Source organism: Microbacterium sp. MEJ108Y (assembly GCF_000834175.1).
Classification (GTDB): Bacteria; Actinomycetota; Actinomycetes; order Actinomycetales; family Microbacteriaceae; genus Microbacterium; species Microbacterium forte.
In genome coordinates this window covers 1-43,452 of record NZ_JXQX01000026.1, presented here as the reverse complement: position 1 = coordinate 43,452, position 43,452 = coordinate 1, and the positions used below count along the sequence as shown (strand labels likewise).

The window sequence follows — 43,452 nt, the reverse complement described above, 5'->3', positions numbered from 1 at the left end:
GGGTAGTTCGACGGGTCCGCGAGGCATGTCGATGCGTCGCTGCGCTGCACCGATGCCAACAGGAAGGTCACGCCGAGAGCGACGGCAAGGATGCCGCCGAGCACCGCCAGGCCGAACGACTTCATTACTGCACCTTGCGGGCGTCGCCGCGCATCCCCTCGTCGGTGTCGGTCAGGGTGACCTCGATGTCAGATCGGACGTGCTGCACGTGCGTCTCGGGCACAGATCCGTACTTGAAGACGAAGTGACCGGGCTGGAGCGTCTGCAAGACCTCAGCGGTGCTGGGATCGAAACCGAACGTGCGCACGGCCCAATCGGCGTCGTCTTTCCGGTCCTGCCGGAAAACGTAGATCGACTGCGCTTCACTGATCACGGTCTGTCCGGGTGAGTCCTTCGGGATATCGGTTCCCTTGTGGAACACGAAGACGTTGTTCAGCCCGAGCCCGCGCGAGAGCTTCTGATTCGATTTCAGAAGGTGGGCGGCCGGTCCCTCGACCATGTCCCAGCCTTCCTCGTTGATGCATGTCGTCTGCCAGCCCGGATCGCTGCGCAGTCGGCCCAGCATCCACTGGTTACCGATCGCGCGGATGACGTTCGATGACGGCCCTTCGGCGGGCAGCTGCGAGATATCGAACGATGTGAGCTTGCCTGTCAGGTCGACGCCCTTGCTCGTCTCGCCGTCAAGCAGCCCGCCGTACTCGTCCAACAGTCCTTCGAGAGTGAAGCGGATGCCGAGGCCGGCCTGGTGCAGCCGATCGCGGGAGGCTGGCGACATGTCGTCGTCGCCTGCGTCGACGCGGCCGAGCCACGGGAGGATATCGCCCAGTGTGGCGATGCGGCCGGCGTCAAACGTCGCGAGCGTCTTGGACAGGGCTGCGCGAGCTGCCTTCTCATCCCAGACGTCGAGCTGCGCCCCGTCACGGGCAATACGGATGATCGCGTGCAGCAGACGGTAGGTGCCGGCGTCCCCGATCTGGCTCACGATGAGCGGATCGAGCAGATTCAGGCGGGAGCCTGAACCGTCCTGGGTGAACCGGATCGGTTCGCCCTGTCCCCACTCGCGCACCAGCTCGGCGTACTCACCCTCGCCGCCGCGGTTCTTCTTGTCGAAGATGACGGCGCGACGGTAGCGGATCACGAGAGGCCGGATCACGCAGACCGTTTTGACGAAGCTCGACTTACCGCCACCCACTCCCCCAACCACAACCGTGTTGGGGGAGGAAATCAGCCTCGGCACTGAGTTGTAGGCGGTCACCGGGTCGTGTGTGACCAGGTTGTGCGACAGGACGTCGCGACCGTTCGCAACGCCCTGCGTGCCCGTGGAGGGGCCGATGAGAGCGGTGTTCAGAACGGTGGCCTGTCGTGTCGTCGACGGCGCTCCGGGCAGTTTCGGGGCGTAGTAGCCGCGCCGTGCTTTTCGTACGTTCGTGCGCCGTGCTGGCCCTGGCAGTTCGTACGGCGAGATTTCGCCGGCTACGTTCTCGACGGGCTGCGTTTCCTCGACGTCGACGGCCTGTGCCTGTCGACGTGAGCGCCGCCCGGATGCTGTGGTGTCGCTCACGAGATCGCCTCCTTCTCTCCCTTGCCTGCGAGCATGCGCATGGTGCGCGCAGCCCATGTGGGCTCGTCGGGCTTGATTCCGCGACCGATCGGCCAGGTGAGCCCGCTCGCTGCGGACTGGTAGCTGTCGAGCCATTCGAGCCGGTGAATGCCGGCGTCGGTGTCGCACAGCTCTTCCAGCTCGCGGCTGTCCAAGGCCAGCTGCTCTTTGCTGTCCGACGTGATCGTGACGTACCCGATCCAGTTGGTGCCGTGGTGGCCGCCGCCTTCTGCGAGGTCGTTACGGCGACGCTGCGCCGCGAGAACGCGCACGCTGCCCTCGTCGAGCGGAATGCGCCCGCCTGCGGTCTGCGCGTGCTCAGTAGCCATGTCGGCCACCAGGTCTTTGCGAGCTGCGCGCCGAGCCTCGGATGCCGGGATCAGCTCGATGTGGAAGCTCACGGTGCGGATCACATCGAGCTTGCTTCCGGTGAGCAGCGGCAGCAGCCACAGCGGGGTGCGCTGCGCCACGGAAAGGTGATCGGCGCGGATCGCCGCGGTGCGGTGCCACCACTCGACCGGTGCGCCCGTCTCAGGGTCGATGCCCTCGACGACGTGTGCGGAGAACTCGCCCCCGCGGGCGCGCTCTCCGAGGTCGGTCGGTGCGAGGTCGCGTACCAGGTCGAGCGGTCGGCTGGGGTTCTGCATGTGCCGGATCACCGCCGTGGTGCCACGTGCCGTAAGTGCCACGGCTTCACCGAAGTAGGCGTCGTGCAGACCACGCTGCGCGGACTCAATCTCGGCGGCCATGAGCCGCCGCCAGCCGTCGCGGCCCTCTCCGAACTTGCGTGCCTTCTCGGCAAAGCGGGCATTGAGGGGCCAGCTCGCGACCACGTAGTGGCGCTGCACCATCGCCCCGGTGCCCGACAGCATCAGCACTTCCTCGTATGACTTCTTGGCCCACTCGGGCGCTTCATCGTCGATGTTGGTCATGACCCACCATTCCTGCAGCGCCGTGTCGGCGGGCAGAATGCGGGTCACCGGCTGGACGAAGCGCAGCAGCGAACCCGGCGCCGCACGGCCGGCGAGCAGTGCGCCGAATCCCTCCGCTTTGCGGAGGGTGGAGTCTGGCGATTCCATCCCGCGCAGCTGACCGCTGACCGCGAATGCGACCGAGAGGTACGGGTCTTCGCCTACGGGGCCGTGCCAGGCGATACCCGGGATTCCCCGAGCTGATTGCAGCCAGCCCATGCCGTCTGCACCGTCCGGGGTTGCCCGCATAGCGGCCAGTTCGCGGGCCCACTCGACCCGCGCCGCACGCTCGGCTTTGTCCTTGGTCTTCGCCGTCTGTTCCAGTGCGGCCGTGAGCATCGTGACGCGCTGCTGGTCGTACGGGTGGTAGTCGCCGCTGCGGGTCTTCACAGACTCGCGGTGACGCTTCCGCCGCACCCGTCGCTCGAGAATCGATCCGTTGTGCGTGGCGCTGGTGATCAGCACGAGCACGCCTGCGGCGAGGACGCCTAGGACGATCGGCGGCCAGCCGAAGGACGGCACGAAGATGAAAGCAATGACGAGGATGATGACGACGCCCCATCCGCGGCCCTTCGCCTTCTCTCCCCAGAATCCGCGGTGGCTGCCCTCTCCCCCGAGGATAAAGACGCCGCGCTGCTGCTCAGCCTGTTCCTGCTCATTCATTCGGGGCGATCCTTTCCAAGCGTCGGCGGGGCTCCCACCGGAGTGTGCGCAGTTTCGTTGACCTTGCGGCCCACGGTGTTCGCGCCCTGGAGGGCGACCGCGCCTGCGGCGACGGCTGGCCCAGCTGCCTTACTGGCGGTTGCAGCTGCACCGCGGCCTGCGGTTGCTGTACCTGCTTGGGCTGCACCGCGGCCGGCAGCTGCGCCGCCGCCCGATACGCCCTTTGCCCCGATACTCGCCGTCGCCCCTTGGGCGTTGGCCGGCGTGGCGTTCGCTCGAACGGCTTGGGTCGAGCGCGGGGCGACGGTCGAGCCGCCGCTGTTGCGTGCCGACGCAAGGGATTGCGCCCCGATCGGCATTGAGGGGGATGCGCTGCCGGACGACGATTGGCCGGCTAGATGTTTGGTGGCCCACGAAACGAGAACGAATGGGGCGATTTCGGCCAGGAAGATTGCGATCATCGCCACGAGCAGCATGACCAGGTTCTTGAAGCCGTCGTCGCCCCATTGCCCGATCGAGTCGATGGTGAGACGGAAAGCGAACCCGAGCATGAAAAACAGCGTCGGGTGGATGAGCAGCAGCCCGATCCAGATCTTCACCGCGGCCATGCCGCCGCTACGGCGTTGCTGGTCGACGATGTAGACCACGGCAAGCGGGATGAGCACGCCCGAGAAGTAGAGGATGACGAGCTGGAAGACGAACAGACACACGACGATCAGCAGACCGATCGCCATAGCCCAGATGATCAGGAACCCGATGTACGCGCCTCCCGCGATCAGAGACGGGTCTTCAAGTGCCACCTTGCCGAAGGTGTCGACCATTTCGAGGACGGTGCCGCCATATGTCCACTCGATGATGCTGCGCGAGAGCGCCCGGATCAGCTCGACGAACATAACGCCGATCGCGGGGCCGAAGCTGATGCCGACGAGGAATCCGGGGAAGTACATGGCGACGGACTCGAACAGCTCTTCGCCGCTCATCCGACCCCTGGCGGTGCGGACGAACTGGCCCACCAGCAGCAGAATCGCAACCAGGATCGACAGCGCGAACGACACCGCGTATGCGCTGAGGAAGCTCGGCAGCGTGAGGTCGGGCAGCGTCGATTCGGTGATCGCGGGAATGACCGTGCCGGCAAGACTCATGACGGCCTCGCGGCCGGCAGCGTACATGTTGCCCCACGGGTCGGACCAGAAGTTGACGACACCGCCGATCACATCGGGAAGGTTCCCGATGTCGTCGATGATGTTCAGAGAACGCATGGGTCAGCACCCTCCTGTGAACGCCACACCCGTTGTGCCAAGTGACGTCTTATCCGGGGTGTCGACGTTCTCGACGATGACCCATCCGCGGTCAGTCCACTCGACCGCGACAGACGGCATGTAGCGCAGCGTCGGATCGACGGCCTCGTTAATCACGAGAGGGAGCATCAGCGTCACGACAACGCGCGTGTCACTGACGCTCTCGATCCGGTAGTACCCGTTCAGCGTCGTAACGCGGAACTGAGCGGCTTCGAACTCATCTGCCGATGCGACGTCGCCGGCAAGGTCAGGAAGCGTTGTCACCACGCCGTCGAGCTGCGCGACCTCATCGGCCGGCACCACAGGCTTCTGAGCGGCCCAGCGCGAGAACGTGGCGACGAATGACACCGCGCCCTCTGGCGTCTGCGGTGCCTGCTCCTGAGCGTCGAGCACGGTCTGTGGTGCCCGTGCGTCGCCGGCTAGACAACCGTCGACACCCTCCACGGCAGGGGGTGCCGACGTGGAGGGCGTCGCCGGGGCTGTGGGGCGCGGCGTGGCCTCGGGGCTGCCGCCGCGCGTGGTGAAGAACACGAGCCCGACGACGGCCACGATCACGAAGACCACTGCGCCCAAGATGTACCAGGGCCAGCGGCGGCGGGCGGCGGGCTGCGTGCTCATGATGCGATCGCGATAACCGCGCCGACGATGACGCCGAGAGCCACCAGGCCGCCGAGAGCGACGGCGGAACGGATGATCTGCTTCTTGGCCTCCGCGACGCCCTGCGGGTTCGTCTCGCCGCTCGATCCGAGCTTGAACAGGCCCATGATGAGGAAGACGATTGCAGCGATGATCGCGAGGCCCCATAGGCCGGCGAAAAGCTTCTGCCAGATGTTGGTGAACTCGGCACCGAAGATGGTGAAGTCCGGGATGATCCCGTCAATCGGGTTGTTCATGGTCATTCTGCCTTTCGGAGTGCTGCGTTGAGCTGGGAGACGATCACCGCGGTGAGCTGGGTAATCGCGGCTGTAGTGGCCGGCTTGAGCTGGCCGAAGCTGAGCGTGGTCCTCTGCGCGATGTGCGGATCGAACGGCACATGCACGACGGCTCCGACGCCGGCTGTTTCCACGAGCTGATCGGCGTACGAACGAACCTCGGGATCCTCGGTACGGCCGTCGTGCATCCGCACGATGATTGCCGACCGGGCAAGGTCGGCCGCGCGGCCGCCGAGCTTGTGCAGGTGACGAAGCAGCTGCATCGCCCCGTTGAGCTCGGGCAGCGCGTCGAGCACAGGGATCACGAGAACGTCGGTGACCTCTAGCGCGCCGTGGAAGGCATCGCTTGACGGCTGGTTACCGGAGTCCATCACACGCACCGGGTAGTACGTATCCGTGAGCGCTGCCATGCGCTTCACGTCCTCCCCCGACAGTGCTTCGCGATCGCCTGCCGTGCCGATGACGGCCGCGTATGACGTCTGCTGCGCGACGTAGCCGGCGAGCTGGCCGGCCCCTCGAATCTCGTCCATGTCCCGCAGCAGCTCCGCGACGCCGGCAACGGCCGGCCCCTCGGCTCGCACTGCGAGCGCGCCGGGATCGTCCGAGACTTCGAGAACGATCGTCCCGCCTCCGCGGATGTTCGCGAGCACGCCCGCCGTCAGAAGGGAAAGCGGGGTCTTACCGACGCCGCCTTTCGGATTCGCGACCAGGATGCCGACGCTACGCGGCCATGTCGAAAGCCGGATCAGCGACCGCGCACGGCCCAGATCGGATGCCGCCAGCTCAGCGGCATTCGGCTTGGGCTTGAGGCCCAGAGTCCGAAGGAACTTGTTCCAGCCGAGCGACGGCACATCGGCCGGCCGCTCACGGTTACGCAACCGCAGATCGCCGGGGCCGGCAGCTGGTGCGGCGGCGTCCTCTTCACGCTCCGCAGCCTGCGAGCCGCGGACGATCATGGCGAGTTCTTCGTCCTCTCCCCCGCCACTCAGTCGTGCGAGCAACTGCTCGGATGATGGGACTTGCGCGTTATTCGCGTTGTCCCCCATTTGGGGGACAAGTTCCGTTTCGGCAGCGGGGCGAGATACCGAAGTATCGGCATCCTCCGCTCCGATCGCTTCGCTGTATCCCTGGACTCTTTCAGCCCCGCGGAATCCCGCGGATCCGTTGGCGTTCTCAGCCATGCGCACCCCCTGCGTTTTTCAACATGATAACCCGAACCTATGACAGTCCGGATCGGCCGCCTGGCTGGCTGCCGTACAATCAGCCTAACGAATAATCCGTAAGCTGGGAAGAGCTTAGTGATGAGTGACAGTGATGACAGCACGGCTGGCAGAATGGAGCGCATGCCCCGTCGCCCCCTGATCCCCGGTCTTACGGGCGAGCCTGCGGCGGCGCATCGGGCGGTGCAGAACGAATCGCGACTGAGCTGCTTGCGGTTCCTGCTCAGCGAGGGGCCGGCGACGCGGGCGCGCATCTCCGCTGCTACCGGCCTATCCGTGAGCACGACGATCGACGCACTGCGCGAGCTGGAAGCGCTCGGCTACGTGGTCGGCAGCTTGGAGGAATCCGAACGCTCCGGACGGCACCCGGTCTACGTCGCGCAGCGCGAGAAGGTGACAACCGAGCTGCTGGCGTTCGTCAGCTGGGTTCTGCGCTGAGACACACGAAAGGGCGGGGCTGCCGTGGCTGCCCCGCCCTTGTGTTGTCCTCCTGGCGCCGTGGTTGACACGTACGTGTCAACTCCCCCACACCTGGGCGATTGCTTCTTCGACGAGCGCCCTGCGCGTCTTGCCTGTGCGGGCTTTCGCTGCCCTGATCGTGTTCTCCGTGTCGGGTGACCAGCGGATGCCGCTCTGCACGGTGATATCCAGCTCGGGAACGACGGCGGCCGGGGCTGCTGCTGCCGGCGCTTCCACCTTCGGTGCTGCCGCGGGCGGCTGCGCGCCCTTGCCCTCGTCAGGCGCGCTCGGGGCTGTGGTCGTCGACGGGGCCGGCGCTGCGGGCCGGTAGTCGATGGGATCAACGCCGGCATCTGCGGGCGGGCGGGGCTTCGTTCGTGCCGGTCGCTCGGGTCGGTCTTGCATGCTCATCGGATCACCTTTCCCACGATTGCGGCGTACGCGTCTCGCACCGCCTGGCCCTTGCGATATCCGCCGTACCACTCCCCCGCCATACGGACTTCGGGAACGATCGACAGGTGCGGCACGATCGGCTCGATGACGGGTGCCAGCTCGCGAATCTGCTCGATCGCATCTGTCTCGCTGAAGCTCAGGAAGCCTGTTCCGTCTCGGGTGACGGCCACTCCTGCTTCCTCGATACCGGATGCTGCCCCCAGAGCGGCCATATGCCGCCTGTAGGCCTCTACGGTGCGCTGCGCGCCTGTGACACCGTCCACGCCCGAATCGCTCGCCGTGGCGGCATACAGCACCGCCTCGGAGGCGTGCAGCGCCGAGAGGGTCAGCGGGCCGCCCTGGCGGTTCGCACAGTCGATGACAACAAGATCCGCCTCGAGTCCTGATAGCGCCTGCTTGAGTCGCAACTCCGCGTAGTCGTCGCGCTCGCTCTCGCGGTTGCTGAGGTCGCGAGCTGCGGGGATCACGCGAAGATTCGCGTTCCAGCCGCTCTGTACGGCGAGGTCTTCGGCCCAGCCTGTGGCGTCGTCCTTCTCCCCCAGAATCGCGCCGACGTGCTGCCACGCTTCGGCGGGCTCGGTACGTGTCCACTTCGTGGTTGCAGCTCGGGGGTCGAGGTCGATGAGCACGACGCGACGGGGCTCGACGGGTGCGATCGCGAACAGCCCCTTATCTGGGTCTGCTGCTCTCCCCTCGTGGCCCTCGGCGGCGATCATCGCCACGCTTACCGCGGTCGTCGTCTTCTTGACGCCGCCCGCCTCGCTGTAAACCATCAGGGTCTGCATGGTGCTCATTCTATCTACCTGCCTATCTACCTGTCTAGGTATCTCGTTACCTAGACAGCTATATGGATATCTACCTAGCTAGATTTATGAAACGACAGCCAGCTATCTAGATAGCTGGCTACGCGGTTGAGATTACGAAGCGACCTTCTGGCCGGCGACCTTCTGGCCGGCGACCTTCTTGCCCTCGTCGGCGGTCTTCTCAATCTGATAGACGCGCTGCTTGCTGATCCCAAGCACGCGGCCCACGTCGGGGGCGCTGAGCTGCCCGCGGAGTTCGCGCACGACAGAGCGGCGACGCTCGGCAGCTCGCGCCTGTGCGATTCGCGCTTCCTGCTCGTCGCGCTCAGCCGCCGCCCACTCGCTGAGGGCGTGCTCTGGGCCCTTCACGGTGACGTTGACGGCGACCGTCTCGGGGGAGACATTGAGCCACATCGCGGCGACGCCCTGAGCCTCGTAGTCGACTTCTGCAAGGTTGCGCGCCTGGCCGCCGGTGCCGAGTTCGGGAATCTCGAACACCCACCAGGTGCCCTCGCGCTCGACGGTGACCTCGAACGTTCGTGCGCTCATCGCGCCTCCTTCCTCATCGCCACTCACGCGGCAACTCGACTCCTGCATTCTGGATCTGGCGCAGCACCCCGGGGGAGACCTCGCGGTGTCCGGTCGGGATCGACGCCTTCACAGATTCATCGGGCAATCCCCAAAGCTCGTGGCTTCCCTGGCCGTCCCGGAGGTAGACCCAGCCGAGCCCTTTCAGGTACTTGAGGACGTCCCGCGTCTTCTGTGCTTTCATAACTCTAGTCTAGTCCCCCCTTGCCGTCAATGTCAAGGGGGGGATTGCCTTTCAGTCTTCGGCGGTGAACTCGTCGCCGCAGAGGCCGCACACGATGGGGCCAGCGTCGAGCACCGCGAGGGACGCCCTGATCTTACGGCCGCAGCTGCACACGGCCGCAGCGCCGTTGTTGTTGCTCTTGCGGCCGCCCTCTGCTCCGTGAAGCTCTGCGCGGCGGTGCGCGGTGATCGCAGCGTCAAGACTGCTGATCGTGGCGGCGTAGTGGGCTGCCGCGCCCGCGGGGAGCGCCGTAACGCTCCATCCGATCTTCGCGTCATGCTCGATCGCGAGTCCGAAGCTCTCGGCAATCTCCTTGAATTTCTGATTGTGGTAGCGGCCCTGACGGCTCGTGTCTTGGACGCCGCGCGCCTGTGCGGCCGCATGCGCCGCCTCGTGGAGCAGAGTACCCATGACGTCTGCACCGCCTCGGGAGAGCCCTTCACCGCCCACGAAAAGCTCGTGCACGGCATCCTCTCCACGCACCCACCTGTCAGCGGCGAAGTGGCCGAGCCTGAGCCCCTTTGCGCTACTCCCGCTGCCGATGGTCACGACACAACCTCGGGCACGTCCTCGTGTGTGGTCTGAATGGCCGTCCAGGCGGCCTCGATCGCTGCGACGAGGGGAGCGGTGACGGTTGCCCCGCTCATCGCGCGACCCCCTCGGGGAAACAGTGCTCATACGCGGCTGCGTCGGCGTCGTCGGGGTCGCTCCCTGCGAACTCATCGCCGCAGCTGCAACGGGTCCAGAACATGCCGTCCCTGTAGCTCTGCGACACGTCACGGTGAATGCCGCCGATCTTGTCGGGGCGGAATCCCGCCCAGTATCCGACGCGCGGAGCCCACACGATGGGGAACCGCATGAACCCGAGTTCGCGGAGCATCCCGCGCGTCTCGTCATCATCCTCGGGAACGGTGATCGTGCGGTACTTGATGCCCTTAGCGTCGAGCGCCCGATAGGTCGCGTTGCACTGAACGCATGATTCCTCGGGGCTGAACACGACGACGATTCCGTCTGCCTGTGCCTTCTCTGCCTTGTTCATACCTAAAGTCTAGTCCCCCCTTGCCATGCGCGTCAAGGGGGGACTTGCCTTTTAGTGTGGATTCTCGAAGGTGACGGCTGGAGCATCGTCAACGGCGGTAGGGCTGTGGGTTCCCCTTGCTTGTCAACTCGGGCGGCTGGGTATGCTGCGCATCCTCGAAACGTGGGGGAGTGGGGGAGCGCGTACGCTGCTCGCGCGGCTGGAATCGCCACGGGCTGCGAGACGCTCCCCCCTCTGAAATCCACCCTGTCGTCATTAGCCAAGAAACCGGCACCGAGTGGGGCGTGGGCCGCCAGCTGGAAAAAAGTGCCCGGGATCTTGCCCACCTTTTTGTGACGCGGGCTGCGTCCCCGTCCCCACTGTGTGCAGGTCAGCCCCGCGATAGCTGGGCTGTGCACATTGGGGGCGGAGCGCTAGTCGTCGGCTCGATGGTCGTCAGTCTCCCGCTCTTCACCGACGTTGCCAACCGTCAGAACTGGGGGTTCCTCGAGTTCTGTTCCCGTTGCGGTCACCTCGTCGACGCGCTGCAGCTCGTCGACGGCGGCCGGTGCGGTTGCGCCGGCCTTCTGTGGCGGCAGCGCGCGGCCGCGGATCAGTGATCCGCCCTGGATGAGCCAGAACTCGCCCATCGTCGCAAGACGGACGTCTTGCGGCGGGATCACGAAGGTGTGCTGCGCGCGTGCACCGCGCAGCTCTTCCCCGGTCGCTGCGCCCGACGATTCGAGACGCATGATCGTGCCGGCGTAGCTCACGGCATCTTCGGGTGCCTTGCTTCGGCCCAGGATGAGCGCCGCGCCGCTCGACAGGGCGCGCTCGCGCCTCGTCTCGTCGTTGGAGATTCCAGCGACAGACTGCACGGCGAGCCACAGGCCAAGTCCTGCGGATCGCGCCGTCTCAAACAGCGTCCCGGCCGTGTCGCCGGGGTCGCTGTCTTCGGTGACCAGCTGCGCGAACTCGTCGACGAAGACGACGCCCGGGCTCTTGTCCCGGCCGCGCAGCCTGGTCGTCATCCACTGACGTAGGTCGACGAGCATCAGATCACCTAGGCGAGCTTCGGCCTCATCGGTGGGGGAGAGGGGCGCGATCGTCAGATCGGCCTTTCCGTCTCCGTACGACCAGCCAGACGCCGCGAGGTAGGGCTCCAACGGTTCGAGGGCCGTCAGCAACGTGTCGCGCACGCGCTCGTGTCGGCGCGTGCCGATCTTGTCGACGGCCGCTATGAGGCTGTTGAGCTGCGTCTGATCGCGCACGTGCTCCCGCGGGTCGTCGAGCCGTGTGAACAGATCGCGCATTCCGGTCAGTGCTGCGTGCGACTGGATCGCGCGCAGCGCCTGCTCGGCCTCGCGCCGATAGAACGCACCGTCTCCGGTGCTCAGCGGGATCATTCGAAGAATCTTCGTCGTGATCTGCGACGCGGTGCCGCTGTAGAGGTTCCACGGCTCCGAGACGCGCACACGATAGCCACGGCTGCGGGCGATCGCCGCGAGCTTGTCGGCGTCCTCGGGATCGCCCTTCGCGTCGATGAACGTTACAGGCCAGCCGCGATCGAGCACTTCCAAGATCGCGTTGTGCATGACCACGGTCTTACCCGCGCCGCTCTCTGCGAGCTGCATGACACGCAGCCCTCCCGCTGCGGCCGGCAGCGTGACGAACTGGCCGGTCTGATCCGTCCAGTCGGGCACTTCGCGCCGATCGGTGAACCTCTCCGCGAGCGTGGAAACGGTCGCGCGGGTGACGATGCCGATTGCTCCGGGCGGGGTCTTGATGCCGCTGCCCTTACCTGCGGTGACGAGTCCCGTTTTCAGGTCGAGCTGCTGGCCGAGCCGGCGCGCGCTCATCATGTCGGCAGCGCGCTTGCGCGCGCTCTCGATGTGCTCCTGGGTGAGCACATCGGGGATGAGCCGGCGCCGAACAAGTTCGGCGATCCGGCGACGTCGGATCGACCAGGCGAGCGGCAGCAGCAGCACGCCCAGCAAGAAGTTCAGCAGCAGCCACGGCCACACCGCGGCTGCGAGCTCAGCGCCCCACTCGGGGCGCTGTAGAAACGCCTCGGCGTCTCCTGACGCGATCCATCGCGTGATCAGCGTCGCCTCGACGGCGAGCACGGCCGCGACGATCGCGACCGCGGCGACGTTCACCCAGACGTGCCACCGGTACGTCATCCAGAAAGCGTGTCGCTTCGCGATCCGGTTGCCGGTGAGCGCGGATGCCGCGAACGGCACCGCGAGCGGCAGCACGATCAAGAAGACCGCGATGCCGGCAACTACTTTCACGATGCCCCACAGCATCATTTCCCAACCGCCGTCTGACGCCTGCGGCATCTGCTCCTGGTTGCTCATCAGTCCCGCCCTCCCCACACCGGCAGCGCCGATCCCGCGACGGGATCGGCGGCGGCCGTTTCCTCCGGTACGGCCGGTGCGTCGACGTCGCTCCAAAGCGAGTCGAGCGCTCCGACGATGTGCCCGCGCTCGTCGAGCACGGGCAATGTGATGATCCGATCGCGCAGCGACGGATGCACCCACTTGTTCGCTTCGCGGTCGACCGCGCGCATAGCGCCGGCCGTCCCGACGTACACCACACGCTCGACGCCTTCGGTCAGTCGACGGGTGTGGTCAGTGAAGATGCCGCGGTAGCGATCGAGCGTCTTCGCTGTCAGCTCGACCTCGATCAGCTCGATGCTGCCGGGTCGCTCAGCGACCCCATCGGCGGCGTGCTCCTGCCGAGTGGCCGGCTGTCGATCGCGCCGCCAGCTGTAGCCGGCGGCGAGGAATCGAGAGCTGATGGATGACACGGCGACCTCGTGTCGCGTGGTCGCTCGATAGAGGTTTGGGGCTGCCCGATTGCTCATCATTCGGCTCAGCCAGATGATCGCTCCATCGCGGAAAACGGGCCGCGCTTTCTCGATCAGATCGGCGTCGACCGCACGCGCGATCCACTGCTGCGCGCGTCTCGTCGACACGGGTTCGTTGCGGCCGTCGAGGGCGGCGAGAACCCACCTGATTGCCTCCGTGTCTGTGAGCTTCACCACTCGCAGCCATTCGAAAATTCGTTCATCCCGCGCCGTGATCTGCACGTCTCACCCTCCTTGCCGCGGTGACCCACTGCGGCGATCCGTCTTCGCTTTCCAGCTACAGGATCAGCTCGTGCAAAGCACGAACATCTACCGTCTCCACAACATCAGTGACCCCCTCAAGTGACCGCTTCTCAGTCTGTCTACCCATCGCATCCGGGCCTCTGAAAACCAACCACCTCCCCAACTTTCCCCCCTCTTTCCTTTCTCTCTCCACTCTCTCTTTCTCTCTCTGTCCTTGTCCTGCCTACCCCACCATTTACTTGCCAACCTCCATTACTCATAAGGTACGTTGAGTGGTGGAGGTTGGCAAGCGCGTCAGCGTGGCGGGGTAGGCAGGACAAGGACAAACGAAGCAGAATGCTTCGTTTGTCTATTCGCTCTCGGTGAATACTCAAACGTAGGGGCGACGCACCTTCGGACGTCGCGGGAACTGCTCATGCATCGCCGCGATCGCCGCCTGAATCTCGTCCTGCTGCTCGTCCAGTCGAGCGCGCAGCTCGTCGGCTGCTGCTCGTCGAGCTGCTGCCTCAGCCGCGCGCTCGGCGGCTTCGATCGCTGCCTGCATCTGGGGTGCCCGATCGGTCTTACCGATCGCCCGCTGCACGAGCCAGAAGAACCAATCGAGCGCGTCGCGCAGCTCGCCTGGTTCGGGTTCGGTAATCCTCGATTCGACGCGGAACGCGGAGAGTCGATCGAGGATCCTCTGCACGGTCCAGCCGCGCTCGATCAGCTGGTGCCGCTCGATCGCTTCGCACACATGTCCGATGTGGCGGCCGCCCGTCCAGACGACCTCGACGCCGTGACCGGGCACGTTCACGGCCGTTCGATGTGGCTGCTTGGTCGAGGTCCACAGCAGCCGGGGGAGTGCGTTCACCAGCTGGCCGGCGAACCGTGCGACCTCGGGTCGAAAGCGGCGCTGGGAGCTACCCGATCCGACACTTTCATTCAAAGCTGGACGGGGCGAAGCCCCGGCCTTCCGAGCGCGCAGCGCGCGCGTTGGTGAGTTCTTCTTAACTGGAGTAGACCCGTTAACTTTCCCGGTGAGGGGTAGGGGGGTGCCATACACAGAATGAGGAATCGTGAGCGCTCTCGTCGATGCCACCGCTCGCTGCTGAGTCGCGCCGAGCTGCCGCGCCTGGTGCAGCTCGTCCATACTCAGCCGGTTGCGGCCGCGGGCGCATTCGACCATGAGCCCCAGCCGCGACAGGAAGCGCACAATGCGCTTCACCGTGGCCTCGGCATAGCCGATCGCAGCGGCGACCGTCTGGTGACTCACAGCGACGTCGCGGCCGGTGCGGCGGTCGGCGGCCGCCGCCCAGACACGGCACGCGCGCAGCACGGTCGAGCGGCCGGCGACGCGCAGCCGGCGACGCAGCGTCTCGACCTCGGGCACGCTCAGCGCTGCCTCGACGGCGTGCAGCCAATGATCGGGCCGGCACGTCGGGATGCGCGCGTAGACGCCCTCCACTGGCTCTAGGACGAGCCCCCGGCCGCGTGGGCGTCGACTACCCGGCTGTGCCGGGGGACGGTCAGCGGCGGTCGACACGCGGGGGTCGAAAACTCCGCGCTTATGGATAAGCACGGGGGACTGCTGTACTCTGTGCATACGTGCTCCTGTGGGCACAACGAATCCCCGGTTACCCACCGGTTCTTCGAAACTCGATCCGTACCAGTCGCCAAACTCAGCGGATCGAAAGACTTGGGAGAAGCCCGCCGCACTCGCGGCGGGCTCTTTCTTTTAAGCGACGACGATAGGCAGCTCCCCGTCGTGAGGTTCGGGCTGCGGGAGCCAGGACGGCACGCCGCGGTCGGTAAGCTCGGTTTCCAGGTGGTCGACGAGTGCTTCGAAGAGCGCGGCCCCTGAGAGGCCCGACTGCTTTGCGATCACCGCGAAGCGATCCTTCTTCTCTTCCTCGACCACGAGCGACACCCGCGCGGACGCGGTGCGCGTACCCCTGGGAATCTGTCTCCGAGTCATACCCGTGAGCGTATTGGTGTTAACACCGCGACGGCCAGATTGACACGCCGAGTTGGTGTTAACACCGCGATGCGGTGCTGTGCCAGCTGGGGAGTTGCACGGCGTTCCGATCGCATCAAGGGCGCTACGCGATTCCTGCGGAATCCAGCCAGGGCTGGCCCTTGACCCGCTCTCCACGCCGCGCAGAGGCGGCAAGTACCAACCGATGCCGAGGCATCGGCTGGGAGCCGACAAGGCGGAGAGGATGACGAACGATGAGCGCACAGGTGACGGTCTATGGAGCTGAGGGCTGCTGGAAGTGCACGAACACGGCGAGAGCATTGGAGCTGGCCGGCGTCGTGCACCAGGTCGTCGACGTCGACGCTGCCGGCCTCCGAGACGAGCTGCGCGATCGAGGCATCCGAGAACTGCCGTACGTCATCGTCGACGGCGGCGATAGCTGGACCGGGCTACGGCTCGACAAGATCGTGGAGCTGCGGCAGCTGACGCTCGCAGCGGTCGGCTAAGCGTCTCTGCGTGTGACGGCGCTGGCCCATACCCATGTGTGGTGCGGGTGCCCGCTGTAGTGCGACCGCCAGCGCACGAGGACGGCATCACGCGTCCATGCAATCGCTTCTGCTTCGACGAGCTGCGGCTCGGTCCACAGCACTTGGTGAGGAATCCACGCGGTCACCGGGATCGGTTCGCGGGCGTCCTGGCGCATCCCTGAGCTACTTAGCTCGGGCTCTGAGAGCCCCACAGGCCGCGCCTGGCGATCGATCTTGTCGCTCGCTCGCGCGATATCCCCTTCGAGCAATTCGGGGTAGCGCTTGTTCTGGCCCATGCGGATAATGGTAGTTCAGATGTTCGAATCTCAGTGATCAGATTTAAGCCGATAATAGTAATTATGTCAGTCACCGCTCCTCCTCTTCTCCGTTTGCCGCCCTCGAAACGATCAAGATAGAACGCCGAACGAGTGAAGCTGTGTGAAGCTCGCGTACGAACAGATACGTTTCGAGAGTGAATAGGCATCATCTCTTGGGCTCCCACGCTCGCCGACTGAGACCTGGGTTGGCAGTGCTATGACAGATATTGGGCCCGTTTCCCCTCGGGAGAGTCGAGACCTCGGCGAGAGAGAGAAATATCGCCAACGACGGCGAAGGGGGTCTCCGCGCGAAGAAATTGGCCGGGATGACAAGATCTCGACGAACATCGATGAAGCGTACGAGCTAGTCCCAGAGCTTGGCGCCGGACGTCGGTGGTACGACCCTCCATACAGGCTCTTACGCTGGATGTCCTCTGGTTGGCGCCGCAAAATCCAACCCAGGGCGCTCCTCACTCTCTGGAATAGGGGGACCAATTTTCTGATTCCCTTCAACGAACATCACAGGGACTTCACGTGGCCGCTCGACGACTGGATGCACAACGTCCGCGTTCCCGCCGACGAACACGTAACGGTCGCCGGTCTCTGGCTCGTTGAACTTTTCCCGCCGACCGAGCTGCCGGCCCTCGAGCGAGCGATTGCCCGGAACGGCTGGGATAAGCGTCGACCATTCACGCTCGAGGAGGAAGGTAACCGCGAAGCTCTCACCCGCGCACGCTCCGGAGGGGGAAGCACGTGGTGGCGTGTGGCTTCCCTTGTTCGTAAAGGATCATCGTGGTTTGTGCCGGACGGGATCCACACCGACCTGCCTCCCATGTTCGAAGCGGTGGAGCTGAAAGCGATTCAGGTGGGAGACGGACTCACAGCCGTTGTCAGCGAGTTTCATCTCAGCGCCGCGGCCGCTAGCTCGCTCGACAAGGAGTGGCATGCGCCGCACGAGCCATTCATGCGGTTTCCCCGCGGGACTAGGCCTCAGAACTATGATCGCCATTGGGGTGCCTTTTGGAAGGTACAGACAGCCAGAAGTAGTCTCCACGGCGAAGCTCGTAGTTGGCTCGCTTCACGGGTGCCGGGCTACTTCGGCAGACGTCATGTGCCTCAGCCTTTACTTGATCTTTTGCTCCTCGACAAACTGGATCCGACCAGAGCAGAACCCGCCAACATCTCGCGGGACACATCCGTACACCGGAGTAACGCGCTTCGAGCTCTAGCGCTCGACAGCCATTCACCGTACCTCTTGATTTCCGATGCGTTGCCGAAGATGCTTCTGGCGACGACGAGCCCCGCACTCCATAAGGCCATGGGCGAGGTCCCCACCTGGACCTTGTGGGGCAAACGCGATGCCATTGTGAAGGCGATGGGCAAAGACCCACTCGCAGGCTACGGTGGCGAGGCGGACCGTGCGATCGCCGATCGCCTCGTCGGCCGCATGCAGAACCTCTTCGTGATGCTAGCCGCGTCGGAGTTGCTCACGATTGCTGCCCGCGAGCAAGCCGAGGTTCGAGATCGCGCGGCGAGCATTCACGGGAAGTTCCGCCCGAAGGCCTTGAGAGAACTACGTCGGAGTTTCCTGACGCTTAGTCTCGATCTGGCGAGCATGCAACGAGACGTCAAGAGGTTCTGGCAGCGTCCTTGGTACTGGGAGGGTGATGCGAAGTTCTTCTATACCCTTACGGCTCGGGAACAACGGGCCGATCGAGAGGTGGGCCGCAAAGCCAAGGATCCCATCGAGTTCAACAGTTCGGTCCGGGAGCGCCAGGAGGAACTGTTCTCCAGCCTGATTGACTCCGATCGCGATCTCCGAGACATCCTGTCCACAGTCGCCTCGCTCGGTGCATCCGCGGATAGCTTCAAGCTCGGCCGAAGCGCGCTAGTAGTGGCCATCGTCTCATTGATCGTTGCTGTCGGGACCATACTCATGGCCGACATCAGTGATACGAGCATCCTGGGATCGCTACTCGACGCGGTGCGGGCCCTGTGGTGATGGCCCGTCTACGGTGTACACATGAGTGATCTCGTCCCAGACGATTATGCATCCACTCTCGAGGATCTGAAGCGGCATGTACGTACCGCCAGACTGAGCGTGCAGCGGAAGGCCAACAACGAACTTCTACGGCTGTGGTGGCAGATCGGCCGCACGATCCTTGAGCGACAGGAACAAGCGTCCTGGGGTGACGGCGTGCTCCCCCGCCTGGCCTCGGATCTGCGTGCTGAGTTTCCGACGATGAAGGGTTTCTCTGTCACCAACCTCAAGTACATGCGTCGTTTTGCAGAGAGTTGGACGAAGCCCGACTCAATTGGTCAACGACCCGTTGACCAATTGCCGTGGGGTCAGGTGATCGACTTGATCACGAAGCTCGACGATCGGTCGCTCCGGGACTGGTACGCCGGCAAATCCGCCTTCCACGGCTGGAGCCGACCGGTACTCGCGCACCAAATCGCTACCAGATTGCACGAGCGAGAGGCCGCAGCGCCAAGCAACTTCGCGAGCGCACTCGAGCGAACAGACTCAGACCAAGCTCAGGAGCTCACCAAAGATCCGTACGCGTTGCAGTTCCTCGCCATCGACGGCGACGCGACAGAGCGCGAGCTCGAGCAACGGATGGTCGACCGAATCCTCGACACGATGCACGAACTCGGCCCGGGGTTCGCGTTCGTCGGTCGCCAAGTCCACCTGGACATCGACGGCGATGACTTCTACATCGACCTGCTGTTCTTCCACGTCGAGCAACTCCGATACATCGTCATCGAGTTGAAGACCACGAAGTTCGATCCACGAGACGCCGGCCAACTCGGCTTCTACGTCGCCGCCGTCGACGACCGATTCCGGATTCCGCACAAGCACGAACCCACGGTCGGCATTCTGCTCGTCGCAGGTAAGAACGACACAGTGGTGCGCTATGCACTCGCGTCGACGACACAGCCAGTAGCCGTCAGTCGCTACGAGCTCACTGAGGACGCGCAGAGGGCACTTCCCGACGAGACCACGATCGCGAGAGCGTTCGCCGATGAGTTAGCTCGGGACGAGAGCAGCTGAGATCGGTCAACGTGTCGTTGACCGATCTCAGCCGCGGAGCGCTGAATGGAACTATTGGCGCTAACAGTTCTGTTCAGCGACCCTTGCCCTTTTGGCTGAGGGCGCTGGCGGCGGCGGTCTTGGCTGCCTTCGAGTAATTTCCTCGTAGGACCTTGCTGGCGGCCTTGGCGGCCTTGGAACCGGTTTGTCGACTGTTTCGAGCCACGATGATCTCCTGACGTTGGAACTGCGATACTGAACTATCTGTGGCGGAGCATCTCATCCGCGGGGCCGTCGGTAGCCTTAACAAGTACAGACGTACTATCTCCGCATCACGGCATGCAGTCGTCGCACACCCGGCTGTCGCCCGTGAATAGTTGCGCGGGCTTCATCAGGAAGCACTCCAGGCAGGTACGTTCCACAACCCTGGTTTCGCAGTCACACTTCCCGCAGTCCGGACAATAGCCTGCGCCACAGGCTGCGCATCGTTGGCCCCAGACCTGGAAAATGCGGTCGCAACGTCCGCACGTTTGCCACTTGGCAGCGATCGTTGAGCTGCTCGAAGGTAGCGATATGGCGGCCCAAGGCGCTCGGTACGCCACTGCCACCACGACCGTGTAACCGCCCATATCAGCGGCTTGCGCGTAGAGCGGCGTCCCCTCTATGCCATCCCGATAGCTGAAGCGGTTCTCGCTCACGACAGTGACCCGTGTGGCCATCTGCCGGCGGGCTCGCATAATCGCGCTGCTTGACTGGTCACTTCCTCGGCGCAGCGGTAGCTCGCCGAACGACGAAGAGAACTGAACGAAGTCGCCATCCATAAGTACGACGTGCCCGGGACTGGACAGCTGCTGCGCTGCCGCGACGCACGCTGCTGCTCGTGAGACACCTGCCTGCGCCCAGAGATCCGCGACCTTGTCTGCCGTTGGCGTGCCTGCGCCCAACGCACGCGCCACGAGATCCGACGGGAGCAATATGCGTGCTGCGAAGGCATCACTGGTGCGCTCTTCTAGATATGCACCCTGGTCTGGCTCACCGTCCAACGCATCAACCAGTTCGCCGCTGGTTTGCTGAAGATGGTGGCCCAGCTCATGCAGCGCGGTGAACATGGCCCGGGGGCGTGACATCTGCCGCCAGAGACCAATTCGCGGCGGGTTCTCGTCAGGCAAGTACACGCCCGCGATCGAGCAACTAGTGGGCGGTGCGGTGTCCAAAGGAACGAGCGTGAGATCTTTCCAGCGACTGAGTTCTTCGATGGCGTCGTACCGTAGTCGCTCGAGAACTCCTGCATCGCGCGCAGATAGCCCCGCGACGAGGTGATCGACACGCCCGCCAACAAGACCGCGGGCTCGTGCGATCGCCGCGGCCTCGCTATTCATCTGTTGTCGAGCGCGACGCGGATATAGGTGTCGAGACGTCCCGCCCAATCCTCGGCGTCGAGCTTGTCTCCGCGTGCGGCGAGCCCCCAGGCACCTTGCACCAAATCCCGGAACGCATCTGACTCAGGCTCTTGTTTTGTTCGCGCCAGCGCTCGCACTGCCGGCCCTCTGTCGAGCCTGGCCGCGAGTGCGACAAGCTGCGCCGGGGGCTTCGGGTTAGCGCTCAGCACGCGCTGCACCGGAACACCGACTAGCTCTGCCAATTTCTCCGCTTGAGCAAATCCCACGAGCGCGCGGGCCCGCTTGATGTTGCGCGCAAGAGAGAGCGATACTTCAAGTTTGCTAGCTAGCTGGGAAGAGGTAATCCCGTCGAGCATGGCAGGGAGATCTCCGTCTCCCCCAGCGATGTCTACAGCTGAGGCGAGCGCTTCCATTGCCAACTCGAGGAAGCGCCGTTCTTCCCACCGGGGGCTGGCGTCGTTGAGGATTGGGAGCCCTCGCATGACGGTGCCGGCTGCTGCTGCTTCCTCGAGCGCGCTGATGCTGGAGAAGTCGCTGACGACGGCGATCCAACGCTCGAGCACAATCTCTGAGATATCGGCGACGAGCTCTGGCCAGATGCTGAGGGGTGTTCCTAGATTGTTCGCGTCGGCGGGCAGAACAAGCGCCGAGTCGTCTGCGTCCTCGTCTCCCATCGTGACCGGTGCTACGCGCACTCGGTGCGCGAACTCGCACAGGACCGTGTCCACGAAAACCAAGGTCAACACGTCGTCCCATCGAGCTCGCCACACCTGGCCAGGCATGATGGAAGGGAGGTTGTCATGGGTAACAACGGATGACATGGGTTCGTGGCTGCTTTCCGGGTAGGTGTCGTTGTGGTTTCGGTCTGGGAGCTGGATATTTGTCATTTCATCTCCACACAGGTATGACGATCTAACTCGCATTACGAGACAGGTGAACGCTTCGGACAGAGACGAGTTCCAGCGCTCCGGGCGGTGGCGGATCGGCCTCGAGGATGGTGCGCATCTTGTAGCCCAGACGGGCCGCGAAGGCGACAGGATCAACGTAGGAGGGAACCACCCGCGCGCAGATCGCGGCCGGCTCATCCAAGAAGCCCACGACTCGTTGCTCTTCCGTGGTCAGCGCATCCCAGATGCGGTCGGCAGCTTCGACGACTTCCGTGCCGTTCTCCTTGATTCGCTGATCAAGGATGTCTTGGTCGGTGTCGCGCATCACATATAGATCGGGGTCATCGAGTTCGAAGAGCGTGACGATCGCGTTCGCGATGTCACGGTCGCGCATTGCTCCGCCCCCGGCGAGTAGAAGAGCTCGAACGCCTTCGATGATGCTCGTCACGTTCGAACGTGACGTCGGTCCGCTCCTGTTGAGCTGACTGATCGGGGGGATGCCCTTCATCCGCGGGTCTCTCAGAAGGTCCTGCCAGTCTCCCTGGTAGATCTCAGTGCCCAGCTCAGGAAGCGTCCAAGAGGGTGTGCCCGCGTAGATGGTCTTGGCGTCGATGAAGCCGTGCTGCGGGAGCATGCCAGCGAGTCGCTTCTTCATCGCGCCTGCCGTGGTGGCGCGGGCCTCATCGATGAACACTCGTTGGACAGCCTTACGAGCGAGTCTTTCTAGACTCACATCATCCGTTGCCTGCACAGCCAACCGTATGGCGATGTCAGTGCCCTTCCTCATAAGAAAGGTGTCACTTAGCCATTGCCGGGCTGCGTCCTTCGACCACTTTGAGTGGCCCTCCGGCGCGGGATACTTGGCGCTCGACTGCAGCGTCAGTTTCAACAGGAGCGCATACATCGCCGCCCCCATCGGCTCCCCAGCCTCGAGTTCTTCAAACGGCGTCATTGTCGAGATCTCCTCTACGCTCCCCAGCCGGGCGAGGTCGTCGGCATCCTCAAAGGAATGAGGAGGGGCGCACCCGTAGCGTACACGCGCACGCCCCTTCCGATCAGGCCAGCTGCGTCAGCTGCCAGGTGACCGCCTGGTTGTTGTACGGCGGCATCGTGTTCCCCCTGGCGATCGGCGCCGTGGTGCTCGGCGAGCCCACGACCTTCCAGACGCCGGACTCGGGGCAGCTCTGGCCAGTTCTTGCTGTGGTACCTACAGGCATGTTCTTCTCCTAGTGCTGAGTGTGAGGCGGGGATTCCCGTCCTCACCCCGTACAGACGTACTAGGGCGTGTCTGACAAAGGTTGACGGCTCAGGCTGAGAGTCTCGACGCGTGTCTAGGTTTCGGTTGCTCTCGGATGCTCAGTGGTCGTTGATCGAGGACATGTTGCCGCGTCCGACCGGGCGGCCGGGGCGGAAGTTCTCTGACGCGAGGCTGATGGTCGAGGCGATCATCTACCGGTACCGGTGCGGGATCGCGTGGCGGGACTTACCCGAGGTGTTCGGGCCGTGGCAGACGGTGTGGACGTGGCATCACCGGATGGCCGCCGCCGGTACCTGGGACAAGGTGCAGGCGAAGCTGACCGCCGCGGCCGACGCGGCGGGGTTGATCGATTGGTCGCTGTCGGTGGACTCGACCGTCGCCCGCGCGCATCAGCACGCGACGAACACGACTCGCACCACAGGGGGCTGGGTCGAACTACACGAATCTGCTGATCGAGCCGCCTGATCATGGCATCGGCCGCTCCCGCGGCGGGCTGTCGACGAAGATCCATCAACTCGTCGACGGCAACGGGCTGCCACTGGTCACGCTGATCACGCCGGGGCAGGCCGGCGACTCCCCGATGTTCCTGCCGCTCATGGCGCAGCTGCGCGTTGACCGGGACGTTGGCCGGCCGCGAACTCGTCCGGACGCGGTCCGCGGTGACAAGGCGTACTCATCACGCGCGATCCGCGGGCACCTCCGCTCTCGCGGGATCAAGGCGGTGATCCCCGAACCCGACGATCAGAAGGGGCATCGCAAGCGTCGCGGGTCACGCGGCGGCAGGCCGGTCGGGCTTGACGCCGCCGACTACAAGAACCGCAATGTGATCGAGCGCCGCTATTGCCACACCAAGCAATGGCGCGGCCTCGCCACCCGCTTCGACAAACACGCCGTCATCTACCGCGCTGCCGTGGTCCTCAACGCCGTCATCGCCTGGACAAAGGCAATGTCAGACACGCCCTAGTCGGTGTCGATGCAGGCGCGGGGTTCGTGGGCGTGCGGGCGGCACCGTTGGAAGACGCCGTACTCCCGGCTGGCGAGCTGTGGGAGGCGACCGTCGCTACCCCGATTGACTAGCGTTGCTGGCCGTCTTGTGCTGACGGCTGGGTGGAGTTGAGGTTCTCGTGAGATCGGACACCGCTCATCAGGGATCGGCGCCAGCTCGTGCGGTCCGAAGTCAGAGTGCGGCGGCTCCGGCCTCAGCCACAGTCTGGTCTTCCTCGATGCTACCGGTGGACACTCCGATGGCTCCGACGATGACGCCGTCGCGGACCAGCGGAATGCCCCCGGGGAACACGACGATACGGCCACCGTGAGCGTCGTTGAGTCCGTACAGGTCGCCCGTCGGGCGCGTTGCCTCGGTGAGGTCCTTGGTCTGGGTCTGGAAAGCGATGGACGTGTACGCCTTGTTGATGGCGATGTGGATGCTGCCGATGTTCGCAGTATCCATCCGCACGTGTGCCTTGAGGTTGCCTCCGGCGTCCACGACGGCGATGTCCTGGGGCTGTCCGATCTCCTCAGCGCGCGCGATGGCGGCATCGATGACGCGGCGAGCGTCCTCAAGGGTGATGGTGTCCTGGATCTTGGGGTTCGACATGGTGTCTCCTCTTCATTGAAGGTCAGGTGTTGCGGGTGTTAGGCGTCGCGTGAGCGACGACTGGGGTGGAGCCTCGGTCGGCCCCGATGAAGGCCTGACAGACATGGGCCGGCCGAGGGGTTGAAAGTTCCCGTCAGGCGACGGGAAGCAGTGCGATGGAGAGCGCGGCGGCGAGCGCGCCTCCGATGAGCGGGCCGGCCACGGGCACCCAGGAGTACGCCCAGTCGGAGGTGCCCTTGCCCTTGATGGGGAGGATGGCGTGAATGATGCGAGGCCCGAGGTCGCGCGCGGGGTTGATGGCGTAACCGGTGGGGCCGCCGAGGCTGATACCGATAGCGATGACCAGGAAGGCGACGGGCAGGGCGCCGAGTTCCGCGGGGGTGCCTCCATTGGTGAAGGCGAGGATGCCGAACACGAGGACGAACGTTCCGATGACCTCCGTGACGAGGTTGGAGCCGTAGGCACGGATGGCAGGACCGGTCGAGAAGACGCCGAGCTTCGTGGCGGGGTCGGGCTCTTCGTCGAAGTGGCGCCGGTATGTGATCCAGACCAGGAGCGCTCCGAGCATGGCACCGACGAGCTGAGCGGCAATGTAGACGAGGAACTGCACGAATGTGATGTTTCCGAGGATCAGCAGGGCGATGCTGACGGCCGGGTTGAGGTGCGAGCCCGAGGAGTACGATGCCGTGACTCCAGCGAAGACGGCGAGACCCCAACCGATGCTGACCGCGAGGAATCCTGATCCGAGACCCTTGCTCTTGATGAGGGAGACGTTGGCGACGACTCCGCAACCCAGCAGAAGTAGCAGGGCCGTTCCGACCGTTTCGGAGAGGAAGATCAATCCGAGGTCCATGGTGTTTCCTTTCCGCGGACGTCTGCGTCCGCGCAGGTCAAACCACGCGCTCGGGTGCGCGTGGTCACAGATGGTGGTGCGAGGGGGCGGCGCCCGGGTAGAAGGTGGAAGGTCAATCGCGGTCTACCCGGGCGCGCTCGGTACGGGACTGTGCGGCGCAGCGTGACCTACGCCGAACAGCGGGGGGCTCCTCAGAAGGTGCGGATCGGGATCTCCGCGGGAGCCTCGAGAAGTTCGCGAATCTCGTCGTCAAGCTTGACAAGCGTGATGGACGCGCCCGCCATGTCCAGCGAGGTGCAGTAGTCGCCGACATAGCTACGGGTTGGGGTGATTCCCTGGGCCGCGAGCTTCTCGTGTGCGATGCCGTACAGAAGGTACAGCTCACTGATGGGGGTGCCACCGAGACCGTTCACCATCAGCGCGACGTCATCGCCGCTGCTGTAGGGGATGTCGCTCACGATGGGCTCCAGAAGCAGGTCGACGATCTCGTTCGCCGGGACCCACTTCTGACGTGCACGGCCGGGCTCACCGTGGATACCGATGCCGACTTCGATCTCGTCGTCGCCGATCTCGAACAGCGGCTCGCCCTTGGCGGGCGGGGTGCAGGCGGTGAGCGCCACGCCCATGGTGCGGGTGACGGCGTTGACCTTCTCGCCGATCCGGACGATCTCGTCGAGGTCCTTGCCGGCCTCAGCGGCAGCGCCGACGGCCTTGATGACGAAGAAGTTGCCGGCGACGCCGCGGCGACCGATGGTGTACAGCGAGTCCTTCACCGCGACGTCGTCGTCGATGAAGAGGGTGCGCACCTTGATGCCCTCTGCGGCAGCGAGCTCTTCTGCCATTTCGAATGCCATCTTGTCGCCGGTGTAGTTGTTCACCAGCAGCAGCACACCCTTGTCGCTCTTGACGCGGCGTGCGGCCTCGACGACGAAATCGGTGGGCGGGGCGGCGAACACGTCACCGGGGCAGGCGGCGTCCAGCATGCCCTTGCCGACAATCATCACGTGTGCGGGCTCGTGGCCGGAGCCGGAGCCCTGGATGATAGAGACCTTGTCGTTGTTGGGCGCATCGGCGCGGACGATGAGGTTGTACTTCGGGTCGTACGTGAGCGTGTCGGGGTTCGCCAGGGCCAGGCCCTTCAGCATCTCCGGGACGAACGCCTTCGGGTCGTTGATGAACTTCTTCATTGTGTTCTCACTTCTTTGTGTCGGATGGGTAATGGAGGGAGGGTAAGTCGTTACCAGGCCTCGGCGACGCGCTCGCTGAGCACCGCTATCGCGATGGCGCCGGGGTCAGGGGAGCCAATGCTGCGCTCACCTGCGTAGGACGCTCGGCCGCGGTGTGCCTCGAGCTTCGCGGTCTCTTCGGCGGCGGCGCGCGCGGCCTCAGCGGCGTGCTGAGCCACGGCCTTGCCGTCCAGACCCTTACCGAGGTCCGCCTCGATGGCGTCGGTGAGCGGGACCAGAGCGTCGAGCAGCGTCTTGTCTCCCAGGGATGCGCCACCTCGCTTCATGATGCCCTCGATGGCTGAGCGGAGCATCGCGACCACATCGGCCTGGGTGATGTCGTTCTTGTCCTTCACGGAGATCGCAGCGCGCAGGAACGCGGTGCCCCAGATCGGGCCGGACGTACCGCCGATGCGGCCGGACATCGTTGTCGCGACCTTCTGAATGAAGGTGCTGAGAACCGACCGGTCGTACTCATCCCACTCGGCGATGACGTTCTCGAACCCGCGAGCGAGCGAGTATCCGAAGTCACCGTCGCCGGCGACGGCGTCCAGGTCGCTGAAGTACTTCTCGTTGTCGACGCACGTCTGTGCGATGAGCTTGATGACGCTCTCGACGCGGGCGACGCCCGCCTGGCTGAAGGTGCTGCTCATGATGTTCCTCGGCTTCGGTTATCGGATGGTGAGGGCAGTGAGGGTGTCGAGAGTGACCTGGCCGGTCTCCTCGACGCCGCGCGGGTTGGAAAGGAAGTGTGCTGGCGTCTGCGGCTGGTCGCCCAGGCTGTCAACGACCAGTGCCGCCTCGGTGAAGTCCTCATCGGCGGTATAACTGGACACCGTCACGACGGTGGCGATCCCTGCCGCAGCCGCGGCGCGTAGCCCGTTCTGACTGTCCTCGACGACGACGGCGTCCGTTGCGTCGATTCTCAAGTCCCGCAGAGCGAGCAGGTAGATGTCCGGTGCCGGCTTCTTCGCTGGGACGACATCTCCTGCGTAGACACGGAACCAGGAGGCCGCGTCCTCGCCGACCGCATGTTCCAGCACAGCGCGCACCGATTCTTCGGCGGACGTGGATGCGACGGCGAGCAGCCATCCTGCGTCATGGGCGGCATTAACGATTCGGGCGATTCCGGGCCGCCCCGGCATCTCGCCGGCTCGAACCTTCGCCGTGTAGCGGTCAGTCTTGAACCGATGCCACTGCTTGACGAGGTCGATCTGCGCAGCCTCATCGGTGGGCAGGTTCGCCGATGCAACGAAGTCGCTGGTGAGAAGCGAGGCGAGACGCTCCTTACCGCCGCCAATTCGCACCTTCTCGGCATAGTCCTCTTCGGACCAACGCACGGGAAGATCGAAATGCGCGAAGGTGTCGTTGAACGCAGGCAGATGACCGTCGCGCTCGGTGTCTGCGAGCACTCCGTCGCAGTCGAAGATCAAGGCGCGAGTCACGGCTTGGCGGCCTTCGCCTTGGCTGCCGTGCCATCGGAGCCGAACCATTCGATGTGGTCACCGATGACGCTGGTGACAGCATCACCGATGGCAGTCACCAACTTCGGCGGATCCCAATGGTTGTTGGCGCGCGCCCAATCGAGATGCTCCGCCGATGCCTGCATGTACGCGTGCTTGACGGCTGTGGAGATGTTGATCTTGGAGACGCCATTGTCGATGAAGGCGCGGAAGTCGGCCGGCTCAAGGCCGGTTCCCCCGTGAAGAACAATTCCCTTGTCCGTGAGGTGCGCGAGTTCGCGGGCGCGCTCAGGGAGAAGGGTCGGCTTGGACGTGAACAGGCCGTGGCTCGTGCCCAACTGCGGGGCGAGCAGGTCAGCACCGGTGCGCTCCGCGATGGCTGCGAGCTGGTCGACGGTATACGCGTGGTGGGCTTCGTCGCTGCCGACTCCGTCTTCGACCCCGAGGATGTTCTCGATCTCGGATTCGACGTCGACGCCCGCTGCGTGAGCCTCCTTGACGACTTCCGTCGTCTCACGCTCTGCGTCAGCAAGATCACGGTCAGAAGCATCGAAGAGAACCGATGACCACCCGGCGGCAATGACGTCAGAGAGGACAGAACGGTCCGGGCAGTGATCCAAGTGGAGCGCGACCGGCACGGATGTGTGCCGCGTGAGCGCCTGGAAAAGGCTCGTGATGAAAGCGGTCCCCGAGGTGCGAACAGTCTTTGTCGAGATCTGGACAATCAGAGGCGAGTCCTTCTCCTCGGCTGCGGCGATGACCGCGCGCATGCTGATCTCGTCGAAGACGTTCACAGCGGGAACCGCGTATCCGTGCTTCCGCGCTCCCGTCGTGAGACGACGAGTTGATACGGCCATAGTCCGATCTCACTTCCTTGTGTCAGGCTCTGCCTCAGCGAGCTCCGGCCAGAACATCTTTCGTTCCGGTCCTTTTGGTCCAGAGTACATGGCTATACAACTCTATACAAGACGGACTAGGTAAGATCATGTGGAAAGTTTTGGAGGCATAAAGATGACGGCCGTGATTGAGCGCGACTCAGCGACACCGATCTATCAGCAGCTCGAGGACATCTTTCACGCGAAGATCGCCAGTGGTGAGTGGGCACCCGAGCAGCGCATCCCGTCGGAGAACGAGCTGAACCGGGAGTACAGCCTGAGCCGCATGACGATTCGTGGTGTGCTCAACAAACTGGCGGGTGATGGTCTGCTCATCCGCGTTGCCGGCAAGGGCACGTTCGTCGCCCCGCAAAAGATCAACGCGGTCTCTCCTGCATACAAAGGAATCCGTGAGCAGCTCGAAGTGCTCGGGTACGACATCGCGACGACGTTGATTTCTACGGAGCGCGTTCCCGCGCCGACGAGAGTGCGTGAGCACCTGAATCTGCCGGCGGGCGCCGAGGTCATCGCCATCATACGACTGCGGACGGTAGACGGGAAGCCTCTGAGCGTCCACCGCTCCTTCGTGCCAGCGAGCCTCGCGCCGGGACTGGATCAGCTGGATGTCGTCAACGAGCAGCTGTGCGTGGTTCTCGAAGACAAATTCAATCTGTCGATGAAGAGCGTCTCCGAAGATCTGGAAGTCATCGCCGTCGAAGGAACCGACGCCAAGCTGCTGGAGCTGCGCAAGGGCGACCCGGCACTGCTGTTGACGGATGTCATCACGAACCCGGCAGGGACGGCCTTTGAGTACTCGACCATCGTCTTCCGCGGCGATACGGTGCGGCTGAAGTTCGATTACAAGCGTGAGTGAACCCGCCGTGGTGGATGACTCGGGGTCCACCACAGCGGGTCCGCCTAGCTGTACTGCCCAGGGAGGTTGTTTGATCTGGCTTCCCTGATGTGACGAGAACCTCCCGGCAGAGTGGAGCTGCTACCGCATCCGCTCTGAACCAGGAGGTTCTCGTGTCTCACGCTAACGCGGCGCTCACCCCGCGCCAAAGGCTCCGTCTTGCACAGAAGATCGTCGACGAGGAGTGGACGGTCGCCGCGGCGGCGGACTACTTCCGTGTCTCCTGGCCCACCGCCGCGAAATGGGCGCGACGCTACGTAGAGCTCGGTGAAGCGGGGATGGCCGACCGGTCCTCGCGCCCGCATGCGCATCCGAACAAGACCCCGACGCACCGTGTGAAGAAGATCGTGCACCTGCGGATCCGCAAGCGCCTGGGGCCGGTCCAGATCGCCGACCGCGTCGGGATGCCGGCCTCGACCGTCCACGCGGTGCTGAAACGGTGTCGACTGAACCGGCTCTCGCATGTCGATGTGAAGACCGGGGAACCCGCCCGCCGGTACGAGCACGACAAGCCCGGCGCGCTGATCCATGTCGACGTGAAGAAGCTCGGCAACATCCCCGACGGCGGCGGCTGGCGCTACGTCGGACGGTCCCAAGGCGACCGCAACCGAGCAGTCACGGCCAAGCGCACCGGAAAGCGAGGCATCGCCGGCGACATGGTCACCGGCACCGCCTACGTCCACACCGTCATCGACGACCACTCCCGCGTCGCTTACGCCGAGATCCACGACGACGAACGCGCCGAGACCGCGATCGGCGTCCTGCAACGGGCCGTGTCCTGGTTCGCCGACCGCGGCGTCCGCGTCGAACGGGTCCTCTCGGACAACGGCCCCGCCTACCGCTCCCACGCCTGGCGACGCGTCTGCGCCGAGCTCGCCATCACACCCAAGCGCACACGTCCTTACCGTCCGCAGACGAACGGGAAGATCGAGCGATTCCATCGCACTATGGCCGACGGTTGGGCCTACGTGAAGCACTACAACAGCGAATCAGCCCGCCGCGCAGCCCTGCCCGCCTGGCTGCACTTCTACAATCACCACGGGCCCCACACTGCGATCGGGAAGCTCCCGCCCATCAGCCGGATCTCAAACAACCTGCCTGGGCAGTACACCTAGCGGACGAGCAGCCGAATGCGCTCGTCCAGTCCCGCGGCGTCAAGCGCGTATCGAGCAAGCAGTCCTGAGTACGTACCGGTGACGATGTGCTCATGCGGCAACCCGATGGCGTGCACGGGAATTCCCGAGGATGCCAGAGCCTCGCCAACGGCCGCGGAGAGACCGCCGCGGGTGTAGTGCTCCTCGACAGTGATGACTCGTCCGGTGCGATGAGCGGACGCGCGGATAAGCGCCGCGTCAACAGGTTCGACAGTTGGCATCCCGATGAGGTCCACATCGATGCCGTCGTCCGCGAGCCGTTGCACCGCGACCACGACCTCCGGGGTGATGGTCCCCGTCGTGACGACCGTTGCGCGAGACCCTTCCCGAATCATCCGCCCTTCCCCGATGGTGAACGGTGCCTGTGGGAACAGATCGGGGATCGATGGGCCCCCGATGCGCATGTACACGGGCCCGTCGTGCTCAATCATCGCCTTCGCTGCCTCCCGGATCTCTCCGGGGTCCTGGGGTGAGAGGACGACGACACCGGGAAGCATGCGGATGATTGCATAGTCTTCGAGGGAGTAGTGTGTGGGCCCGAGGTCGGAGTAAGTGATCCCTCCGTTGCGACCGACGATCTTGACGTTCTGACCCATGTACGCGATGTCATTGCGGAATGCTTCGTAGTTCCGGTTGGTGACAAACGCTGCGATGGCCGCGAAGACGGGGATCTTGCCGGTCGACGCGAGACCTGCGGCGACGCCCGTCGTTCCGTGCTCCTGAATGCCGAACTCATAGTAGCGGTCGGGGAAGCGCTCGCGGAATGAGCCGAACCCCGACGACAGCCCGCTGTCGGCGGAGAGGACGACGACACGGTCATCGTCCGCAGCGAGGTCGGTCACTGCTTGCCCGAAGGTCTTTCGCGGATCGATAAGAGTAAGCGTCTCAGCAGCCATGGTCGTTCCATTCGCGCAGGTTGTCGATGCGGGCGTGCACTTCACGTTCGGCTCGGTCGAGCTCCTCGACCGTCGGCTTCCAGTAGTGCGAGGCAAGGGTTCCCTCCAGGAAGCTGATGCCCTTCGCCTTCGTCGTGCGAGCAACGACAACGGTCGGCCGGCCCTTTTCGCCATCCGCAACGCTGACAGCGTCGAGGACGGCATCGATATCGTTCCCGTCGATGGTGACGGTATTCCACCCGAACGCCGCGAACTTGTCGGCAATCGGCTCCATGTTCATGACTTCAGCGGTCGGCCCGGAAATCTGCAGATCGTTGACATCGACGAAAGCGACGAGGTTGTCGAGTCGGTGGTGCGCAGCAATCGACGCCCCTTCCCAGTTCGCCCCCTCGGGGAGCTCACCGTCCCCAAGGATGGTGAAAACCCGTCCTCCGTTGCTCGCGGCACGGAGGCCCAGTGCCATCCCTGCAGCAATCGACAGCCCGTGACCCAGGGCACCCGTATTCGCTTCGATGCCCGGAAGCTTGTGAAGGTCGGGGTGACCGCCGAGTTTGCTGCCGACAGAGCCGTACGTGTCGAACAGCGCCTCCTCGAAGTAACCGCGACGCCCGAGAACTGCGTACTGCGCCATTGCTTTGTGGCCCGCGGACAGCAGGAACCGGTCGCGATTCGGGTCCTTCGCGGCTTGCGGGTTGACGCGCATGGTCGCGAAATACAAGGCGGTCACGATGTCGATGCACGAGAGCGCCCCGCCGAGGTGGCCAGAACCGCCTGCCCGCACCATCCGCAGGACGTTGAGGCGTGCGAGCTCCGCCTCGATCTGCAGCGGGATGGCATTCATACGCGAGTGTTCTCGGTTTCGTAGTCGTACAGAGCGACGAGCTTCGGCGCACTCCGCTCGTTCTCCACGTACGACACCGACAGGTACTCGCGAACGAGTCGCTTGACCGACTCGACGCCGGTGACCTGAGCTCCGAAAGCGACCATGTTGGCGTCGTTGCTTAGCTGTGCACGCTCGGCCTGGTACGCATCCGTGAGCAGGGCGCAGTATGCGCCGGGAACCTTATTCGCCGAGATGGAGACCCCGATGCCGGTGCCACACATCACGACACCACGCTCGACCTCCTTCGCCGCGACGCTTTCCGCCACCGCAATGGCCGTCTTCGGATATAGGGGGTCGTCGGAGCCGAAATCGCGAACCTCGTGGCCGAGCTCGCGAAGGTAATCAGCGACGGCATCCTTGAGGGTTGTTGCGTTCGGGTCGCAGCCAATTCCAATCAACATGCATGTCTCCTATCTATACCTGTATAGGCTTGTATATCTGAGGATAGACCGAATCGACGTAAGATGGAAGATCGGACTGGATGGTCCGCCCATCGAACTGGGAGACAGCATGGCCAGAGATGCCCACCCCACACCGCTCGATAGTGCGGACGTTATTCTCTCCGACCTCGACGGAGTCGTGTACCGCGGCGCAGCACCCATACCGCATGCCATCACCGCTCTGAACTCGGCGCGAGAAAGTAAGACGGTGGGGTTCCTGACGAACAACGCCTCCCGGCTGCCGGCGGACGTAGCCGAACAGCTGACGACAATGGGACTGCACGCCGACGCGGATGATGTCGTCACCTCGCCTCAGGCGACGCTGCTGCTCCTATCGAATGTGGTTGAGCCGGGGGCGCCGCTGTTGGCCGTCGGCGGTCCGGGGTTGACGATGGTGCTCGAAGGGGCGGGGTACCGACTTGTTCGCACGGCGGACGAGCACCCCGACGCGGTCGTCCAAGGTTTCTCACAACACGTGAGCTGGACTGACCTGGCCGAAGCTACTTACGCTCTCGCCTCCGGGATCCCGTGGGTCGCCACAAACCTCGACACCGCCCTCCCGCTCGAGCGCGGACTGGCGCCTGGCAACGGAGCACTCGTCGCTGCCATCCGCGCTGTCGTCAACCGCGAACCTCTCGCTGCCGGAAAGCCCGAGACGGCGCTCTTCGACGCCGCCCGCGAGCGATTCCCCGGCTCCCGATGGCTGTTCATCGGCGACAGGATCGACACAGACATCAGAGGCGCAAGACGATCCGAGATGAGTAGCGCTCTCGTCCTCACCGGCATCAGCCGGCCACGCGATGTCTTCGCTGCACCCCCCGATGCACGCCCCGACTTCATCTTGCGCGACCTGCGCGATCTCACCCTGCCGTACCCCTCCACCCGGCTCACGCGCAACGACCAGTTCCTGACATCGACCGTCTCCAACGCGGTGGTCGCGGCTGAAGGACAACGTGTTCGCCTCGTCACGCCAGGAAACGAGCCGATGAATGTCATCCGAGCCACAGCCGCTCTCATCTGGGAATATGCCGCAGCATTCGACAGCCTCAAGCTCGACACCGAGCTCCACGACGTCATCACCGCGGCCCTCGACTGACGGCCGGTACGTCCCTCATCAGCACCTGCCGACCTCCTGCTCTGCGAAGATCCGCAACAGCACAACATCCCCCTCGCCGGAGGGCTGACGTCGGTTACAGCGCGGGAGAGTGCTCCGTCGCCCGTCGGATGGGCGGCGTTTGCTGGATGAGTAGACGGAAGGGGAACTCATGGCTAGGACGGCAGTTGCCCCGAGTTCGTGGATTTCGACCCGATGGTCTACGACATCACATGATGGCAGTGGCTTTCGCACCGGAGCGCTCCATCACCACGTGCCCCACACCGCTGACACGTACGTGTCAATCAGCGATCCGGCTCAAAATGCGGACATCGACTCGGGCTAGGGCGTGTCTGACAAAGGTTTGGTCCATGCGATGACGGTGTTGAGGACGACGGCGGCGCGGTAGATAACGGCGAGTTTGTCGTAGCGGGTGGCGAGGCCTCGCCATTGCTTGATGCGGCAGTAGCCGCGCTCGATGACGTTCCGGTTCCGGTAGTCGGCGGCGTCGAGACCGACGGGTCTGCCGCCGCGTGAGCCGCGACGTTTGCGGTGTCCTTTCTGATCGTCGGGCTCGGGAATCACGGCTTTGATGCCTCGGCCTCGAAGGTGAGAACGGATCGCGCGGGATGAGTACGCTTTTTCGCCCCGCACCGCGTCCGGACGGGTGCGGGGCCGGCCCGTTTCGCGCCCGACCCGCAGATGTCCCATCAGCGGCAGGAACATCGGAGAGTCCCCGGCCTGCCCTGGCGTGACCAGAGTGACCAGAGGCAGCCCATTGCCATCGACGAGCTGATGGATCTTCGTCGACAGGCCACCCCTGGAGCGGCCGATGCCGTGATCAGGCGGCTCGACCTGCAGATTCTTGTAACTCGATCCAGCCCCCTGTGAGGCGGGTGATGCTCGTTGCGTGCTGATGCGCACGAGCAATCGTGGAGTCCACCGACAGCGACCAATCAATCAGGCCCGCCGCGTCTGCTGCTGCCGTGATCATCGCCGCTACCCGATCCCACGTCCCGTCGAACGCCATCCGCCGATGCCACGTCCACACCGTCTGCCACGGCCCGAACACCGGCGGCAGATCCCGCCATGCGAGGCCAGTCCGGTACCGGTAGACGATGCCCTCGACCATCGTCCGCGCATCCGAGAACTTCCGACCCGGACGCCCCGTCGGACGTGGCAGCATCGGCTCGATCAGCGACCACTGAGCATCCGAAAGCATCCGAAAACGAGACATGCTTTCAGGCTCGCAGCCAGCCACCCGAACCTTTGTCAGACACGCCCTAACTCTCCCGGCGCGCGTTCGGCACCGAGCAGGGTGGGAAACCGTTGAGATCACTCGCCTCGATAGTCAGCAACCTCAGTCGCCAGGAACGGACGGCCGGTCAACTGGAGCGGCACACATACGACGTCAGGTTTGACTAAGCGCCCGGCGCACGCTGGAGGCGCCCACGCCGAGCACGCGGCCGATGCTCTCCCAGCTCTGCTGCTCGGCCCGCATGCGCTCGGCAGTCGCGATCCGCTCGGGAGTCATGACGCTCGGGCGGCCGCCGACGCGGCCCTGGCTTCGGGCGTAATCGAGGCCACGTTGGGTGTTGTCGCGGATGGTGTCAATGCGGAGTTGCGCGAACACGGCGACGATGCCGTAGAGAGCTCGGCCCATCGGGCTTGTCGTGTCGATCATGGGCTCGGTGAGACTGACGATGTTGACCTCGCGTGCGTCGAGGTCTTGGAGCGTTTCGATCAAGATGCGCTCACTGCCGGCGAGGCGATCTAAGCGGCGCACCTTGAGGGTGTCCCCTGGCCGGAGGTAGTCGAGACACGCGAGCCATTGCGGCCGGTCGGTCACACGGCTGGATTCGCCATGGTCGACAAACACTCGTTCACAGCCGGCGGCGAGCAGCTCGGCCTCCTGCGCCTTGGGGTTCTGCTCGCGCTTCGAAACGCGCGCGTATCCGACTTCGTGTCCCATGCCGAAAACGCTACCGTCGATGTTTCGGCGCGTTTAGGTTTCGGCAGGGGGTTTCGGCAGATCGATTCACGGCGTGTCGCGCACCTGGGCGTCAACGTCGACCAGTCCACCGAAAACGATCGTTTTCGGTGGTAGCCCGGGCACGACATCAACAGCGAAGTCGAGGATGATTGAGTCGTGGAGATTGAGCTGCTTTATATCGCCGGTTGCCCCAGCTGGGTTGAGGCTGGCCGTCGTGTTTCTGAGGCGCTACGAGAAACAGGCCACGACGAATCGGAGGTTCACTACCGACTCATCCGGACGGAGGAGGACGCGGGCGCAGTCTCGTTCGCGGGCTCCCCCACGATCACCCTGGATGGCAACGATCTCTTTCCGGGGTCGGGGCGAAGCAATGACCTCGCCTGCCGTATTTACAGCACCCCTGCTGGGCTGGCCGGGATGCCAACGGTTGAACAGATTCGAGAGGCGCTCTCCGCTCATGGCGACTGACGAGGACGTTGCGTGCACGTGCTGCGGGCGACATCTGCCACGCAAGAAGCTGCACGCACTCGGAGACGATCGCGCTTTCATCTGTCGACGATGCGGCTGGTGGGTGGCTCTGCGCCTACATCGCGACCGCCCGCCTGCCTAAGCGTGAACTCACTCAACGGCTGCCCACGGCGATCGCGCCGATGTAGAGGGCGAGTTGATGGGTGTCCCACCACCGCACAACGGATCTCACTCGGTGCTCTCATCCCCGGCGCGGATCATGAAAACTGCTCCGGTGATCGCTGCGGCGAAGATTACGATGTCGGCGATGTTGCCGATGAACCAGTTTCCGTAGGCGAGGAAGTCCACGACGTGACCACGGGCGAATCCGGGGTCCCGGAAAAGGCGGTCGCCTGCGTGTGAGGCGGAAGCGCCGCCGAGCGCGCCGATGACGATCGCCCATCTCACGCGTTGCACTCGGAACGCGAACACGATCGCTGTGACCGTGGCGGCGACAGCGAGCAGCGCGAACACCCAGGTGAAGCCTTCCCCGAAGGAGAATGCCGCTCCGGGGTTATAGGCGAGCTGCAAACCCAGCAGGTCACCGATCAGCGGGATGCGCTCACGGTCGGTGAGGGTCGCTTCGGCCCACACCTTGGTTCCCTGATCGATCAGCACGACGACCACGGCGATCAAGAGCGCTCCACCAGTGAGCTGCCGCCGCCGGGTCGACGACAGCTTGCGCGCAGCGGGCGGATGAGCCTCTGACTGGGAGGAGGTCATGCGAGCACCTCGATCAGACGGACGATGACCCCAGATTCGATCAGGATGAACAGGCCCAGGCCGATGAACACGGCCGGTACGAGCCAGTGCTCGACGCGCTCCAGCCCCTCGGTAACAGCCTTGTTGGTGCCGATCAGCCGGCCGGCCGCGCACCAGACCGCGACGAGGATCAGGAATACGACGATCATGATCGCGACGTCGCTGGGGGCGCTGGTGCGGAAGATCGGCGTGTAGAGGGAGATGTTGTCGGCCCCGTTGGCGATCGTGATCCCTGCGACGCCCCATAGTCCGACCGCGGTGATCTTGGAGTCGTCATCATCGTCATCGCTGTTACGGCGCAGGCCGCGAATGAGCGTCCAGATGCCGATGCCGAGCGGGATCAGACCCAGGAAACCGACCCATTCGTCCGGAACGATGGTGAGACCGAGAGCGGCGATCACGCTGATCACGACGAGGGTGATGAACCCGAGATACTGGCCCGCGACGATCTGCCACGGCCGGGGCTTCCCTCGACTGGAAGCCAGGAACAGCACGGTGAGCACGACAATGTCGTCGATGTTGGTTGCCGCGAACAGGCCGATCGCTGAACCGATAGTTGCGAGCATCAGCTTTCCAGTCGTGGCGTGCGGGTGCGTGCGGCGCGCAGACCGTTGAGGATCACGATGACCTCCGCGACCTCGTGGACCAGGACGACGGCCGCGAGCCCCAGGACGCCGAAGAGCGCGAGCGGGAGCAGTGCAGTGATGATCAGCAGCGACAGGATGATGTTCTGGTTGATGATCCGTCGACCGCGGCGGGCGTGATCGAACGCTCGCGGGATGAGGCGCAGATCATGGCCGGTGAAGGCCACGTCGGCGGATTCGATTGCCGCGTCGGAGCCGGTGGCGCCCATCGCGATACCGATGTCTGCGCCAGCGAGGGCCGGTGCGTCGTTGATTCCGTCGCCGATCATCGCGACCGGCCCCGCCTTTGACAGCTCGCCGATCGCGGTTGCCTTATCCTCGGGACGCAGTTCCGCGCGCACGTTGCTGATCCCGGCCTGCGCGGCCAGTGCACGAGCGGTGCGGGCGTTGTCTCCGGTGAGCATCGTCACGCCGACGCCTTGGTTGGTGAGCGTCCGGACTACCTCGGGGACTTCAGGGCGCAGTTCGTCGCGGACGCCGATCGCGGCGACGGGGGTTCCATCGCGGTGGACGATCACGACGGTCATGCCCTGCTCCTCCAACTCCGCGACCTGCTTCCCGAGGTCGCCCGCGTCCAGCCAGCGAGGACTGCCGACGGTGATTCTCGATCCGCCGACAGTGCCGTCGATGCCGTGCCCGGCCTGCTCGGTCACATCTGCAGCTGCCGGTGTGCCCGGGGCCGCGGCGGTGATCGCAGAGGCAAGGGGATGCGTGCTGTGCTGCTCCAGTGCGGCCGCCCAGGCCAGCGCCTGTGTCTCGGTCACGCCGTTCGCAGTGAGCACCGCGGTGACCGCAGGTTCGTTGCGGGTGAGGGTGCCGGTCTTGTCGACCGCGACGTGGCGGACCGTGCCGAAGCGCTCGAAGACGGCGCCGGACTTGATGATCACGCCGAACTTGCTTGCTGCGCCGAACGCGGCGACGACCGTCAGCGGCACCGAGATCGCCAGCGCACACGGAGAAGCGGCGACCAGCACGACAAGCGCGCGGGTGATCCACACCTCTGGATCGCCCAGCAGCGACCCGATGATCGCGACGAGCGCTGCGAGGATCAGAACGCCGGGTACGAGCGGGCGGGCGATCCTGTCCGCGAGACGTGCACGCTCGCCCTTCTCAGTCTGCGCCTTCTCGACCAGCTCCACGATCGTGGTGAGCGAGTTGTCGGTGCCCGCAGCGGTCGTTTCGACCTCCAGCGCGCCGGCGCTGTTGATCGCACCGGCCGACACCGCATCGCCGGGCTCGACCTCGACGGGGATCGACTCCCCGGTGATCGCCGAGGTGTCCAGGCTGGAGCGGCCAGAACGGACGATCCCGTCGGTTGCGATCCGCTCGCCGGGACGGACCACCATGACCTGGCCGACCGTCAGCTCTCTCGCGGGCACCTGCGCAGAGACGCCGTTCTGCAGCACGGTCGCTGTCTCCGGCACGAGCTTCAGCAGCGCCCTCAGCCCGTCCCGGACACGGTCCATCGCCTTGTCCTCGAGCGCCTCAGCAATCGAGTACAAGAACGCCAGAGCCGCAGCCTCCTCCACGTAGCCGAGGATGACCGCGCCGAGCGCGCTGATCGTCATCAGCAGCCCGATACCGAGCTTGCCCTTGAACAGTTTCCGGATCGCGCCGGGCGTGAACGTCGACGCACCGAGGAGCAGACCGGCCCAGAACAACACCAGCGCCGGGATCTCGAGGCCGGACCATTCAAGGATCAGACCGGCCAGGAATGCGACACCGGAGAAGACCGGCACCATGATCCCACGGTCCCTCCACCAGGGCCGCACAACCTCTTCGGTCTCATCCTCCGCCGCAGTGGCAGGCTGGGCAGGCTCGTGCTCGCAGCCACACGCCGCGCTCACGCGTCCGCCCCCGTCCCACAGCAGCCAGCCACCGTGCACGCAGAGTCCACGCACGGCGCGTGCTCATCGACCGCCAGCGTCACGTCCACGAGCGCGACGAGCGCAGCCGTACACTCGCGCACAGCCGCGGCAGGGCCATCCCCTGCTTCCAACACCACGACCGGGACATCGCGCTCCACCAGATGCGCAGCCGCGGCGAGCCCTTGCGGACCAGCACCGATGACAATGACGGGCAACGTGCTCTCCATCAGCCTTCTCCCCTACCTATCGACAAACCTCGATGCATCGAGACTTGTCGATGTATCGACAAATGTCAATACGACGTGAGAGAATTCGATCATGCCTTCCCCTCTGACTCTCCTGCCAGCCGATGTGGCGGTCTGCTGCTCGCCGGTTACCGGCGGGGTGCTCACGGCCGATGAAGCTGAGCGGATCGCCCACACATTCAAAGCGTTGGGTGACCCGACGCGCGTGCGGCTGCTCTCGCTCATCGCCGCATCCGACGGCGGCGAGGCCTGCATCTGCGACCTCACCGACCCTGTGGGGCTGTCCCAACCCACCGTCTCGCACCACATGAAGCTGCTCGTCGATGCCGGCCTGGCAACCCGCGAACAGCGAGGCCGCTGGGCGTACTACCGCGTCGTCAGCGAAACTCTGGAACAGGCATCCCGCACTTTGAGTGCATAGGGGTCTCGGGCGCGCGGACGACTCAATTGCGCCAGTCACTGCGGCCGATACTCGTTATCGGGTCACAATCGGACGCCGTGGCTACCGTGCCATGCTGTCCGGATGGACCGCGACCAGCTCAAAGCACTCCCCGCCTCAGACCGCTGGGTCTTCGTGCGCGGCCGGATCGTCTCTGACTCTGTAGACATGGACGCAGCGCTTCGAGGCCTTCATGCGGCTCTGCGCGGCCGCGACGATCGCAAGGCGCTTCTTGATGCCCCAGCCAACTGGACCGAGGCCGTCAAGAAGTGCCGGCAGCTGCTCGACCGATACGAGCCCATCGATGCCGACATGCGCGGCGCGATCCACAGCGCGATCGACGCGGCCGCCGAAGCGTGGAGCGAGCGAAACCGGTACATGCATGATCTGCTCGACGCACGCATTCAGGGCGAGGATGATCCGTCGAGGATCGCAGAGAACGTCGAGCCCCGCGCCGATGATGACCGGTACCGTTTCCGACTCGCTCGGCAGAAGGATGCGCCCGAGGTTGAATCAGTTTCCCTGGACGACGCGATCAGGGAGGTCGAATCGATCGTCGCTGCAATGTGGCGGCTGCGTGCAGCTCGCAACTTCCTGGCGTACGGCTCGTGGCAAAGCATGCTGCGCGGCCATGTGGAGGGCGACTGGGAGGGCAACGCCAGCTGGGTCGGCTCCGACGACGACTGACGGGGACCCACGTTCAGGGCGCAGACACGGAAAAAGCCGGCCCGAAGGGGCCGGCTTGTCACTCCTGCGACCGCTCGCAAAATAGCGCGTCCCCCCAGGTGGTAGACTGGATAGGACTGCTGTTCATGCAGTAGCCGTTCTCTGTTCTCACGTGCAAGGTGAGCGAGCGGTTTCACTCTAGAGAAGGGGTAGGTAGTTTTTGTTCACGCAAATGCAATCTTACTTTGGAATTCAGAAAACGTCAAACGATGGTGTCGGTGATGGGCTTCTCGGTCTGAGGGTTCGTCATCGACTTCGATGCGACGACCTGGAACACCCTGGCACTGATGCTTAACAACATCATGATGCTCTGGGCCATCCAGACGTCCAACACCCGCGACTGACTGTCGCTAGTAACTGACTGCTAGGTACGTCCTGCTCGGCCGACACCATCGTTTCCCGGGCAGGGCGCACCAGTGGTTGACACGTACGTGTCAAGCACTGCGACGTCGTGACCATGCAGGCGCTGGCTGCCGACGTACCACTCGGGCGGTGAGGTCTGCTGTGGTGGCCCTGGCGGCGACGCGCTCATACACCGCATCGAAGGGTGTGAGCACTTCGAGCTCGTAGAGATATCTGGGGCGTCGTCGGCCGGAGAGCGTCTGCCCTAGCGCTTGCTGTCGTGTTGGGCGCTGCGGGAAGAAGTAGACGAGCCGAGATCGTCTGCCCCAGCGGTTCTCAGCGATGAACTGCTTCTTGCGGCACCGTTGCACTTCGAGCGTGACGGTGGCTCCTTCATCCCATCGCTCGGGCGAGAGGTGGAAGATGTGGCGGGGTAGTTCCGCGTCGCCGCTGACCCTCCGATATGGGTTTGCTGCGGTCACGAGGACGATGACGGCGACCAGCACCAGCAGCCCGCTCACGAACAGGGGCCACCCGAGAGCTGACCGGATCGTCACGATGCCGGCGAGGTAGAGCCCGCCGCCGATGATCGTCAGCGTCAGCACCGTGGCGAGAGCGCGGGTGCTGCGGCGTTTCACATCTGCCGGCACCCAGTCGTCGACGGCCCAGACGTCGTTGTCGTCGCTCATGAATCGTCCTCGAGCTTTTCGGTCGGTACGAACCGCACGCGGGCCTTCTGTGCCTCGTGGCGGTCGTGTCGGGCTCTGGCAGCCTGTCGACGCTGCTGCTCGCGTGTGCGGGCTCGTGCAGCTCGGCGGGAGCGCCGCAGCAGGCCGATGAGCCCCACGCCGGCTACGGCCGTGATGATGCCGGCCAGGTAGCTGAGTAGTTCTGGGGGCATCGTGCTAGCGCGGCAGGGGGACGCCGACGCCCTCCATGAAGGTCTGCGGGTTCACGTACTCGCCGTTCACCTTCACCTCGTAGTGCAGGTGGCAGCCGTACGAATTGCCCTCGTTGCCGACCTTCCCGATTTGGTCGCCGGCCTGCACGGCCTGCCCCTCGATCACCATGAAGTTGATCGGCTTCATGTGGAAGTATCCGGTCATCACGCCGTCGGCGTGCTTGATCCAGATGTACCCGCCGCCGCCCTTGTTCTCCCCGGTGTTGTCGACGACGCCTGCGGATGCAGCCCAGATCGGGCCGTCGCAGGTGCCGTCCGCGAGGTCGGTTCCCATGTGCGCATGATCGCCTCGGCCGTCTCCGAAGACACCGGAGACGGTGCCGCGGGCCGGCACGATCCAGTCGCCCGATCCACACGGGCCGCTGAGAGCCTCCACGATCGCTGTCGCGTCCGTTTCGTACTTCGCGTAGTGGTTCTTGTCGGAGTTGATCTGCACGCGCCAGATCGCGTGTGAGGGCTCCATGTCCTGCCAGCCGTCGACGGCGACGAGGCGGCCGAAGAACAGCGTTGCGGACTTGGTGGGGTCCATGCGGTCTTCAACGCTCCCCCACCAATCCTGCTGTTGGAACAGGCCGATGCTGCTGGTCGGGGTTCCGTCAGGGTTCACGACACCGTTGATGTCGTCGCCGTAGGTGATGTTTTTGAGGCTGCTCTCCCCCATCGCCGTCATGACGCCGATGATCTGCGCGTCTTCTCCAAGCGAGAGCTGCTGTGCAGCTCCGATGATCGCGGCCGCGTTGGCGAGCTGGTCACCCTTGTAGCCGTTGACGCCCTCAGCGGGGTAGTTCGACGGGTCCGCGAGGCATGTCGATGCGTCGCTGCGCTGCACCGATGCCAACAGGAAGGTCA

The 43,452-nt window shown here is 64.5% G+C and carries 48 protein-coding genes and 2 pseudogenes; 11 read left to right on the top strand and 39 right to left on the bottom strand.

Annotated elements, in window-relative coordinates:
- Positions 1-124 precede the first annotated feature (124 nt).
- From RU09_RS12210 to RU09_RS12185, 6 genes are read right to left on the bottom strand one after another with little or no spacing between them, the layout of a single operon-like run.
- Positions 125-1,561 (bottom strand): ATP/GTP-binding protein, encoded by a 1,437-nt coding sequence (locus tag RU09_RS12210; protein WP_042540891.1) that lies wholly within the window; start codon positions 1,559-1,561, stop codon positions 125-127.
- The gene (locus RU09_RS12205; RefSeq protein WP_042540889.1) at positions 1,558-3,234 is read right to left on the bottom strand and encodes an SCO6880 family protein; all 1,677 of its coding nucleotides are present in this window, start codon (positions 3,232-3,234) and stop codon (positions 1,558-1,560) included. The genes RU09_RS12210 and RU09_RS12205 overlap by 4 nt, the downstream gene beginning before the upstream one ends.
- Entirely contained in the window at positions 3,231-4,493 is a 1,263-nt protein-coding gene (locus RU09_RS12200) for a hypothetical protein (RefSeq protein ID WP_042540888.1), read from the bottom strand. Before RU09_RS12200 ends, RU09_RS12205 begins: the two co-directional genes overlap by 4 nt.
- Before the next feature lie 3 nt (positions 4,494-4,496).
- Positions 4,497-5,150, bottom strand: a complete 654-nt coding sequence (locus tag RU09_RS12195; RefSeq protein ID WP_042540886.1) for a hypothetical protein — start codon at positions 5,148-5,150, stop codon at positions 4,497-4,499.
- Positions 5,147-5,425, bottom strand: coding sequence for a hypothetical protein (locus tag RU09_RS12190; protein WP_042540912.1), 279 nt, complete (start codon positions 5,423-5,425; stop codon positions 5,147-5,149). The genes RU09_RS12195 and RU09_RS12190 overlap by 4 nt, the downstream gene beginning before the upstream one ends.
- 2 nt (positions 5,426-5,427) lie before the next feature.
- A complete protein-coding gene (locus RU09_RS12185; RefSeq protein ID WP_042540884.1) occupies positions 5,428-6,645 on the bottom strand; it encodes a hypothetical protein in 1,218 nt (405 codons plus the stop codon).
- A gap of 162 nt (positions 6,646-6,807) precedes the next feature.
- On the opposite strand from RU09_RS12185, the gene RU09_RS12180 reads away from it, so the two are divergent.
- Entirely contained in the window at positions 6,808-7,122 is a 315-nt protein-coding gene (locus RU09_RS12180; RefSeq protein WP_042540910.1) for a winged helix-turn-helix domain-containing protein, read from the top strand.
- Between the two features lie 78 nt (positions 7,123-7,200).
- Here the strand turns inward: RU09_RS12180 and RU09_RS12175 are convergent, their stop codons facing one another.
- The 10 genes from RU09_RS12175 to RU09_RS12125 form a co-directional block, all read right to left on the bottom strand.
- Positions 7,201-7,554, bottom strand: coding sequence for a hypothetical protein (locus RU09_RS12175; RefSeq protein WP_231567555.1), 354 nt, complete (start codon positions 7,552-7,554; stop codon positions 7,201-7,203).
- Entirely contained in the window at positions 7,551-8,381 is an 831-nt protein-coding gene (locus tag RU09_RS12170; protein ID WP_042540906.1) for a ParA family protein, read from the bottom strand. The genes RU09_RS12175 and RU09_RS12170 overlap by 4 nt, the downstream gene beginning before the upstream one ends.
- Positions 8,382-8,513: 132 nt before the next feature.
- On the bottom strand, positions 8,514-8,948 hold the full coding sequence (locus RU09_RS12165; protein WP_042540882.1) for a hypothetical protein: 435 nt from the start codon (positions 8,946-8,948) through the stop codon (positions 8,514-8,516).
- Positions 8,949-8,961: 13 nt separating this feature from the next.
- On the bottom strand, positions 8,962-9,171 hold the full coding sequence (locus tag RU09_RS12160; protein WP_042540880.1) for a type II toxin-antitoxin system HicA family toxin: 210 nt from the start codon (positions 9,169-9,171) through the stop codon (positions 8,962-8,964).
- Between the two features lie 51 nt (positions 9,172-9,222).
- The gene (locus RU09_RS18940) at positions 9,223-9,621 is read right to left on the bottom strand and encodes a hypothetical protein (RefSeq protein WP_231567553.1); all 399 of its coding nucleotides are present in this window, start codon (positions 9,619-9,621) and stop codon (positions 9,223-9,225) included.
- A gap of 232 nt (positions 9,622-9,853) precedes the next feature.
- Positions 9,854-10,249, bottom strand: coding sequence for a glutaredoxin domain-containing protein (locus tag RU09_RS19050; protein WP_082041115.1), 396 nt, complete (start codon positions 10,247-10,249; stop codon positions 9,854-9,856).
- 413 nt (positions 10,250-10,662) lie between these two features.
- Positions 10,663-12,588 (bottom strand): hypothetical protein, encoded by a 1,926-nt coding sequence (locus RU09_RS12145; RefSeq protein WP_052492961.1) that lies wholly within the window; start codon positions 12,586-12,588, stop codon positions 10,663-10,665.
- A complete protein-coding gene (locus tag RU09_RS12140; protein ID WP_156145923.1) occupies positions 12,588-13,274 on the bottom strand; it encodes a hypothetical protein in 687 nt (228 codons plus the stop codon). Before RU09_RS12140 ends, RU09_RS12145 begins: the two co-directional genes overlap by 1 nt.
- Before the next feature lie 439 nt (positions 13,275-13,713).
- Complete coding sequence (locus RU09_RS18550; RefSeq protein ID WP_197066043.1) at positions 13,714-14,790, bottom strand: hypothetical protein; 1,077 nt, start codon at positions 14,788-14,790, stop codon at positions 13,714-13,716.
- A 270-nt stretch (positions 14,791-15,060) separates the two neighbouring features.
- Entirely contained in the window at positions 15,061-15,300 is a 240-nt protein-coding gene (locus RU09_RS12125; protein ID WP_042540876.1) for a hypothetical protein, read from the bottom strand.
- 254 nt (positions 15,301-15,554) lie between these two features.
- Here RU09_RS12125 and RU09_RS12120 point away from each other — a divergent pair, with 254 nt between their 5' ends.
- Positions 15,555-15,806, top strand: a complete 252-nt coding sequence (locus RU09_RS12120) for a glutaredoxin domain-containing protein (RefSeq protein ID WP_042540874.1) — start codon at positions 15,555-15,557, stop codon at positions 15,804-15,806.
- On the opposite strand, the gene RU09_RS12115 is transcribed toward RU09_RS12120, so the two are convergent.
- Positions 15,803-16,123, bottom strand: a complete 321-nt coding sequence (locus RU09_RS12115; protein ID WP_042540872.1) for a hypothetical protein — start codon at positions 16,121-16,123, stop codon at positions 15,803-15,805. The genes RU09_RS12120 and RU09_RS12115 overlap by 4 nt on opposite strands.
- An 820-nt stretch (positions 16,124-16,943) precedes the next feature.
- Between RU09_RS12115 and RU09_RS18545 the strand changes: the two genes are divergently transcribed.
- Positions 16,944-18,146, top strand: coding sequence for a hypothetical protein (locus RU09_RS18545; RefSeq protein ID WP_197066042.1), 1,203 nt, complete (start codon positions 16,944-16,946; stop codon positions 18,144-18,146).
- Between the two features lie 21 nt (positions 18,147-18,167).
- Positions 18,168-19,199 (top strand): PDDEXK nuclease domain-containing protein, encoded by a 1,032-nt coding sequence (locus RU09_RS12105; protein WP_042540870.1) that lies wholly within the window; start codon positions 18,168-18,170, stop codon positions 19,197-19,199.
- Between the two features lie 311 nt (positions 19,200-19,510).
- Here the strand turns inward: RU09_RS12105 and RU09_RS12100 are convergent, their stop codons facing one another.
- From RU09_RS12100 to RU09_RS18735, 4 genes are all read right to left on the bottom strand, one after another.
- A complete protein-coding gene (locus RU09_RS12100; RefSeq protein ID WP_082041114.1) occupies positions 19,511-20,557 on the bottom strand; it encodes an ImmA/IrrE family metallo-endopeptidase in 1,047 nt (348 codons plus the stop codon).
- Complete coding sequence (locus tag RU09_RS12095; RefSeq protein ID WP_042540869.1) at positions 20,554-21,465, bottom strand: hypothetical protein; 912 nt, start codon at positions 21,463-21,465, stop codon at positions 20,554-20,556. The genes RU09_RS12100 and RU09_RS12095 overlap by 4 nt, the downstream gene beginning before the upstream one ends.
- A gap of 25 nt (positions 21,466-21,490) precedes the next feature.
- Positions 21,491-22,417 carry a hypothetical protein gene (locus RU09_RS12090; RefSeq protein ID WP_156145920.1) on the bottom strand — a complete coding sequence of 309 codons (927 nt, stop codon included), beginning with the start codon at positions 22,415-22,417 and terminating at the stop codon, positions 21,491-21,493.
- 103 nt (positions 22,418-22,520) lie between these two features.
- Entirely contained in the window at positions 22,521-22,682 is a 162-nt protein-coding gene (locus RU09_RS18735) for a hypothetical protein (RefSeq protein ID WP_197066040.1), read from the bottom strand.
- 110 nt (positions 22,683-22,792) lie between these two features.
- Here RU09_RS18735 and RU09_RS18540 point away from each other — a divergent pair.
- A protein-coding gene (locus tag RU09_RS18540; protein ID WP_156145919.1) for an IS5 family transposase occupies positions 22,793-23,687 on the top strand; the annotation gives its coding sequence in 2 pieces (ribosomal slippage) (positions 22,793-23,143 and positions 23,145-23,687; 894 coding nt in all).
- A gap of 213 nt (positions 23,688-23,900) precedes the next feature.
- Here the strand turns inward: RU09_RS18540 and RU09_RS12070 are convergent.
- The 6 genes from RU09_RS12070 to RU09_RS12045 all read right to left on the bottom strand — a co-directional run bounded on the left by RU09_RS12070 (position 23,901) and on the right by RU09_RS12045 (position 28,719).
- Positions 23,901-24,320 carry a GlcG/HbpS family heme-binding protein gene (locus RU09_RS12070; protein WP_042540859.1) on the bottom strand — a complete coding sequence of 140 codons (420 nt, stop codon included), beginning with the start codon at positions 24,318-24,320 and terminating at the stop codon, positions 23,901-23,903.
- A gap of 133 nt (positions 24,321-24,453) precedes the next feature.
- Complete coding sequence (locus tag RU09_RS12065) at positions 24,454-25,173, bottom strand: MIP/aquaporin family protein (protein WP_042540857.1); 720 nt, start codon at positions 25,171-25,173, stop codon at positions 24,454-24,456.
- A 191-nt stretch (positions 25,174-25,364) separates the two neighbouring features.
- Positions 25,365-26,360 (bottom strand): dihydroxyacetone kinase subunit DhaK, encoded by a 996-nt coding sequence (dhaK, locus tag RU09_RS12060; RefSeq protein WP_042540855.1) that lies wholly within the window; start codon positions 26,358-26,360, stop codon positions 25,365-25,367.
- A gap of 50 nt (positions 26,361-26,410) precedes the next feature.
- On the bottom strand, positions 26,411-27,052 hold the full coding sequence (dhaL, locus tag RU09_RS12055) for a dihydroxyacetone kinase subunit DhaL (protein ID WP_042540853.1): 642 nt from the start codon (positions 27,050-27,052) through the stop codon (positions 26,411-26,413).
- Positions 27,053-27,070: 18 nt separating this feature from the next.
- Positions 27,071-27,892: an HAD-IA family hydrolase gene (locus RU09_RS12050; protein WP_042540851.1), complete on the bottom strand. Its 822-nt coding sequence runs from the start codon at positions 27,890-27,892 to the stop codon at positions 27,071-27,073.
- Positions 27,841-28,719, bottom strand: coding sequence for a class II fructose-bisphosphate aldolase (locus tag RU09_RS12045; RefSeq protein WP_042540849.1), 879 nt, complete (start codon positions 28,717-28,719; stop codon positions 27,841-27,843). Before RU09_RS12045 ends, RU09_RS12050 begins: the two co-directional genes overlap by 52 nt.
- Positions 28,720-28,873: 154 nt before the next feature.
- On the opposite strand from RU09_RS12045, the gene RU09_RS12040 reads away from it, so the two are divergent.
- Together RU09_RS12040 and RU09_RS12035 are read left to right on the top strand one after the other, a co-directional pair.
- The gene (locus RU09_RS12040; protein ID WP_042540847.1) at positions 28,874-29,611 is read left to right on the top strand and encodes a GntR family transcriptional regulator; all 738 of its coding nucleotides are present in this window, start codon (positions 28,874-28,876) and stop codon (positions 29,609-29,611) included.
- A gap of 152 nt (positions 29,612-29,763) precedes the next feature.
- Positions 29,764-30,765 carry an IS481 family transposase gene (locus RU09_RS12035; protein ID WP_042540845.1) on the top strand — a complete coding sequence of 334 codons (1,002 nt, stop codon included), beginning with the start codon at positions 29,764-29,766 and terminating at the stop codon, positions 30,763-30,765.
- Here RU09_RS12035 and RU09_RS12030 read toward each other — a convergent pair.
- From RU09_RS12030 to RU09_RS12020, 3 genes are read right to left on the bottom strand one after another with little or no spacing between them, the layout of a single operon-like run.
- Positions 30,762-31,700, bottom strand: coding sequence for a transketolase family protein (locus RU09_RS12030; RefSeq protein WP_042540843.1), 939 nt, complete (start codon positions 31,698-31,700; stop codon positions 30,762-30,764). The two genes, RU09_RS12035 and RU09_RS12030, sit on opposite strands and share 4 nt — an antisense overlap.
- Positions 31,690-32,541, bottom strand: a complete 852-nt coding sequence (locus RU09_RS12025; protein ID WP_042540841.1) for a transketolase — start codon at positions 32,539-32,541, stop codon at positions 31,690-31,692. Before RU09_RS12025 ends, RU09_RS12030 begins: the two co-directional genes overlap by 11 nt.
- The gene (locus RU09_RS12020; protein ID WP_042540839.1) at positions 32,538-32,984 is read right to left on the bottom strand and encodes an RpiB/LacA/LacB family sugar-phosphate isomerase; all 447 of its coding nucleotides are present in this window, start codon (positions 32,982-32,984) and stop codon (positions 32,538-32,540) included. The genes RU09_RS12025 and RU09_RS12020 overlap by 4 nt, the downstream gene beginning before the upstream one ends.
- Between RU09_RS12020 and RU09_RS12015 the strand changes: the two genes are divergently transcribed.
- On the top strand, positions 32,983-34,119 hold the full coding sequence (locus RU09_RS12015; RefSeq protein ID WP_231567546.1) for an HAD-IIA family hydrolase: 1,137 nt from the start codon (positions 32,983-32,985) through the stop codon (positions 34,117-34,119). The two genes, RU09_RS12020 and RU09_RS12015, sit on opposite strands and share 2 nt — an antisense overlap.
- A gap of 339 nt (positions 34,120-34,458) precedes the next feature.
- Here RU09_RS12015 and RU09_RS18535 read toward each other — a convergent pair.
- Positions 34,459-35,353, bottom strand: a protein-coding gene (locus RU09_RS18535; RefSeq protein ID WP_156145918.1) for an IS5 family transposase whose coding sequence is annotated in 2 segments (ribosomal slippage) — positions 34,459-35,001 and positions 35,003-35,353 — 894 coding nt in all. Because the reading frame shifts where the segments join, the coding sequence is not laid out codon by codon here.
- A 174-nt stretch (positions 35,354-35,527) separates the two neighbouring features.
- Positions 35,528-36,088, bottom strand: a complete 561-nt coding sequence (locus tag RU09_RS12000; RefSeq protein ID WP_042540831.1) for a recombinase family protein — start codon at positions 36,086-36,088, stop codon at positions 35,528-35,530.
- Positions 36,089-36,265: 177 nt separating this feature from the next.
- Here RU09_RS12000 and RU09_RS11995 point away from each other — a divergent pair, with 177 nt between their 5' ends.
- Complete coding sequence (locus tag RU09_RS11995) at positions 36,266-36,577, top strand: hypothetical protein (RefSeq protein ID WP_029153956.1); 312 nt, start codon at positions 36,266-36,268, stop codon at positions 36,575-36,577.
- Positions 36,578-36,805: 228 nt separating this feature from the next.
- Here RU09_RS11995 and RU09_RS11990 read toward each other — a convergent pair whose 3' ends face one another.
- The 5 genes and pseudogenes from RU09_RS11990 to RU09_RS18525 form a co-directional block, all read right to left on the bottom strand.
- Positions 36,806-37,339 (bottom strand): signal peptidase II, encoded by a 534-nt coding sequence (locus RU09_RS11990; RefSeq protein WP_029264099.1) that lies wholly within the window; start codon positions 37,337-37,339, stop codon positions 36,806-36,808.
- Positions 37,336-37,944, bottom strand: coding sequence for a cadmium resistance transporter (locus RU09_RS11985; RefSeq protein WP_036275918.1), 609 nt, complete (start codon positions 37,942-37,944; stop codon positions 37,336-37,338). The genes RU09_RS11990 and RU09_RS11985 overlap by 4 nt, the downstream gene beginning before the upstream one ends.
- Positions 37,944-39,869, bottom strand: coding sequence for a heavy metal translocating P-type ATPase (locus RU09_RS11980; protein WP_197066038.1), 1,926 nt, complete (start codon positions 39,867-39,869; stop codon positions 37,944-37,946). The genes RU09_RS11985 and RU09_RS11980 overlap by 1 nt, the downstream gene beginning before the upstream one ends.
- Positions 39,866-39,976: pseudogene (locus RU09_RS18530) on the bottom strand (Cd(II)/Pb(II)-sensing metalloregulatory transcriptional regulator CmtR); the annotation flags it as partial. The pseudogene RU09_RS18530 and the gene RU09_RS11980, both read right to left, overlap by 4 nt.
- Positions 39,977-39,982: 6 nt before the next feature.
- Positions 39,983-40,117 (bottom strand): annotated as a pseudogene (locus RU09_RS18525) (FAD-dependent oxidoreductase); the annotation flags it as partial.
- A 91-nt stretch (positions 40,118-40,208) separates the two neighbouring features.
- Between RU09_RS18525 and RU09_RS11970 the strand changes: the two are divergent.
- Complete coding sequence (locus RU09_RS11970; protein ID WP_156145917.1) at positions 40,209-40,556, top strand: ArsR/SmtB family transcription factor; 348 nt, start codon at positions 40,209-40,211, stop codon at positions 40,554-40,556.
- 153 nt (positions 40,557-40,709) lie between these two features.
- Positions 40,710-41,261 (top strand): hypothetical protein, encoded by a 552-nt coding sequence (locus RU09_RS11965; protein ID WP_197066036.1) that lies wholly within the window; start codon positions 40,710-40,712, stop codon positions 41,259-41,261.
- A 473-nt stretch (positions 41,262-41,734) separates the two neighbouring features.
- Here RU09_RS11965 and RU09_RS11960 read toward each other — a convergent pair whose 3' ends face one another.
- A complete protein-coding gene (locus RU09_RS11960; RefSeq protein ID WP_042540813.1) occupies positions 41,735-42,331 on the bottom strand; it encodes a hypothetical protein in 597 nt (198 codons plus the stop codon).
- A gap of 216 nt (positions 42,332-42,547) precedes the next feature.
- The coding region (locus tag RU09_RS11955) for a M23 family metallopeptidase (RefSeq protein ID WP_042540812.1) at positions 42,548-43,452 on the bottom strand (905 nt) is incomplete at its 5' end.

Excerpts from the sequence above, each read along its gene's own strand:
- RU09_RS12065 (WP_042540857.1), bottom strand. The coding sequence starts at position 25,173 with ATGGACCTCGGATTGATCTTCCTCTCCGAAACGGTCGGAACGGCCCTG.
- RU09_RS11960 (WP_042540813.1), bottom strand. The coding sequence starts at position 42,331 with ATGAGCGACGACAACGACGTCTGGGCCGTCGACGACTGGGTGCCGGCA.
- RU09_RS11985 (WP_036275918.1), bottom strand. The coding sequence starts at position 37,944 with ATGCTCGCAACTATCGGTTCAGCGATCGGCCTGTTCGCGGCAACCAAC.
- RU09_RS12175 (WP_231567555.1), bottom strand. The coding sequence starts at position 7,554 with ATGAGCATGCAAGACCGACCCGAGCGACCGGCACGAACGAAGCCCCGC.
- RU09_RS12105 (WP_042540870.1), top strand. The coding sequence starts at position 18,168 with ATGAGTGATCTCGTCCCAGACGATTATGCATCCACTCTCGAGGATCTG.
- RU09_RS12040 (WP_042540847.1), top strand. The coding sequence starts at position 28,874 with ATGACGGCCGTGATTGAGCGCGACTCAGCGACACCGATCTATCAGCAG.
- RU09_RS12030 (WP_042540843.1), bottom strand. The coding sequence starts at position 31,700 with ATGGCTGCTGAGACGCTTACTCTTATCGATCCGCGAAAGACCTTCGGG.
- RU09_RS12025 (WP_042540841.1), bottom strand. The coding sequence starts at position 32,541 with ATGAATGCCATCCCGCTGCAGATCGAGGCGGAGCTCGCACGCCTCAAC.
- RU09_RS12050 (WP_042540851.1), bottom strand. The coding sequence starts at position 27,892 with ATGGTTCGGCTCCGATGGCACGGCAGCCAAGGCGAAGGCCGCCAAGCC.
- RU09_RS12015 (WP_231567546.1), top strand. The coding sequence starts at position 32,983 with ATGCATGTCTCCTATCTATACCTGTATAGGCTTGTATATCTGAGGATA.
- RU09_RS12195 (WP_042540886.1), bottom strand. The coding sequence starts at position 5,150 with ATGAGCACGCAGCCCGCCGCCCGCCGCCGCTGGCCCTGGTACATCTTG.
- RU09_RS12020 (WP_042540839.1), bottom strand. The coding sequence starts at position 32,984 with ATGTTGATTGGAATTGGCTGCGACCCGAACGCAACAACCCTCAAGGAT.
- RU09_RS12095 (WP_042540869.1), bottom strand. The coding sequence starts at position 21,465 with ATGACAAATATCCAGCTCCCAGACCGAAACCACAACGACACCTACCCG.
- RU09_RS12160 (WP_042540880.1), bottom strand. The coding sequence starts at position 9,171 with ATGAAAGCACAGAAGACGCGGGACGTCCTCAAGTACCTGAAAGGGCTC.
- RU09_RS12170 (WP_042540906.1), bottom strand. The coding sequence starts at position 8,381 with ATGCAGACCCTGATGGTTTACAGCGAGGCGGGCGGCGTCAAGAAGACG.
- RU09_RS18940 (WP_231567553.1), bottom strand. The coding sequence starts at position 9,621 with ATGGGTACTCTGCTCCACGAGGCGGCGCATGCGGCCGCACAGGCGCGC.
- RU09_RS12070 (WP_042540859.1), bottom strand. The coding sequence starts at position 24,320 with ATGTCGAACCCCAAGATCCAGGACACCATCACCCTTGAGGACGCTCGC.
- RU09_RS12205 (WP_042540889.1), bottom strand. The coding sequence starts at position 3,234 with ATGAATGAGCAGGAACAGGCTGAGCAGCAGCGCGGCGTCTTTATCCTC.
- RU09_RS12165 (WP_042540882.1), bottom strand. The coding sequence starts at position 8,948 with ATGAGCGCACGAACGTTCGAGGTCACCGTCGAGCGCGAGGGCACCTGG.
- RU09_RS12045 (WP_042540849.1), bottom strand. The coding sequence starts at position 28,719 with ATGGCCGTATCAACTCGTCGTCTCACGACGGGAGCGCGGAAGCACGGA.
- RU09_RS12145 (WP_052492961.1), bottom strand. The coding sequence starts at position 12,588 with ATGAGCAACCAGGAGCAGATGCCGCAGGCGTCAGACGGCGGTTGGGAA.
- RU09_RS12120 (WP_042540874.1), top strand. The coding sequence starts at position 15,555 with ATGAGCGCACAGGTGACGGTCTATGGAGCTGAGGGCTGCTGGAAGTGC.
- RU09_RS12190 (WP_042540912.1), bottom strand. The coding sequence starts at position 5,425 with ATGAACAACCCGATTGACGGGATCATCCCGGACTTCACCATCTTCGGT.
- RU09_RS12180 (WP_042540910.1), top strand. The coding sequence starts at position 6,808 with ATGCCCCGTCGCCCCCTGATCCCCGGTCTTACGGGCGAGCCTGCGGCG.
- RU09_RS12100 (WP_082041114.1), bottom strand. The coding sequence starts at position 20,557 with ATGAATAGCGAGGCCGCGGCGATCGCACGAGCCCGCGGTCTTGTTGGC.
- RU09_RS19050 (WP_082041115.1), bottom strand. The coding sequence starts at position 10,249 with ATGAACAAGGCAGAGAAGGCACAGGCAGACGGAATCGTCGTCGTGTTC.
- RU09_RS11970 (WP_156145917.1), top strand. The coding sequence starts at position 40,209 with ATGCCTTCCCCTCTGACTCTCCTGCCAGCCGATGTGGCGGTCTGCTGC.
- RU09_RS12185 (WP_042540884.1), bottom strand. The coding sequence starts at position 6,645 with ATGGCTGAGAACGCCAACGGATCCGCGGGATTCCGCGGGGCTGAAAGA.
- dhaL (WP_042540853.1), bottom strand. The coding sequence starts at position 27,052 with ATGAGCAGCACCTTCAGCCAGGCGGGCGTCGCCCGCGTCGAGAGCGTC.
- dhaK (WP_042540855.1), bottom strand. The coding sequence starts at position 26,360 with ATGAAGAAGTTCATCAACGACCCGAAGGCGTTCGTCCCGGAGATGCTG.
- RU09_RS18735 (WP_197066040.1), bottom strand. The coding sequence starts at position 22,682 with ATGCCTGTAGGTACCACAGCAAGAACTGGCCAGAGCTGCCCCGAGTCC.
- RU09_RS12200 (WP_042540888.1), bottom strand. The coding sequence starts at position 4,493 with ATGCGTTCTCTGAACATCATCGACGACATCGGGAACCTTCCCGATGTG.
- RU09_RS12125 (WP_042540876.1), bottom strand. The coding sequence starts at position 15,300 with ATGACTCGGAGACAGATTCCCAGGGGTACGCGCACCGCGTCCGCGCGG.
- RU09_RS12090 (WP_156145920.1), bottom strand. The coding sequence starts at position 22,417 with ATGACGCCGTTTGAAGAACTCGAGGCTGGGGAGCCGATGGGGGCGGCG.
- RU09_RS11990 (WP_029264099.1), bottom strand. The coding sequence starts at position 37,339 with ATGACCTCCTCCCAGTCAGAGGCTCATCCGCCCGCTGCGCGCAAGCTG.
- RU09_RS12000 (WP_042540831.1), bottom strand. The coding sequence starts at position 36,088 with ATGGGACACGAAGTCGGATACGCGCGCGTTTCGAAGCGCGAGCAGAAC.
- RU09_RS12115 (WP_042540872.1), bottom strand. The coding sequence starts at position 16,123 with ATGGGCCAGAACAAGCGCTACCCCGAATTGCTCGAAGGGGATATCGCG.